General features: G+C 51.9%; 57 protein-coding genes and 1 pseudogene (2 of these 58 cut by a window edge). 28 read left to right on the plus strand and 30 right to left on the minus strand.

What is annotated here, in order from left to right; all coding sequences use genetic code 11:
- A protein-coding gene (locus N7268_RS23000) for a metal-dependent hydrolase (RefSeq protein ID WP_260864618.1) crosses the window boundary here: on the plus strand, positions 1-156 show its 3' end. 432 nt of this gene lie to the left of the window's left edge; only the last 156 of its 588 coding nucleotides appear in the window; its start codon lies beyond the left edge, outside the window; its stop codon occupies positions 154-156.
- A 135-nt stretch (positions 157-291) separates the two neighbouring features.
- Positions 292-1,683, plus strand: coding sequence for a cystine/sulfocysteine:cation symporter (gene tcyP / locus N7268_RS23005; protein WP_260864619.1), 1,392 nt, complete (start codon positions 292-294; stop codon positions 1,681-1,683).
- Between the two features lie 63 nt (positions 1,684-1,746).
- On the opposite strand, the gene cedA is transcribed toward tcyP, so the two are convergent.
- Complete coding sequence (cedA, locus tag N7268_RS23010) at positions 1,747-2,010, minus strand: cell division activator CedA (RefSeq protein WP_198904393.1); 264 nt, start codon at positions 2,008-2,010, stop codon at positions 1,747-1,749.
- Between the two features lie 192 nt (positions 2,011-2,202).
- Between cedA and katE the strand changes: the two genes are divergently transcribed.
- Positions 2,203-4,461 (plus strand): catalase HPII, encoded by a 2,259-nt coding sequence (gene katE, locus N7268_RS23015; protein WP_260864620.1) that lies wholly within the window; start codon positions 2,203-2,205, stop codon positions 4,459-4,461.
- A gap of 38 nt (positions 4,462-4,499) precedes the next feature.
- On the opposite strand, the gene chbG is transcribed toward katE, so the two are convergent.
- The 7 genes from chbG to osmE all read right to left on the minus strand — a co-directional run bounded on the left by chbG (position 4,500) and on the right by osmE (position 10,410).
- Positions 4,500-5,258, minus strand: a complete 759-nt coding sequence (gene chbG / locus N7268_RS23020) for a chitin disaccharide deacetylase (RefSeq protein ID WP_260864621.1) — start codon at positions 5,256-5,258, stop codon at positions 4,500-4,502.
- 12 nt (positions 5,259-5,270) lie between these two features.
- Entirely contained in the window at positions 5,271-6,626 is a 1,356-nt protein-coding gene (locus N7268_RS23025) for a 6-phospho-beta-glucosidase (RefSeq protein ID WP_198904396.1), read from the minus strand.
- 123 nt (positions 6,627-6,749) lie between these two features.
- On the minus strand, positions 6,750-7,592 hold the full coding sequence (chbR, locus tag N7268_RS23030; RefSeq protein ID WP_260864622.1) for a transcriptional regulator ChbR: 843 nt from the start codon (positions 7,590-7,592) through the stop codon (positions 6,750-6,752).
- 10 nt (positions 7,593-7,602) lie between these two features.
- Entirely contained in the window at positions 7,603-7,950 is a 348-nt protein-coding gene (gene chbA, locus N7268_RS23035) for a PTS N,N'-diacetylchitobiose transporter subunit IIA (protein WP_198904398.1), read from the minus strand.
- 54 nt (positions 7,951-8,004) lie between these two features.
- Entirely contained in the window at positions 8,005-9,363 is a 1,359-nt protein-coding gene (gene chbC, locus N7268_RS23040; protein WP_260864623.1) for a PTS N,N'-diacetylchitobiose transporter subunit IIC, read from the minus strand.
- Positions 9,364-9,449: 86 nt separating this feature from the next.
- On the minus strand, positions 9,450-9,770 hold the full coding sequence (gene chbB / locus N7268_RS23045; RefSeq protein WP_003030620.1) for a PTS N,N'-diacetylchitobiose transporter subunit IIB: 321 nt from the start codon (positions 9,768-9,770) through the stop codon (positions 9,450-9,452).
- Positions 9,771-10,068: 298 nt separating this feature from the next.
- Entirely contained in the window at positions 10,069-10,410 is a 342-nt protein-coding gene (gene osmE, locus N7268_RS23050) for an osmotically-inducible lipoprotein OsmE (RefSeq protein WP_003030621.1), read from the minus strand.
- 207 nt (positions 10,411-10,617) lie between these two features.
- Here osmE and nadE point away from each other — a divergent pair, with 207 nt between their 5' ends.
- On the plus strand, positions 10,618-11,448 hold the full coding sequence (gene nadE / locus N7268_RS23055) for an ammonia-dependent NAD(+) synthetase (RefSeq protein ID WP_260864624.1): 831 nt from the start codon (positions 10,618-10,620) through the stop codon (positions 11,446-11,448).
- A gap of 63 nt (positions 11,449-11,511) precedes the next feature.
- Here the strand turns inward: nadE and ves are convergent, their stop codons facing one another.
- The 7 genes from ves to N7268_RS23090 form a co-directional block, all read right to left on the minus strand.
- Entirely contained in the window at positions 11,512-12,087 is a 576-nt protein-coding gene (gene ves / locus N7268_RS23060; RefSeq protein ID WP_260864625.1) for an environmental stress-induced protein Ves, read from the minus strand.
- A gap of 345 nt (positions 12,088-12,432) precedes the next feature.
- Positions 12,433-12,918, minus strand: coding sequence for an ATP-independent periplasmic protein-refolding chaperone Spy (gene spy, locus N7268_RS23065; protein WP_260864626.1), 486 nt, complete (start codon positions 12,916-12,918; stop codon positions 12,433-12,435).
- Between the two features lie 337 nt (positions 12,919-13,255).
- Entirely contained in the window at positions 13,256-14,221 is a 966-nt protein-coding gene (astE, locus tag N7268_RS23070) for a succinylglutamate desuccinylase (protein ID WP_260864627.1), read from the minus strand.
- Entirely contained in the window at positions 14,214-15,557 is a 1,344-nt protein-coding gene (gene astB, locus N7268_RS23075; RefSeq protein ID WP_260864628.1) for an N-succinylarginine dihydrolase, read from the minus strand. The genes astE and astB overlap by 8 nt, the downstream gene beginning before the upstream one ends.
- Positions 15,554-17,032 carry a succinylglutamate-semialdehyde dehydrogenase gene (astD, locus tag N7268_RS23080; protein ID WP_260864629.1) on the minus strand — a complete coding sequence of 493 codons (1,479 nt, stop codon included), beginning with the start codon at positions 17,030-17,032 and terminating at the stop codon, positions 15,554-15,556. The genes astB and astD overlap by 4 nt, the downstream gene beginning before the upstream one ends.
- Positions 17,029-18,063 carry an arginine N-succinyltransferase gene (gene astA, locus N7268_RS23085; protein ID WP_260864630.1) on the minus strand — a complete coding sequence of 345 codons (1,035 nt, stop codon included), beginning with the start codon at positions 18,061-18,063 and terminating at the stop codon, positions 17,029-17,031. Before astA ends, astD begins: the two co-directional genes overlap by 4 nt.
- On the minus strand, positions 18,060-19,280 hold the full coding sequence (locus tag N7268_RS23090; protein ID WP_260864631.1) for an aspartate aminotransferase family protein: 1,221 nt from the start codon (positions 19,278-19,280) through the stop codon (positions 18,060-18,062). The genes astA and N7268_RS23090 overlap by 4 nt, the downstream gene beginning before the upstream one ends.
- A 444-nt stretch (positions 19,281-19,724) precedes the next feature.
- Here N7268_RS23090 and xthA point away from each other — a divergent pair, with 444 nt between their 5' ends.
- The 7 genes from xthA to N7268_RS23125 all read left to right on the plus strand — a co-directional run bounded on the left by xthA (position 19,725) and on the right by N7268_RS23125 (position 26,853).
- Complete coding sequence (gene xthA / locus N7268_RS23095) at positions 19,725-20,531, plus strand: exodeoxyribonuclease III (protein WP_198904407.1); 807 nt, start codon at positions 19,725-19,727, stop codon at positions 20,529-20,531.
- 204 nt (positions 20,532-20,735) lie between these two features.
- Positions 20,736-21,410: a TVP38/TMEM64 family protein gene (locus tag N7268_RS23100; protein WP_260864714.1), complete on the plus strand. Its 675-nt coding sequence runs from the start codon at positions 20,736-20,738 to the stop codon at positions 21,408-21,410.
- The gene (locus N7268_RS23105; RefSeq protein ID WP_260864632.1) at positions 21,407-22,117 is read left to right on the plus strand and encodes a TVP38/TMEM64 family protein; all 711 of its coding nucleotides are present in this window, start codon (positions 21,407-21,409) and stop codon (positions 22,115-22,117) included. Before N7268_RS23100 ends, N7268_RS23105 begins: the two co-directional genes overlap by 4 nt.
- Positions 22,118-22,149: 32 nt before the next feature.
- Positions 22,150-23,319 (plus strand): ABC transporter substrate-binding protein, encoded by a 1,170-nt coding sequence (locus N7268_RS23110; RefSeq protein ID WP_260864633.1) that lies wholly within the window; start codon positions 22,150-22,152, stop codon positions 23,317-23,319.
- Positions 23,292-24,827, plus strand: coding sequence for a thiamine ABC transporter permease (locus N7268_RS23115; RefSeq protein WP_260864634.1), 1,536 nt, complete (start codon positions 23,292-23,294; stop codon positions 24,825-24,827). The genes N7268_RS23110 and N7268_RS23115 overlap by 28 nt, the downstream gene beginning before the upstream one ends.
- On the plus strand, positions 24,827-25,459 hold the full coding sequence (locus tag N7268_RS23120; protein ID WP_260864635.1) for an ATP-binding cassette domain-containing protein: 633 nt from the start codon (positions 24,827-24,829) through the stop codon (positions 25,457-25,459). The genes N7268_RS23115 and N7268_RS23120 overlap by 1 nt, the downstream gene beginning before the upstream one ends.
- An 86-nt stretch (positions 25,460-25,545) precedes the next feature.
- Positions 25,546-26,853 (plus strand): sulfurtransferase, encoded by a 1,308-nt coding sequence (locus N7268_RS23125; RefSeq protein ID WP_260864636.1) that lies wholly within the window; start codon positions 25,546-25,548, stop codon positions 26,851-26,853.
- Between the two features lie 47 nt (positions 26,854-26,900).
- Here the strand turns inward: N7268_RS23125 and N7268_RS23130 are convergent, their stop codons facing one another.
- Both N7268_RS23130 and N7268_RS23135 read right to left on the minus strand, forming a co-directional pair.
- The gene (locus tag N7268_RS23130; protein WP_260864637.1) at positions 26,901-27,524 is read right to left on the minus strand and encodes a CDP-alcohol phosphatidyltransferase family protein; all 624 of its coding nucleotides are present in this window, start codon (positions 27,522-27,524) and stop codon (positions 26,901-26,903) included.
- Positions 27,517-28,086 carry a carboxymuconolactone decarboxylase family protein gene (locus N7268_RS23135; protein ID WP_260864638.1) on the minus strand — a complete coding sequence of 190 codons (570 nt, stop codon included), beginning with the start codon at positions 28,084-28,086 and terminating at the stop codon, positions 27,517-27,519. Before N7268_RS23135 ends, N7268_RS23130 begins: the two co-directional genes overlap by 8 nt.
- Positions 28,087-28,162: 76 nt before the next feature.
- Between N7268_RS23135 and N7268_RS23140 the strand changes: the two genes are divergently transcribed.
- Positions 28,163-28,579, plus strand: coding sequence for a pyrimidine (deoxy)nucleoside triphosphate diphosphatase (locus N7268_RS23140; RefSeq protein WP_260864715.1), 417 nt, complete (start codon positions 28,163-28,165; stop codon positions 28,577-28,579).
- On the opposite strand, the gene N7268_RS23145 is transcribed toward N7268_RS23140, so the two are convergent.
- On the minus strand, positions 28,539-28,799 hold the full coding sequence (locus tag N7268_RS23145) for a YnjH family protein (protein ID WP_198905422.1): 261 nt from the start codon (positions 28,797-28,799) through the stop codon (positions 28,539-28,541). The two genes, N7268_RS23140 and N7268_RS23145, sit on opposite strands and share 41 nt — an antisense overlap.
- Before the next feature lie 252 nt (positions 28,800-29,051).
- Here N7268_RS23145 and gdhA point away from each other — a divergent pair, with 252 nt between their 5' ends.
- A complete protein-coding gene (gene gdhA / locus N7268_RS23150) occupies positions 29,052-30,395 on the plus strand; it encodes an NADP-specific glutamate dehydrogenase (RefSeq protein WP_260864639.1) in 1,344 nt (447 codons plus the stop codon).
- 67 nt (positions 30,396-30,462) lie between these two features.
- Here the strand turns inward: gdhA and topB are convergent, their stop codons facing one another.
- The 3 genes from topB to N7268_RS23165 form a co-directional block, all read right to left on the minus strand.
- Positions 30,463-32,403 (minus strand): DNA topoisomerase III, encoded by a 1,941-nt coding sequence (topB, locus tag N7268_RS23155; RefSeq protein ID WP_260864640.1) that lies wholly within the window; start codon positions 32,401-32,403, stop codon positions 30,463-30,465.
- Between the two features lie 4 nt (positions 32,404-32,407).
- Entirely contained in the window at positions 32,408-33,451 is a 1,044-nt protein-coding gene (gene selD / locus N7268_RS23160) for a selenide, water dikinase SelD (protein ID WP_260864641.1), read from the minus strand.
- 116 nt (positions 33,452-33,567) lie between these two features.
- Positions 33,568-34,119 (minus strand): NAD(P)H nitroreductase, encoded by a 552-nt coding sequence (locus N7268_RS23165; protein ID WP_260864642.1) that lies wholly within the window; start codon positions 34,117-34,119, stop codon positions 33,568-33,570.
- Positions 34,120-34,293: 174 nt separating this feature from the next.
- Here N7268_RS23165 and sppA point away from each other — a divergent pair, with 174 nt between their 5' ends.
- The 5 genes from sppA to yajD all read left to right on the plus strand — a co-directional run bounded on the left by sppA (position 34,294) and on the right by yajD (position 39,846).
- Positions 34,294-36,150 carry a signal peptide peptidase SppA gene (sppA, locus tag N7268_RS23170; protein WP_260864643.1) on the plus strand — a complete coding sequence of 619 codons (1,857 nt, stop codon included), beginning with the start codon at positions 34,294-34,296 and terminating at the stop codon, positions 36,148-36,150.
- A 57-nt stretch (positions 36,151-36,207) separates the two neighbouring features.
- Positions 36,208-37,224, plus strand: coding sequence for an asparaginase (gene ansA / locus N7268_RS23175; protein WP_260864644.1), 1,017 nt, complete (start codon positions 36,208-36,210; stop codon positions 37,222-37,224).
- A gap of 14 nt (positions 37,225-37,238) precedes the next feature.
- Complete coding sequence (gene pncA, locus N7268_RS23180; protein ID WP_260864645.1) at positions 37,239-37,877, plus strand: bifunctional nicotinamidase/pyrazinamidase; 639 nt, start codon at positions 37,239-37,241, stop codon at positions 37,875-37,877.
- 276 nt (positions 37,878-38,153) lie between these two features.
- On the plus strand, positions 38,154-39,407 hold the full coding sequence (locus N7268_RS23185; protein WP_260864646.1) for a glycoside hydrolase family 18 protein: 1,254 nt from the start codon (positions 38,154-38,156) through the stop codon (positions 39,405-39,407).
- Positions 39,408-39,501: 94 nt separating this feature from the next.
- Positions 39,502-39,846 carry an HNH nuclease YajD gene (yajD, locus tag N7268_RS23190; RefSeq protein ID WP_003832478.1) on the plus strand — a complete coding sequence of 115 codons (345 nt, stop codon included), beginning with the start codon at positions 39,502-39,504 and terminating at the stop codon, positions 39,844-39,846.
- Between the two features lie 43 nt (positions 39,847-39,889).
- Here yajD and N7268_RS23195 read toward each other — a convergent pair whose 3' ends face one another.
- Positions 39,890-40,165 (minus strand): YeaC family protein, encoded by a 276-nt coding sequence (locus tag N7268_RS23195; RefSeq protein ID WP_198904423.1) that lies wholly within the window; start codon positions 40,163-40,165, stop codon positions 39,890-39,892.
- 41 nt (positions 40,166-40,206) lie between these two features.
- Positions 40,207-40,620, minus strand: a complete 414-nt coding sequence (gene msrB / locus N7268_RS23200; protein WP_260864647.1) for a peptide-methionine (R)-S-oxide reductase MsrB — start codon at positions 40,618-40,620, stop codon at positions 40,207-40,209.
- 341 nt (positions 40,621-40,961) lie between these two features.
- Here msrB and gapA point away from each other — a divergent pair, with 341 nt between their 5' ends.
- Both gapA and N7268_RS23210 read left to right on the plus strand, forming a co-directional pair.
- Positions 40,962-41,957 (plus strand): glyceraldehyde-3-phosphate dehydrogenase, encoded by a 996-nt coding sequence (gapA, locus tag N7268_RS23205; protein WP_003030697.1) that lies wholly within the window; start codon positions 40,962-40,964, stop codon positions 41,955-41,957.
- 154 nt (positions 41,958-42,111) lie between these two features.
- Positions 42,112-42,996 carry a D-hexose-6-phosphate mutarotase gene (locus N7268_RS23210; RefSeq protein ID WP_260864648.1) on the plus strand — a complete coding sequence of 295 codons (885 nt, stop codon included), beginning with the start codon at positions 42,112-42,114 and terminating at the stop codon, positions 42,994-42,996.
- A gap of 105 nt (positions 42,997-43,101) precedes the next feature.
- Here N7268_RS23210 and N7268_RS23215 read toward each other — a convergent pair whose 3' ends face one another.
- The 4 genes from N7268_RS23215 to N7268_RS23230 all read right to left on the minus strand — a co-directional run bounded on the left by N7268_RS23215 (position 43,102) and on the right by N7268_RS23230 (position 45,793).
- Positions 43,102-43,956, minus strand: a complete 855-nt coding sequence (locus N7268_RS23215) for an aldo/keto reductase (protein WP_260864649.1) — start codon at positions 43,954-43,956, stop codon at positions 43,102-43,104.
- 215 nt (positions 43,957-44,171) lie between these two features.
- On the minus strand, positions 44,172-44,522 hold the full coding sequence (locus N7268_RS23220) for a hypothetical protein (RefSeq protein ID WP_260864650.1): 351 nt from the start codon (positions 44,520-44,522) through the stop codon (positions 44,172-44,174).
- A 10-nt stretch (positions 44,523-44,532) separates the two neighbouring features.
- Positions 44,533-44,706 carry a hypothetical protein gene (locus N7268_RS23225; protein ID WP_260864651.1) on the minus strand — a complete coding sequence of 58 codons (174 nt, stop codon included), beginning with the start codon at positions 44,704-44,706 and terminating at the stop codon, positions 44,533-44,535.
- Positions 44,707-45,046: 340 nt separating this feature from the next.
- On the minus strand, positions 45,047-45,793 hold the full coding sequence (locus N7268_RS23230; RefSeq protein WP_198904427.1) for a MipA/OmpV family protein: 747 nt from the start codon (positions 45,791-45,793) through the stop codon (positions 45,047-45,049).
- 433 nt (positions 45,794-46,226) lie between these two features.
- Between N7268_RS23230 and yeaG the strand changes: the two genes are divergently transcribed.
- The 5 genes from yeaG (at position 46,227) to N7268_RS23255 (ending at position 52,425) form a co-directional block, all read left to right on the plus strand.
- The gene (gene yeaG / locus N7268_RS23235) at positions 46,227-48,161 is read left to right on the plus strand and encodes a protein kinase YeaG (protein WP_003030707.1); all 1,935 of its coding nucleotides are present in this window, start codon (positions 46,227-46,229) and stop codon (positions 48,159-48,161) included.
- Between the two features lie 123 nt (positions 48,162-48,284).
- A complete protein-coding gene (locus N7268_RS23240) occupies positions 48,285-49,568 on the plus strand; it encodes a YeaH/YhbH family protein (protein WP_260864652.1) in 1,284 nt (427 codons plus the stop codon).
- A gap of 224 nt (positions 49,569-49,792) precedes the next feature.
- Positions 49,793-51,283, plus strand: coding sequence for a diguanylate cyclase DgcJ (dgcJ, locus tag N7268_RS23245; RefSeq protein WP_260864653.1), 1,491 nt, complete (start codon positions 49,793-49,795; stop codon positions 51,281-51,283).
- Positions 51,284-51,327: 44 nt separating this feature from the next.
- Positions 51,328-51,831: a YbaK/prolyl-tRNA synthetase associated domain-containing protein gene (locus N7268_RS23250; RefSeq protein WP_260864654.1), complete on the plus strand. Its 504-nt coding sequence runs from the start codon at positions 51,328-51,330 to the stop codon at positions 51,829-51,831.
- Between the two features lie 147 nt (positions 51,832-51,978).
- Complete coding sequence (locus N7268_RS23255) at positions 51,979-52,425, plus strand: DUF441 domain-containing protein (protein WP_260864655.1); 447 nt, start codon at positions 51,979-51,981, stop codon at positions 52,423-52,425.
- On the opposite strand, the pseudogene N7268_RS23260 reads toward N7268_RS23255, so the two are convergent.
- Positions 52,402-53,200, minus strand: a pseudogene (locus N7268_RS23260) (AraC family transcriptional regulator). The gene N7268_RS23255 and the pseudogene N7268_RS23260 sit on opposite strands and share 24 nt — an antisense overlap.
- A 99-nt stretch (positions 53,201-53,299) precedes the next feature.
- Here N7268_RS23260 and N7268_RS23265 point away from each other — a divergent pair.
- A complete protein-coding gene (locus N7268_RS23265) occupies positions 53,300-54,487 on the plus strand; it encodes a CynX/NimT family MFS transporter (protein WP_260864657.1) in 1,188 nt (395 codons plus the stop codon).
- A gap of 36 nt (positions 54,488-54,523) precedes the next feature.
- On the opposite strand, the gene N7268_RS23270 is transcribed toward N7268_RS23265, so the two are convergent.
- A complete protein-coding gene (locus N7268_RS23270) occupies positions 54,524-55,231 on the minus strand; it encodes a CTP synthase (RefSeq protein WP_260864658.1) in 708 nt (235 codons plus the stop codon).
- Positions 55,232-55,441: 210 nt separating this feature from the next.
- Here N7268_RS23270 and N7268_RS23275 point away from each other — a divergent pair, with 210 nt between their 5' ends.
- On the plus strand, positions 55,442-55,789 hold the full coding sequence (locus tag N7268_RS23275; RefSeq protein WP_260864659.1) for a DUF488 domain-containing protein: 348 nt from the start codon (positions 55,442-55,444) through the stop codon (positions 55,787-55,789).
- Between the two features lie 7 nt (positions 55,790-55,796).
- Here N7268_RS23275 and N7268_RS23280 read toward each other — a convergent pair whose 3' ends face one another.
- Positions 55,797-56,045 carry a DUF333 domain-containing protein gene (locus tag N7268_RS23280; protein ID WP_260864660.1) on the minus strand — a complete coding sequence of 83 codons (249 nt, stop codon included), beginning with the start codon at positions 56,043-56,045 and terminating at the stop codon, positions 55,797-55,799.
- Positions 56,046-56,231: 186 nt separating this feature from the next.
- Here N7268_RS23280 and N7268_RS23285 point away from each other — a divergent pair, with 186 nt between their 5' ends.
- On the plus strand, positions 56,232-57,054 hold the 5' portion of the coding sequence (locus tag N7268_RS23285) for a sensor domain-containing diguanylate cyclase (RefSeq protein ID WP_260864661.1). 203 nt of this gene lie beyond the right edge of the window; only the first 823 of its 1,026 coding nucleotides appear in the window; it begins with the start codon at positions 56,232-56,234; the stop codon falls past the right edge of the window.

The following is a 57,054-nucleotide window of genomic DNA, read 5'->3' on the forward strand; positions in this document are numbered from 1 at the left end:
AATCAACTGGAGCGATTTTTATGCATGGCGCTGTTCGCGTGGGCAATCTGGATGCCGCAAACAGTACCGGATAACAGTGCTGTCCGCTGGTCATCGCAAATGATTAATACCTTACAAATGCAGTTTAACCGTTTTATAAAGCATCAGGCTGATTAAGAAATCGGCCAAAACAGCGTTTTTGGCATAAACAATTCCATTTGAATATAAGAGGCAAGTCACAGTTCTGCTAATCTTGCGCCAACAGAATCACCGAAGCTGGGTGATACATATAAAAAGATCAGGAGAACGGGGATGAACTTTCCATTAATCGCGAACATTGTCGTGTTCGTCGCACTGCTGTTTGTGCTGGCGCAAGCCCGCCATAAACAGTGGAGTCTGGCCAAAAAAGTACTGGTTGGTCTTGTCATGGGTGTGGTGTTTGGCCTTGCCCTGCACACGATTTACGGCTCTGACAGCCAGGTACTGAAAGATTCCGTACAATGGTTCAACATTGTCGGTAACGGTTATGTGCAACTGCTGCAAATGATTGTTATGCCGCTGGTATTTGCCTCCATTCTCAGCGCCGTAGCCCGTCTGCACAACGCTTCCCAACTGGGTAAAATCAGCTTCCTGACCATCGGAACGCTGCTGTTTACTACGCTGATTGCCGCGCTGGTCGGTGTTTTGGTAACCAACCTGTTCGGTCTGACCGCAGAAGGTCTGGTGCAGGGCGGTGCGGAAACAGCACGTCTGAATGCTATCCAAACCAATTATGTCGGCAAAGTCGCTGACCTCAGTGTTCCACAACTGGTGCTGTCGTTTATACCGAAAAACCCGTTTGCCGACCTGACCGGTGCTAACCCGACGTCGATCATCAGCGTTGTGATTTTCGCCGCATTCCTGGGTGTGGCTGCGCTTAAACTGCTGAAAGATGACGCACCGAAAGGCGAGCGTGTGTTAATCGCCATCGATACCCTGCAAAGCTGGGTGATGAAGCTGGTGCGTCTGGTTATGCAGTTGACGCCGTACGGTGTGCTGGCGCTGATGACCAAAGTTGTTGCGGGCTCCAACCTGCAAGACATCATCAAACTGGGTAGCTTCGTCGTAGCGTCTTATCTCGGTCTGGCGATTATGTTCGTGGTTCACGGTGTACTGCTGGGTATTAACGGTGTTAGCCCGCTGAAATACTTCCGTAAAGTCTGGCCGGTACTGACCTTCGCCTTCACCAGCCGCTCCAGTGCAGCCTCTATTCCGCTGAATGTTGAAGCGCAGACCCGTCGTCTGGGTGTACCGGAGTCCATCGCCAGCTTTGCAGCCTCATTTGGTGCAACGATTGGTCAAAACGGTTGTGCCGGTCTCTACCCGGCTATGCTGGCCGTGATGGTTGCCCCAACTGTCGGGATTAACCCGCTGGACCCAATGTGGATTGCCACACTGGTCGGTATTGTGACTGTCAGCTCCGCCGGTGTTGCGGGTGTCGGCGGCGGTGCGACCTTTGCTGCACTGATCGTACTGCCTGCAATGGGTCTGCCGGTCACGCTGGTCGCTCTGCTGATCTCCGTTGAACCGTTGATCGATATGGGTCGTACCGCATTGAACGTTAGCGGTTCCATGACTGCCGGTACGCTCACCAGCCAGTGGCTGAAGCAGACCGACAAAGCCGTTCTGGACAGTGATGATAATGCCGAACTGGCGCACCACTAAGCCTGCAACGAAAGCATAAAAAAACGCCGGAGCATGATGCTCCGGCGTTTTTTTTATATCCGATTACTCGCTCAATTCATTTTCCTGGCGAACCTGGTTCGCCCAGCGTTGTGCCGATTCCGGGACCGTAAACGCTGGCGAACGCTGAAAGGCCTCTCCTATTAAGACAAAAGCGACATATTTTCCGCGCAGTATCCATACGTCACGAAACGCATCCATTTTTATCGCATGCTCTGGCGGCGCGGGCTCTACACGCGGAACATAGCTGATAACAGGACGATTTTGTTGGCGAAGAGGTTTCATAATCAGTTGCTTCACTAAAGACAAAGACTAAAAATCAGAAAAACACTATCTTAGCCGATTTTGCGCCCTGACGTCCTGCCTTGCGTGCGCTGTTTGCCCTGTTCATAACGGTTTATCGCACCACCTCCGCCGGGCACCCACAGATGAGTGGTCTATAGTTAAAGCTTTTGACAGCAACAACGACCCTTTCAGAAATGAAAACAGGAGACGAGTTCAATGTCACACAATGAAAAGCACCCACTCCATCACCCTGCGCCGGTTCATGATGCCAGCGAATCCAAACCAGGGCTTGATTCACTGGCTCCTGATGACGGCTCGCACAAACCGACACCAGAACTGACTCCACCGGGCATGCAACCCACCGCCCCAGGCAGCATAAAGGCTCCCGATACGGTTAACGACAAACTCAACGCCCTGGAGCAACATCGTAAAGGTAGCGAAAACTTTGCCCTTACCACCAACCAGGGCGTACGTATCGCAGACGACCAAAACTCTCTACGCGCCGGAAACCGTGGACCAACATTGCTGGAAGATTTTATCCTGCGGGAGAAAATTACCCATTTTGATCACGAGCGTATTCCTGAAAGAATTGTCCATGCCCGAGGTTCCGCCGCACATGGTTACTTCCAGCCCTATCGCAGCTTAAGTGCAACGACGAAAGCCGACTTTCTGTCTGATGAAAGCAAGATAACCCCCGTGTTTGTACGTTTCTCAACCGTCCAGGGCGGCGCAGGCTCCGCAGATACCGTCAGAGATATTCGCGGTTTTGCGACAAAGTTTTATACCGAAGAGGGCATTTTCGATCTGGTGGGGAATAATACCCCCATCTTTTTTATTCAGGATGCCCACAAATTCCCGGATTTCGTCCACGCCGTTAAACCTGAACCTCATTGGGCTATTCCGCAAGGGCAAAGCGCCCACGATACCTTTTGGGATTACGTCTCCCTGCAGCCGGAAACACTGCATAACGTCATGTGGGCCATGTCCGACCGGGGCATCCCCAGAAGCTATCGCACCATGGAAGGCTTTGGCATTCATACCTTCCGGCTGATTAACGCCGAGGGCAAAGCGACCTTTGTACGCTTCCACTGGAAACCTCTTGCCGGTAAGGCTTCCCTGATATGGGATGAAGCGCAAAAACTGACCGGCCGGGATCCTGACTTTCACCGCCGGGATCTGTGGGAAGCCATTGAAGCGGGCGATTATCCAGAATATGAACTGGGGTTACAGTTAATTCCTGAAGAAGACGAATTCAAATTCGATTTTGACCTGCTCGACCCCACAAAACTGATCCCCGAAGAGCTGGTTCCGGTTCAACGTGTCGGTAAAATGGTGCTTAATCGCAACCCGGACAATTTCTTCGCCGAAAACGAACAGGTAGCTTTTCATCCTGGACATATCGTCCCCGGCATTGATTTTACCAACGACCCTCTGTTACAAGGCCGACTCTTCTCGTACACCGATACACAAATCAGCCGTCTGGGCGGGCCGAATTTCCATGAAATCCCCATTAACCGCCCTACCTGCCCGTATCATAACTTCCAACGCGATGGCATGCATCGTATGGACATTGATACGAATCCTGCCAACTACGAACCCAACTCCATTAACGATAACTGGCCCCGTGAAACTCCACCCGGTCCTAAACACGGTGGATTTGAATCCTATCAGGAGCGCATTGACGGAGATAAAATTCGCGAACGCAGTCCCTCATTTGCAGAGTACTATGCGCACCCTCGCCTGTTCTGGCTAAGCCAGACACCCGTTGAACAGCAGCATATTGTTGGCGGATTCAGTTTTGAGCTTAGCAAAGTCACCCGCCCTTACATTCGGGAAAGAGTGGTCGATCAGCTGGCGCATATTGATCTCCAGCTTGCACAATCCGTAGCAACTAACCTTGGTTTTGAACTGACCGATGAACAGACGCAGATTACGCCACCACCCAATGTAAATGGGCTACAAAAAGCGCCATCTCTTAGCCTGTACGCGAATTCGCAGGGAGATATTAAAGGTCGCGTCGTGGCGATTTTACTCAATGATCAGGTGAAATCAGCCGATATGCTGGCGGTGTTGCAAGCCTTACAGGCTAAGGGCGTTCACAGCAAATTGCTTTATTCGCGGATGGGAGATGTCATTGCTGACGATGGCTCCGTACTGACGATCGCGGGGACCTTCTCCGGCTCGCCGTCACTGACCGTCGATGCGGTTATTGTTCCTTGCGGTAATATCGCAGATATCGAAGCGAGAGGTGATGCCCGTTATTACTTGCTGGAAGCGTACAAGCATTTAAAACCTATCGCGCTGGCAGGCGATGCCCGTCAGTTTAAGGCCGTGCTGAATATTGCAAACCAGGGAGAAGAAGGCGTAGTGGAAGCAGACAATGCGGATGCACAATTCATGGACACGTTATTTGCGCTGATGGCCGAGCATCGCGTCTGGTCACGTGCGGGTAAAACAGGAGCCATTCCGGCCTAAAAAAAATGCGGCGCGTCTTCGCGCCGCAAACTCAGGAATTACACGTTCAGAAAACTGCCAAGACGATAACCGCGCTCCGCAATAGCATATTTCAATGACGAAGACGTCAGCACATCAAGCTCAGTTAAACGGGGGTAACAGTAGGCACTTTGTCGAATAGTGTTGTCGATAAAGGCCGGGTGACACATAACTTCCAGCGAAGACTCACCTCTGTCAGCTGACGCATCCAGTACCTGCAAAAACAGCGCTTCAGAAATCTCTTCGCCATAAAACTCACTGCTGAATCCATGAGAAGTACGCAACGAATCCGGCAAGTCAGCGGCCTGCAATACCGTCCGGCGGTCGATACGCAACGCAATGCCGCGTTGTGCAGCAAAGCTGGCCACGATGGGGAATAGCTGCGGGAACATATGCACATGGTGGTGACTATCCAGATGCGTCGGTTCCCGCCCGAACAAGGCGATAAAACGCGCATACTGAGCCTCCAGCTCCTGTGAAATTTCATCCAGCGGCAAGGCATCTTCCTCAGCCATCTGCCAGATCCATTTCCCCAAAAGCCCATCGCGAACGAGGCCTGGCATCGCCGTCAACGGTTTCCCCAGCGTCAGAACAAAGTGCATACCAACGGCAAGTTGAGGTAAATCGCGACTCAGTTGGACTGCGTGGTCAATGGCCTCGCCATTCACCAGCGCTGTCGTCGATGTCACAACACCATTGCGACAGGCCTCAACAATGCCGTAGTTTTGTCCTTTGCTCAGGCCAAAATCATCCGCATTCACAATCAGTACGCGTTCCATAGCCAACCTCGATCAGTGTTGTTCGCTTTTGAGTTTCTCGATACACGCGGCAAAGTTAGGCAGCCACTTCTCGTGCGCCAGAATCAGCTCACGCGCCAGGATTTCAGCATCACGGTCAGAGTGCACCAACGGGCTCAGGTTTAACGCCAGCAGCACATCATTAAACTCACCGCTCAACGCAGCATTACTGGCCGCCACTTCAAACCCTTTAATGGTATAGATAAGACCCAGCACTTTCTCATCAAAATGCGTGATCCGTGGGTGCGGCGTTGCGCCATTACGCCCCAACGTGCAGGTCATTTCTACCGCCCAGTCAGCCGGAATATTATCAACATGCCCATGGTGAGGAATGTTGACATAGTGCTCTGTCTGCTTGTCGTTGTAGATAGCGTTGATCACTTCGCAAGCCGCATCAGAATAATAAGCGCCACCGCGTTGCTCAAGCTCCTTCGGTTTTACGTTCAGTTCAGGGTTCTTATAAAGTTCGAAAAGCTGCTTCTCGACTTTCTGTACCACCTGAGCGCGTGCGCCGCCCTTATAATATTCACCCATTTCAATGGCCAACATCTCTTTTGGCTTGAAGTAGTAGAGCAAATAAGAGCACGGCAACAGTTTCAGCGAACGAATAAGTCCTTCGCTAAACGGCAAGTCGAAAATATTTTTTACCGTAGAGGCTTTAAGCTGACCTGAAGCCACGCCGTCCAGCAGTTCATCAAAACGCGATTCACCGTTCACCAGTACGTCTTTAATAAAGACCATATGGTTTAAACCGAACAGATCGATAGATAAATCGTCGCTCTCTTTCAGCGCCAGCACATCACTAATAAACATTTTCATGCCGATGGGAATATTACACACACCGATGAATTTCTTGAAATTAGTGTGGCGATAGACCGCTTCTGTCACCATCCCGGCCGGGTTCGTAAAGTTAATCACCCAGGCATTCGGACACAATTCTTCGACATCCTTCACGATGTCAAAAATAACCGGAATGGTACGCAGACCTTTAAACAGGCCGCCTGCACCGTTCGTCTCCTGTCCGAGATAGCCGTGGCTCAGCGGAATACGTTCATCCTGTTCACGCGCTTTCAATTGCCCGACTCGCAGCTGTGTTGTCACAAAATCAGCATCTTTCAACGCTTCACGACGATCCAGCGTTTTATACAGCTTCATCGGGACGCCAGCTTTGTCGATCATTCTCTGGCATAAATCAAAAATAATATCCAGCTTCTCTTTTCCACCCTCGACATCCACCAGCCACAGTTCAGTAACCGGTAATTCATGATAACGCTTAATAAAGCCTTCAAGTAATTCAGGGGTGTAGCTGCTCCCGCCACCAATAGTGACGACTTTTAATTTCTGATTCATAATTTCTCCCTTCAGTGTAAAAACACTGACGTGTATTACGCTTTACCCTTTCTTCAGGAATAGCATTGCAATCCCGGTAATATTTAGGGCAAGCGATGAAAACTGGCAATTAACGAATAATGTTTACTGATTAAATTCAGTTAATTTCTTACGATAGCTATTCGGCGTAAACGACGTCATTTTCTTAAACGTTTTAATAAACAGGCTTGGGCTGCTGTATCCCGACTCATACGCAATATCTGTGACAGAATAGTTAGTCATCTCCAGCTGTTTTTTAGCAAAGTTAATGCGGATTTCATTAATAATCTGCATGGGTGTTTTGCTGTAATACCGCTGCGTTGCGCGGGTCAGATACTCCTGGGACTTTGCGGACAGGTGTACCATATTTTCCAACGCATTTTCACTAAACTGCCGTTTATCATGCATAGTCTCCACGGTGGTTTTAAGCCATTGTGGAATATCATCCAGTACTTGCTCTTCACGATGATGACGCAGCCGATTAATAATATAGAAGGTGACCACTTCTACAAATTCATCCAGCCCGCTCTCGCGAAAGTTCAGCGATGCAATCACCGTTTCAATATAGGTGAGAAAAGAGTTATTAGCCCGATACACCTGTGATGCTACAAAACAAAACGGTAATAAAGGATGATAATGCTGTTCAAAAAAACGTTTGCTGATACCAACGTTAAGGATTCTGGTGGCGCCAAAATCATAGAAACTTTGGTGATGCGATCCCAGCGGGATAAAGACAAAGTCTCCACGTTCAAGCAGCACGCGCTTGCCGTTGATTTCCTGATAATAACGTCCGGTTAAAACCAGGGTAAATTCATAGTAGTCATGCTGATGCAGTCCACTGATACTCTCAGTTTTGTTGTAGATAAACACATGAAAATTTTTGCCATTAAAAAGCTGCTGCTCATAAACGGTTTTGATTTCCGGTGCGTTAATCTGTAGCTGCATCATTCACTCCTCGCTATTTCAGCTTCTCGTGAAGCTCAATCAATTCGGTAACCAGCTCACGCGCCAGCATTGACGTCATCAGATGATCCTGCGCATGAACCAGAACCAGACTGACTTTCATTTTACCCTCACCCTGATCGCCTTCAATCAGTTTGGTTTGTACAAGGTGCGCTTCATTAAGCGCCATGCGAGACTGTTCCATCATCGCTTTCGCCGACTCAAAATCACCCTGCTTGGCCTGTTTGAGAGCCGCATATGCCAGGCTACGCGCCTGACCTGAATTGATGATTAGCCCCATCACCACTTCTTCAAGCTCTTCAGCTTCTGACGCTGTATCGACGATATTTTCGATGTCCAACATATTCTTTTCCTCTGGTACAGTCCGGCATGACCGGGAAGCCATGCCGGATTAAATTTAGAATTTCAGTGCGTTAGCGATATCTTCTTCGCTTTCTTCTTGGTCAATCACGTTCTGTGCTTTGTTGGCTACCACGACGAATGGCAGGTAAACCAATGTTGCGACACCCAGGTTGAACAGTGCGACTAACAGCGCGGCGACACTGCCGTTGGTGTTAAAGAACGCCCCCAACCCGGTTGGCATTGTCCACGGTGCAATGTTAGTAATCGGTGGAATAATGCCGGTGTAGTAGGCCGCCAGCATAATCGCTGCCAGAATCGGTTGAACCAGAATGAACGGGATAAACATCACCGGGTTCATGATAATCGGCAGACCGAACAGGATAGGTTCGTTAATCTGGAAGATACCTGACGGTAATGCCAGTTTCGCAACCTGACGATAGTCCGGGCGACGAGATGCCAGGAAGATAGCAATAATCAGCCCCAGCGTTGCACCACTACCACCCAGGAAAATATAGGAGTCCAGCATCGGTTTCGCCCAGACGTGGAAGGTCTTACCGGCTTCCAGCGCAGCGTCTACGGAACCAAACTGTTGGTAGATAGAGATGTTTTCCAGCGCCCATGGCGTCATGATACCGCTGTCCAGCGCGGTCAGCGCCAGTGAACCGTGAATACCAAAGAACCACAGCAGCGGAACAAAAATCACGTATGCCCAACCGACTACACTGCCCAGTGATGCCAGTGGAGTAGAAATGGAATCCATGATGATCTGATGGAAGTTAGTGCCAAACGTTGTCAACGCCCAGGCGATAATCCCCATCACAGAGAGGATAAGAAAACCCGGGATCAGCGCAGAAAACGAACGCGAAACGGATGTCGGCACGCTATCGGGTAATTTAATAACCCAATTACGGCGAACAACAAAGGTGAACATTTCCGCGACAACCAGACCGATAATAATACCGGAAATAATATTCGCGCCGCCCAGCCAGTTAGCGCCTACGGCATAGGCTTCGCCCACGCTATAAGGCGTTACGGTCATAAATGCCGCGACGGATAACAGACCTGCCGCCAGCGAATCAACTTTACGCTCTTCTGCCAGCGCCATACCTATAAAGAATGGCGCCATCAATGACATAATACCCAGCGTACCGTTATAGACGTTTCCACCGATGCCTTTTAAGCTATTGAGATTTTCAATAGTAGAAGCATCAAGTCGAATACCCAGAGAATAAAAAAACGACCCCTCCCCAAAGCTCAGGAAAACGTTATTGATTAATACAAACATGGCCCCAGCGAGGGTTAACGGCATTAAACGAATAAAGCCGTTTTTGATTGCATTAACGTGTGGCTGCTTTCCAATTTTTACAGCAAAAGGAAGGAGTACCTTTTCAAGTGAAGCAATAGCGTTACTCATAGAAAAATACCCTTAAATACCGCAATGTAATATTGCGGCGAATGTTAATGAAATAACTCTTTGACGGGAAAATTAAAACAAAATAATTAATTTGCTGCGGCTTTTTTAATTGCTGCAACTGCAGCTTTAAGCACGCCTAAACCATCGACTTTGCCATACAGCAGCGAGTCAATCACTTCTACAGGTTTGTTGGGTAACAAACGCTGAATTTCGGGTAACATATAAGCAATTTGCGGACCTAATAACACAACGTCGGCCGCAGGGCCTTTTTCGCCAGCCAGTGTTTCAGGAAACGCTTCAATAATGACCGGTACTTCGTATTTTTCGGCCTGCGCACGCATCTTCGATACCAACAGGGACGTCGACATGCCCGCAGAACAAAACAGATAAATATGTTTCTTTTCCATAAAAACGTTCCTCTTATGCGATTATCTGTCAACCAGACACTCCGCAAGCCATAACCTGCATCCATGCTCTGGGTAACTTGCGTCAGCTAAATTACTTTATTAGGTGGCTGAAATGAGTATACGGGATTGCACTGGAGGATGGTATTTCCTTGACCAACAAAATTGTCTCTCCTTGACCTGGTGTTATGACCCCCTTCACATTTCGGGTAAATAATTCGCGTCAATAAATAAGATCAGGTGATACAAAAAAACCGGCGCGATGGCCGGTTCTTCAGAGTGCTCAGGCAATAAGCAGATGTTACTTCTTCGCCGCCTGCGGGTCGGTGTCGTACTCCGCACAGGTCTGATAGCCGGAGTTAATCACGTGTCCGGTATCGTCTAATGCAACAAAATAGGTCTCAGCTTTACCATCTCGTTGACCCAGGATGTAGGTCTGACATGTCCCACGCGCATGGATCATACTGACTTCAGATGAAGGCTTACCGGCAATCTGCGCGACCTGCGCCCGACTCATGCCTTTCTTCACATCTTTCACCACGGGCTGCACAAATTGGTCTTTCGTACGATCATAAGCCGTACACCCTGCCAGCATAGTCAATACCGCCGCTGCACTCAGAATTCCTGTTAGATTCTTGTTCATTTTCCGTCCTCTTGTTTATCAGCGTGTTATATAAGCCTGGAGCACTACTACGCATTTTTCAAGCTTACAGTTGATACGCAAGCCCTTTCGGAAAATTCTATTAAAACAAAATGATGTTATATCGGGCTGCATCCCTTGTCGTTTGGGCGTCAACGCGTTAGCTTTACCACATCATTATTTTGATCATTTTTTTTCGGAGGGGGTTAAATGACTCTGCAGCAAGAGATAATCCAGGCGCTCGGCGCAAAACCACATATTAATGCAGAAGAAGAAATTCGCCGCAGCGTGGATTTCCTGAAATCATACCTGCAAACCTACCCTTTCCTGAAATCACTGGTGTTAGGGATTAGCGGTGGGCAGGACTCGACGCTGACCGGGAAATTATGCCAGATGGCTATTTCCGAATTGCGTAATGAAACCGGAAACGACGCGCTGCAGTTTATCGCGGTACGTCTGCCCTACGGCTTACAGGCCGATGAGCAGGATTGCCAGGATGCGATAACATTCATTCAGCCAGATCGCGTGTTAACGGTGAATATTAAAGGTGCCGTGCTGGCCAGCGAGCAGGCCTTGCGCGAAGCCGGTATTGAACTGAGCGATTTTGTACGCGGAAATGAAAAAGCCCGTGAACGTATGAAAGCGCAGTACAGTATTGCCGGTATGACCAGCGGTGTTGTCGTGGGTACCGACCATGCGGCGGAAGCCATTACCGGATTCTTCACCAAATATGGCGATGGTGGCACCGACATTAACCCGATTTACCGCCTCAACAAGCGCCAGGGGAAACAGCTTCTTGCCGCACTGGGCTGCCCGGAGCATTTATATAAGAAAGCGCCAACCGCCGACCTTGAAGACGATCGCCCTTCTTTGCCAGATGAAGCCGCATTAGGCGTAACGTACGATAACATCGACGATTATCTGGAAGGGAAAACGCTGGATCCCGCGGTCGCGAAGAAAATCGAAGGCTGGTATGTGAAGACAGAACACAAGCGTCGCCCGCCGATTACGGTGTTTGACGATTTCTGGAAGGCGTTGTAATTCACTTGTCTTTACGGTGCCGGATAACAACGTAGTTCGTCTTATCCGGCACGAAAATCAGCGTTATTGCACCGAATCCGGCGAATGGCCTGGCATCCAGTTAATCTCACTAAACAACAGCTTCCCTTCTGTATTCAAGAGCCGCAGCGTGTGCTTTCCATCATGCCAGCATGCGCCCTGATCAGCCGTCAGTAGCTTATCGCCTAACTGCCAGGCACCGCTGATCACAAATACCACTCCGCCGCGCGAACCAAAGGTCGTGAACGTCCGATCGGCCACTCTGACTTTCGCTTTGCAGACATCACGACGCGTCATGATATTAAAGTCCATCGACATCTGCCCTTCGGTCAGCCTGGCTTTCACGACTCGCTCACCTTCAAAGGTGAAAGGTTGATGCCGTTTAAGGGTGTGCGTGAACGTGTTGCCCCCTTCCAGCGTCACTTCTCCCCCTTCCAGCAAGGTAATAACCCGTTCGACCCCGGGGAAAAGTGAAAACTCGCCGTTAGCCGCAAGGGAGGCGATACTCGCCCGCCAGTGAAACTCACGTGTCGCGGGTGGAAAACAACAAATCTCACGCGTTTCACCCGCACCGTTACGCCAGAGACTGACCGGCATTTTGCGGATATCAAAGTATTCCATCATCCCTCCAGAAAGGCACAGCATGCCGCACTCACGCAGCCATAAATAATAGTGACCGTTCACCCTGCAGATTGTTGTTATCGGCAGCAGGGTTGATTTGCCTTAGCGATGAAACCTGTGTTTTGCAAAAAAGATTAACGCGCTGATCCAGGTGGAATTTTCGCGGGCATCAGGAGCATAACGTGTCGGTTGCAAGGTGCAATAGGAGGGAAAGAAAAAACCGCCGATCCTGCCCACCTCGTTTAACGTGTTGTGGACAAGACCGGCGGTCTTGAGTTTTTTATTCACGCCGTGCCGAGACTCGCTCAGATACCGCGTGAATGATTTAGTGTAGACGCTGATCGATTACTCAGCAGCCTCTGGCATTTTACCTTTCTGCGTCGCGCGTTCTGTCAGACGCTTCTCAAAATTGGCATTAAACTGCTTTTTCTGTTCCGGCGTCAGAATGTTGTAAATCTTGTTCTGGGTTTCCATGTGCGCCAGCATGTTCGCTTTACGCTGCTCTTCCATCTTCGTAATTTGCGCTTCGGCTTTCGCTTTATCGAAGCTATCGCTGGCGATGATATCGTGCATTGCACGGCGTTCTTCCAGCGGCGGACGCTTCATCTGGTCGCGCTGGCTTTTCATAATCTCGCGGATCTGTTGTTTCTGGGCGTCAGTCAGGTTCAGATCTTTAAACATCATGTCGTGATGTGGGCCAAACTTGCCGTTGTGGTGCATCATCGGTTTGGCATTTGCCGGGGCCGTAGTGGTTGTGTCAGCGGCATGTGCGATGTTCGCAGCACCCAGCGCCAGAGTAGAGGCAACAAACAGAGCAGTCAGTTTACGCATAATTTCTATCCTTCCTTCAGTTATTCTGACGACATTCATGCAATGTGATTGTCGTGTTGACGGGATTAACTTTACCGTCTTCATCGTCAATTAATCAGAGCAACGGTAAAACAATGAAAGTGTAAAAAACAAACTTTCATCAATTATGAAGAAAAAAAGAATAAATTGCGGAGAGTTGAAATAAAAAATGACAACAGGATGATTTTGAAAGGATTATGAAGAACTATACCGCAACTCTGGTTATTAAGAAAGCAACTTACCAGGATTAATCTGTAATAAATAGAAACCGCACGCAAAAATAATCCCCCAGGGGTCAACCTGAGGGCGAATATATTTATCAGATTCTTTCCAACATCAACCCAGCACGTAAGCCATGGGCCACATTGGGGTTTGGAAAGAGAACGTATTCCACATCACGGGTGACAATAAACTTTTCATCGCCATCCTGCGCCAGCAGCGTGCCCTCTTTAAAGGGGGTAAAGTTCAGCGTCTGGTTGTCCATATGGAGGACAAAATCGTCGCTGCGCCGGGTAATTTGCGATACCACGCGATAACGCACCGGGATGCAATCGTCTGCACCCGTTGCATCACCCTTCAGCAAACGCGCCAGCGCACCGGCTGTCTGCGCAAACTGCGTCAGATCATTTTGCCCAAACGGCAACGCTTTACCCAGCTCCAGTGTGCAGGCCAGCGCGCCGAAATGCTCCCCGCTGAAATGGGTGAACGTGCCGCCCGGCGCCTGGTGAAACACCAGCGCCTCCAGTCCTGCTCCACCTAACCAGGAGAGGAATCCCTCATCCCAGGGAACATGACGCTGTGGCAACACGCCAAAGCGCAGATGGTGTGAACCACGAATGGCGGTGTGGAGATCCAGATGCCAGCGCACAGGCTCTTTTGCACGCGAATAAAAGTCTTCCAGACACAGTTCAAGCTCGCGGGCGCGCAGCGTTTCACCGCTTTCAGCAAATAACTGCCACCGCCCCCCAAACATGCGGTTCAGATCGCTATGACAATAGCGCTTCCCTGCTGCCAGCGCCTGCGGATTGCCCAGAATCACCAACATTCGCCACGTCAGCGCCAACTCGCCGCTAAATACCCCGGACAACAACGCGTCCAGCATCTCCACCGGCGCAGTCTCATTGCCATGGACACCCGCAGAGAGCACCAGCGAACGTTCAACCGGTGCATGAGGCGTGAGTTCCAGGATACCGTGCCCTGCCCACTGCCAGTGAAAACCGTGCACGTCGCCCTGCGTAACAGGCGGGATGCTCCCCGCGAGCGTCAGGGCAAGAAAATTATCCATAACTCGCGCACTCCTGCTGGAAGGGATAAACAGAACCGAGTTTGAGCAATTGCGTGAGTGAGTCCAGCGCTTCACGTCCTTCACGCAACAGGTGGGGATCGGCGAGATCAGCCGCAGTCAGGCGATCACGGTAGTAACGATCGACCCAGTTATTGAGCGTATTGAACAGCGTATCATTCATGATTACCGCCGGATTCACCGCGCGCTGTTCCTGCGGCGTTAACACCACACGCAGACGCAAACACGCCGGACCACCGCCGTTGGACATGCTTTCCCGCAGATCGAACACCCGCAGGTCGTCAATCGGATTATCCTCCTGCAGTACACGGTTCAGATAGCGCCACACGCCAGCATGCTCCCGGCACTCCTGCGGCAAAATGAGCATCATTGAGCCATCATCACGGCTCAACAACTGGCTGTTAAACAGATATGTTGCCACCGCATCCTGCACTGAAACCTCGGCTGAAGGCACTTCCAGCGCAATAAAACCGTCCACCTTGCTACGCAACTGCTGTAATAGCGCCTGTTGCTTCGCAAACGCCAGTTCATGGCAAAACAGCACCTGGCGGTTCGACACGGCAATCACGTCGTTGTGGAACACGCCAAGATCGATAACCTCCGGGTTTTGCTGAGCAAAGATGAGTTGCTGCGGATTGACCTGATTCAGCCGCGCCACAGCTTCGCTGGCCTCACGGGATTGGCGCGCCGGATAACGCTTCGGCTGCGTTGCGCTGCCCTCTTCACGGCCGTAAATGAACAACTGCATGCCCGGGTCGCCGTAATCACCGCCCAAACGATTGTGGTTAGCCGCACCTTCATCACCCAGTAGCGCCACCTGTGGCAGCGCGCTGTGAACGGCAAAGGTATCTTCATCACGGAATATTGCCCGCAACAGCGATTCCGTCGTCGGCGCTTCCAACGAACGGTGGAACTTGTTATTCAGGTTAGCCACCGTCAGATGCACCTTACCATCCAGTGAATCCGCTGAGGGGCATATCGTTGCCGCATTTGCCACCCACATAGGTGAAGCGGAGCTGGCACTGGAGAGCCAGTGCGGTGCCTGGCGCGCCACTTTTTCCAGTATCTGCTCGTCGCTACCGCTGAATCCGAGCTGACGCAATACCGGAATATACGGGCGCTCATGGGGCGGGATCACTGCCTGAGGAAATCCTGCATCCGCCAGCGCCTTCATTTTTAGCAACCCCTGCTTCGCCGCCAGCTTTGGATTGGATACCTGAAAACGGTGTCGGGTTGAAGCCTCATTGCCAAATGACAGCCCGGCATAATGGTGCGTTAGCCCCACAAGTCCGTCGAAATTAAACTCACGCGCTTTCATAATTTCTCCTCGCGTGAAAAATCGAGTCCCGGGTTAAGCGCGGCAGGCAGCGTCAGGACCGGTGACTCCAGGCTCGCCATCGGCCAGGCACAATAATCTGCGGCATACCACGCGCTGGCGCGATGGTTACCGGATGCGCCCACCCCACCAAATGGCGCGGTACTCGCCGCCCCGGTCAGGGGTTTATTCCAGTTAACGATACCGGCCCGTGCTTCCAGCAACAGCTGATCAAACTGTGCGCGGTCCGGCGACACCAGCCCGCACGAAAGACCGAAACGGGTGTGGTTAGCCAGACGAATCGCCTCATCAAAACTGTCGTAGCGCCAGACGCCGAGTAGCGGGCCAAAGACTTCTTCATCCGGCACGTTTGTCACACCGGTCAGTTCGATAATACCAGGCGTCAGCAGAGAGGTTTCGGCCTTCACACGCCGTGGCGCCAGTAACGTACGCCCACCCAGCGCTTCCAGACGTTGCCATGCCTCATAAACGTGCTGTGCAGCCTGTTCAGAAATCAGTCCGCCAATAAACGGCTGGGGTTCGTCATCCCAGCTTCCGGGCTGCAGGCGCTGACTGACTTCAACCAGCCGCGCCAGGAATGCATCTCCCTGTGCGCCGTTTTTTACCAGCAGGCGACGTGCGCAGGTGCAGCGCTGCCCGGCGGTGACAAATGCCGACTGGATAGTCAGATGCACCGCCGCGTCGATATCTTCCGGGTTCTCAATGATCAGCGGGTTGTTGCCCCCCATTTCCAGCGCGAGGATCTTTTCCGGCTGGCCGGATAATTGCCGATGCAGTTGATAGCCGGTATTGGCGCTGCCGGTAAAGAGCAGGCCATCAAGATCGTCCAGCGCACTCAGCGCCTGTCCCGTATCACGCCCGCCCTGAACCAGGTTCAGCACCCCCGGGGGTAATCCCGCCTGCGCCCATAATTTGACCACCGCTTCCGCAGTCCACGGTGTCAGTTCGCTGGGTTTGAAAATCAGCGTATTACCTGCCAGCAGAGCCGGAACGATATGTCCGTTGGGCAAATGACCGGGGAAGTTATACGGACCAAAAACCGCCAACACGCCGTGCGGGCGATGGCGTAACGTTGCGGCGCCATCCGGTAATTCATTGTGCTGCTCGCCAGTGCGGACATGGTAAGCCTTGATAGAAATCGCGATTTTATTGATCATCGCGGTCAGTTCAGTCGCGGCTTCCCAACGCGGCTTTCCGGTCTCCCGCGCGATAATGGCCGTCAGTTCTGCTTTATTGCTTTCCAGCAACGCGGCAAATTTTTCGACTATCGTCTGACGTGCGGTAAAGGGTTGCTTTGCCCAGCCTGCAAAGGCCGCACGTGCGGCACGGCATGCCAGAGCGACCTGCGAGTTATCGGCATCATTTCCCTGCCATAACACCTCACCACTCACCGGGTTGGTTTTCACCCGACGCTGCCCAAGCCCTGTGACCCAGTCGCCATTTATCCATAATGTCATGCTGTTTTCTCCTCTGCACAAAGACGAACGAAACGTACACGGTCACCCGCATGGCACTTCAGGGCATCCAGCTGCGCCGCCGTCAACACCAGACGCTGAGTATGCGGATCGGCGCGAACCAGCATGACGCGGAAGTTATGGTAGTCTTCATTCGCGACCAGACAGGCCGGATAGTCGCCCGGCGCCTGTTGTCCTTCAGCGACCTCCACCAGCCGGCTTTTACGAATGGCTCGCACCCGGTCGATGTCGCATTCCAGCGTCGGGCCACCGTCGAAAATGTCGATATAGTTACGGTAGCGAAACCCTTCCTTCTCCAGCACTGCGCGAGCCGGTGCCGTTTGTGGGTGCACTTCGCCAATCACCTGTTGCGCTTCATCCGACAGGAAATGGGTATAAATAGGATGTTTGGGCATCAATTCCGCAATAAACGCTTTTTGCCCGGTACCGCAAAGAAAATCGGCGCGACTGAACTCCATAGAGAAAAATCGTTTACCCAGACTTTGCCAGAATGGAGAGTAACCGTGCTCATCAATCACGCCGCGCATCTCTGCCACGACTTTTTCATTAAACCGGTCACGAAATGCCGCCATAAACATAAAGCGCGACTTCGACAGTAAATAGCCGTTACCTTCTTTGCGCCAGTCCGGGTCGAGGAACAATGTGCAAAGCTCGCTGCTTCCGGTGTGATCGTTACTGAGAAACAGCGTCGGCAACGCGTTATAGACGTTTAGCTCTTTCGAGGCGTGAACCAGCGTACCGACCCGATAGTTGTACCAGGGATCGTTCAGCCCAACCGCCACTTCGATCGCGCAAATCCCTGCCACGGTGCCGGTCGTGCTGTCTTCGAGCACAAAAACATAGCCCTGTTCACTTTTTGGCAGCGTGCCTTGCCAGGTCTGCAGGGAACGTTCGATACGCGCCATGAGCGTTGCTTCATTTGCCGGCAGCGACGTTAATCCACCGCCGGTTTTACTGGCAAGCTGCATGAGCGCCGTGATATCAGTGCGTTCAATCGGACGGATCACCATCATGATGAACCTCCTGCTTTAATACGTTCGCAGGCCAGCGCAAAGCGATCCAGGCCGGTTGCCACCTCTTCTTCAGTGACGTTTAACGCAGGCGCAAAACGCACCACGTTACCGCCCGCAATCAGCACCATCACGCCTGCACTGGCAGCTTCTTGTGAGATCTGTTTCGCTTTCCCGGTAAACTCGGCATTCAACACACAGCCAATCAGCAGCCCCAACCCACGGATTTCACTAAACAGTCCAAAACGTTCGTTAATGGCGTTAATACGTTCCACAAACCAGTCATGGCGCTGTTTCACACCGTTCAGGACTTCCGGCGTGTTGACAATATCCAGCACTTTGCCTGCAACGGCACTGGCCAACGGGTTTCCGCCGTAGGTGGTACCATGGGTACCGACCGTCATGACGCGGCCGCAGTGTTCAGTCGTCAATAACGCGCCGATAGGGAAACCACCACCCAGCGCTTTGGCTGTCGTCAGCAGGTCCGGCGTCACGCCGTAATGCATATAGGCATACAGTTCACCGGTACGCCCAACGCCGGTCTGCACTTCATCAAAAATCAGCAGCGCATTGTGTCGGTCACATAATTCACGCAGCCCCTGTAAAAAGGCTTTTGTCGCCGGAACCACGCCGCCCTCGCCCTGGATGGGCTCAACAATCACCGCGCAAGTGGTGTCATCAATCAACTGGCTGGCGGAGTCGAGATCGTTATAGACGGCATGGCGGATATCCGGCGGCAACGGCGCAAAATCCTGTGAATAAGCAGGCTGCCCCCCGGCGCTTACGGTAAATAGCGTGCGACCATGGAAGGCATTTTTAAATGCCACGATGCCGCTTTTCTGGCTGCCGGAATGATCATGCGCATATTTACGCGCCAGTTTTAAAGCTGCTTCGTTGGCCTCCGCGCCGGAGTTGCAGAAGAAAACGCGCTCGGCAAACGTGGCATCAATCAGCTTTTTCGCCAGACGCAGTACCGGCTCGTTGGTGTAGCCATTACCGGTGTGCCAAAATTTGCTGGCCTGATCGTTTAACACTTCACGTAACGCCGGGTGTGCATGACCCAACGCATTAACCGCTATGCCTCCCGCGAAATCGATATACTCTTTACCCTGCTGATCCCACAGACGCGATCCTTCCCCCCGAACCGGAATAAAAGGAGCCGGAGCGTATACGGGCATCATCCAATCATCAAAATTTTCACGCGTAACTGACAGAGACATAGCGACCTCAACGGTAAATAAAAAGTTATCTATATGTTAATAAATATAGTGTTTACGCTGTAAATGTAGATTGCAGGGTTCGTGCCAGCCAGCAAAAAAAATGCATAAACGGGGAGGGAGAACGGAATATCAATAAGTTACAACCTGACGCTATTCACTGCATGTGCATATAAAGTGAATATGTTTGCGCGGCAGGCGACAAAATAGAGAAAAAAACGCAATTCTATTCAGTTGCCAAATATAATTCTGGAATTGTGATCGTATACGAAATTTATCGGAAATTATTGCTCCATTCTGACGCGCTCCGCGCCAAAAGAGTGCAGTTTTTGCCCCATCGTTAACACCATTAGCAATCATTGTTGGAATCAGGTGACAAGTGGCAGTCATCCGGCGGAAATTCTGCTAACATCCTTGCACTATTCATCTTGCAAAGTGGCAGCGACTATGAAATTTGTCTCTTTTAATATCAACGGCCTGCGCGCCCGTCCTCATCAACTGGCAGCCATTGTCGAAAAACATCAACCGGATGTCATTGGCCTGCAGGAGACAAAAGTTCACGACGATATGTTCCCTCTCGAAGAGGTAGCAAAACTGGGTTACAACGTCTTCTATCATGGTCAGAAAGGGCACTACGGTGTTGCGCTGCTGACGAAAGAACCGCCGATTTCTGTACGCCGTGGCTTCCCGAACGATGATGAAGAAGCCCAGCGCCGTATCATCATGGCGGAAATCCCTTCGCCGATGGGTAATATCACCGTCATCAACGGTTATTTCCCTCAGGGCGAAAGTCGCGACCATGAAACCAAATTTCCGGCTAAAGCCGCGTTTTATCAAAACCTGCAAAACTATCTGGAGACAGAGCTTAAGCGTGACAATCCGGTGCTGATCATGGGGGATATGAATATCAGCCCAACCGATCTGGACATTGGTATTGGCGAAGAGAACCGTAAGCGCTGGTTGCGCACCGGTAAATGCTCCTTCCTGCCGGAAGAGCGTGAGTGGATGGCGCGCCTGTTAGGCTGGGGCCTGGTGGATACTTTCCGTCATGCGAATCCTGAAACAAACGACCAGTATTCATGGTTTGATTACCGTTCGAAAGGCTTCGACGATAACCGCGGCCTGCGTATCGATCTGCTGTTGGCAAGCAATCCGCTGGCAGAACGCTGCGAAGAAACCGGGATCGACTATGAGATCCGCAGTATGGAAAAACCGTCAGACCACGCGCCAGTGTGGGCTAAATTCCGCGTCTGATCGCCAACGCTAACCCCTCTCCTGGCCCGGCCTGGAGAGTCGGTATATTGTGTGCAAAATCAATAAAGCGACGGTAATTCATTGTTACGCACGGGAATTTAATATATCTTCCTGCGCACTTTTCGCTTGCGAAAACGCTTCAGTGCACACGCTTTTACAGGAGAACCCCCATGAAAAAGAAGTTCGCATAACGCAGAATACAGGCTGCTGATTGCTGCGGCATTTCTCTGCGCCCTGACGGGAGTTTTCCATTATTTAGGTCTGGCTGACCTGATAACGAATTTTCATCACTTACAAGACGTTATCCGCCAAAGCGGCATATTTGGCTACGCGCTATATACCCTGCTTTTTATCGTGGCAGCGTTGTGTCTGATCCCAGGCAGCATTCTGGTGATCGTCGGCGGTATTCTCTTTGGCCCCCTGGCGGGTACCCTGATATCTTTATTTGCCGCAACCGTTGCCTCGGCGCTTTCCTTTTTACTGGCGCGCTGGCTAGGCCGCGAACTGTTGCTTAAGTATGTCGGCCATACCGCCACCTTTCAGGCCATCGAAAAAGGGATTGCGCACAGCGGAACCGACTTTTTGATCCTGACCCGGCTCGTCCCGTTATTCCCGTATAATATTCAAAATTATGCCTATGGGCTGACCGCCATCTCTTTCTGGCCATTTACCTTTATTTCTGCGGTAACGACGTTACCTGGCATTTTTATTTATACGCTGATGTCGCACGAACTCGCCAGCGAAGGCATCACGCTGATGTTTATCGCTAAACTTAGCGTGGCCGGCATCGTTTTATTCGCTCTGGTGCAGGTCGCGAAAACCTGGGCCAGATATAAACATGTCAATCCCTCCGTTAATCATGAGTTAACCGGTAAATGACCGAGCCGAATAAAGCACGCTTACTCAAATATTGCCGGACAGGGCTGATCGTTCTGCTGCTGTTGGCACTGCTGGCATGGGCATGGATACCCGCCGTGGGCGATTTTCTCCATCGTAGCCTCGCGGCATTTGCCACAGTGGATCAACATGCTCTGGAAGACTTTATTCGCTCCTGGGGCACTCAGGCCGCGGTGGTCTCTTTCTTCCTGATGATTTTGCAAGCCATCATCGCCCCGCTCCCGGCCTTCCTGATCACCTTTGCGAATGCCTCTTTGTTCGGGGCGTTCTGGGGCGGCGTACTTTCCTGGTCCAGCGCGATGGCGGGAGCCGCGCTATGCTTTTTTATCGCCCGTGTTTTTGGCCGCAGTGCGGTGGAAAAATTAACCGGGAAAACGGTCCTAAAAAGCATGGATGCGTTTTTTGACCGCTACGGTAAACATACCATTCTGGTGTGTCGTCTTTTACCCTTCGTCCCGTTTGATCCGGTAAGTTATGCCGCAGGTCTGACATCGATCCGCTTTCGCCATTTTTTCCTCGCGACCGGACTCGGTCAGTTGCCCGCCACGATTGTCTATTCCTGGGCTGGGAGTCTGTTAACCGGCGGCACGTTTTGGTTTGTAACCGGCCTGTTTATCCTGTTTGCCCTGACCGTGGTTATCTCCGTAGCGCGGAGCATTTACCTGGAGCGACACAAGAAAGTTTCCTGAATTCTCTGTTCACCCTATCTCAAGGAGGTGTTATGCGTTACGGCTTGTTATGCCTGGGTTTGTTGCTTTCTCCCCTGACGACGTTTGCGCAGGATGCAAGCTGGCAGCAGATCAAAAACGAAGCGCGCGGCCAGACAGTCTGGTTTAACGCCTGGGGAGGCGATAACGCCGTGAACCAGTATCTCGACTGGGTGAGTGGTGAGATGAAAACGCATTACGCCATCAATCTGAAAATCGTGCGCCTGGCCGATGCCGCTGATGCCGTAAAACGCATCCAGACGGAAGCTGCAGCCGGACGTAAAACCGGCGGTTCTGTCGATTTGTTGTGGGTGAACGGTGAAAACTTCCGTACGCTGAAAGAGGCCAATCTGCTGCAAACACAGTGGGCGCAAATGCTGCCTAACTGGCGTTATGTTGATACCCAAAAGCCCGTCAGCGAAGACTTTTCCATTCCCACTGAAGGGGCTGAATCACCCTGGGGCGGCGCACAGCTCACCTTTATTGCCAGGCGTGATGCCACCGCGCAACCGCCACAATCTCCACAGGCGTTGCTGGCGTTTGCCAAAGCGAATCCTGGTACCGTGTCCTACCCGCGTCCCCCTGATTTTACCGGCACGGCATTCCTGGAACAGTTATTGATTGCGCTCACTACGCAACCGCAAGCACTGAAAATAGCGCCCGATAGCGCAACGTTTGGCGCCATCACCGCGCCACTGTGGCAATATCTTGATGCGTTACATCCCGTATTATGGCGTGAGGGTAAAGACTTTCCGCCATCGCCTGCGCGTATGGATGCCCTGTTGAATAGCGGAACACTGCGTTTATCGCTGACCTTTAATCCCGCACACGCTCAGCAAAAAGTGGCCAGCGGTGAATTACCCAAAGACAGCTACAGTTTTGGTTTTTCACAAGGGATGATCGGCAATGTGCATTTTGTCACCATTCCGGCAAATGCTAGCGCCAGCGCGGGCGCAAAAGTTGTCGCAAACTTTTTGCTCTCTCCCGAGGCACAGCTACGTAAAGCCGATCCGACATTTTGGGGCGATCCCTCCGTGCTGGATCCGCGCAAGCTGCCTGCAGAACAACGTGACGTGCTACAGGCACGGATCCCGCAGGGCCTCCCTACTGTTCTTCCTGAACCGCATGCGGCATGGGTAAACGCACTGGAACAAGAATGGCTACGCCGTTACGGTACGCATTAATTCTGCTGGTATGGGGGATTATGGCGGCAATCTATTTGCCGCTGGTACCTGCGGCTTTCGAACTCGTCGCGCCGGCGCTTTCGCCCTCCCACTGGCTGGCGCTGTTTGCCGATCCCCAGCTACCACAAGCACTGCTGGCGACGCTGGTTTCCGTTACCCTGGCGGCCATCGGCGCGCTGACCATTGCGCTGCTGGCGATCCTTGCACTGTGGCCCGGTGCGGGTTGGATGCGGCTGTCTACCCGTCTTCCCTGGTTGTTGGCGATTCCACACGTCGCGTTTGCCTCCAGCGTCCTGTTGCTCTTCGCCGAAGGCGGGATGCTTTATCGCGTGTTGCCCTTTCTGGTCCCGCAGGTCGATCGCTACGGAATCGGTCTTGGCATTACGCTGGCGGTCAAAGAGAGCGCATTTTTGTTATGGCTCCTCTCAGCCTTGCTGAGCGAAAAACAGCTCTCGCAGCAGGTTATTGTCATGGATTCCCTGGGCTACAGCCGACTGCAATGCCTTAACTGGCTGGTGTTGCCCTCAGTCGCGCCAGCTTTAGGCAAAGTGATGCTGGCGATTGTCGCCTGGTCACTGTCCGTCGTGGATGTGGCGATTATTCTTGGCCCCGGTAATCCACCAACACTGGCCGTGTTGAGCTGGCAATGGCTCAGCCAGGGGGACGTCGTTCAGCAAGCGAAAGGTACGCTTGCCAGTTTGCTGCTTGTCGGGTTGTTGGGCGGATATACGCTGGTAGGGTATCTGCTTTGGCGCGCCTGGCGACGAACGCTCCCGGCGGTAAACGGTGTGCGTCAGCGTTTTTCATCTTATCTGCCCGGACAAGCGCTGGCACGACTTCTGCCCCTGAGTGGCGTGTTATGCATAGTGGTTTTGGCGCTGATGGCTGAATTGACATCGGTGAATCGCGAGACCTTATTTACCAGCCTGCAGTTGGGCGTTATTTCCGGCACAGTGGCGCTTATTACGCTCTTTTTATGGCTGGAATGGGGTCCCAGGACCGGAAATCGCTGGGTCTGGCTGCCGATCATCCTTCCGGCACTGCCGCTGGTCACCGGGCAATATACGCTGGCTTTACGGGCCAATCTGGATGGTCTGTTCCTGACGGTTATCTGGGGGCATCTGTTATGGGTCACGCCGTGGATGCTGTTTGTCCTCAAACCGGCGTGGCAACGCATTGATCCACGTCTGATTTTGATTGCCCAGACCCTGGGCTGGACGCGGACTCGCATATTCTGGCAAGTGAAATGCCCGCTATTGCTGCGCCCGGCGCTGATCGCGTTTGCCGTCGGGTTTTCCGTCAGTATCGCGCAGTACATGCCGACGCTTTGGTTAGGCGCCGGACGCTATCCGACGCTCACCACCGAGGCTGTCGCCTTGAGCAGCGGTGGTAGCACCACTCTGCTGGCGACGCAGGCGCTATGGCAGCTTCTGTTGCCCCTGTTGGTTTTCGCATTGACGGCGTTACTCTCTCTGTGGGTTGGCCGCTTTCGACAAGGACTCCGCTAATGCTTATTGTGAAGAATCTTTCACTGCACCTGGGATCGACGCATCTGCTTAAGGACGTCAATTTTCAGGTCGATAACGGCAACATTATCACGATCATGGGGCCGTCGGGCAGCGGCAAGTCGTCGCTGTTTTCATGGATGGTCGGCGCGTTGTCATCTCAGTTTCAGGCCGTGGGCGAACTGTGGCTCAACGACCGACGTGTGGACAAACTGCCTACCGCACAACGTCAGATTGGTATCCTGTTCCAGGATGCGCTGTTGTTTGACCATTTTAGCGTCGGGCAAAATTTACTGCTGGCGTTACCGGCGACGCGCAAAGGGTCCGCCAGGCGCGATGAAGTCGAAAGCGCCCTTGAACGCGCCGACCTGGCGGGATTTTACTCTCGCGATCCGGCCTCACTGTCCGGTGGGCAACGCTCACGTATTGCACTGCTTCGCGCATTGCTGGCCCAGCCGCAAGCCCTGCTACTCGATGAGCCGTTCAGTCGGTTGGATGCATCACTGCGTGACACGTTTCGCCAGTGGGTATTCACCGAAGTTCGCCATCAAGGCATCCCCGTGGTACAGGTCACCCATGACGCTCAGGACGTTCCCCCCGCAGGCCACGTATTGCAGATGGATGACTGGGCGTGAATGTGTCGATATGCTGCGTTAACGCAAGGTTTTTACCCGGCTGACGGCACAGAATGTCGTCTTCTTTTTCAATGTCGGGCTATTCGATGAAACGTGTTTCTCAAATGACCGCGCTGGCACTGGCTTTAGGGCTCGCTTGCGCTTCTTCCTGGGCTGCTGAAACAGCACAGACGCTCACCCTCAACCAGTTACAGCAAAAACAAGGCGCGGCGATCGATACCCGTCAGAGCGCTTTTTATAATGGCTGGCCACAATCGCTTAACGGTCCTTCAGGACATGAACCTTCCGCGTTAAACCTGTCTGCCGCCTGGCTCGACAAAATGAGCGATGAACAGCTCTCCACCTGGGTCCAACAACATCAGTTAAAAGCAGATGCACCGGTCGCGCTGTATGGCAACAGCAGCGACATACAGGCTGTCAAAACGCGTCTGCAAAAAGTGGGCTTTAACCACATTTCAACGCTCAGCGATGCGTTGAAAGACCCCTCACGTCTGCAACGTTTACCGCACTTCGAACAGTTGGTCTATCCGCAGTGGCTGCACGACCTGCAGCAAGGCAAAGACGTGACGGCCAAACCGGCTGGCGACTGGAAAGTGATCGAAGCGGCCTGGGGCGCGCCGAAGTTGTATCTCCTCAGCCACATTCCGGGGGCTGGATACATTGACACCAACGAAGTTGAAAGCGAACCGTTGTGGAACAAGGTCTCCGACGCGCAGTTAAAAGCGATGCTGGCTAAACACGGTATTCGTCATGACACCACGGTCATTCTGTACGGTCGTGATGTGTACGCCGCTGCGCGTGTCGCACAAATCATGCTGTATGCGGGTGTGAAGGATGTTCGTCTGCTCGACGGCGGCTGGCAAACCTGGTCCGATGCAGGATTACCGGTTGAACGCGGTACTGCACCAGCCGTGAAACCCGAGCCTGATTTCGGCGTGACGATTCCTGCTCAGCCTCAGTTGATGTTGAATATGGAACAGGCGCGCGGCCTGCTGCATCGTCAGGATGCATCACTGGTGAGTATCCGTTCATGGCCGGAATTTGTCGGCACCACCAGCGGCTACAGCTACATCAAGCCAAAAGGTGAGATTGCGGGTGCGCGCTGGGGACATGCGGGAAGCGACTCCACGCATATGGAAGACTTCCATAACCCGGACGGCACCATGCGCAGCGCCGATGACATCGCCACGATGTGGAAGCAGTGGAACATCCTGCCGGAACAACAGGTCTCTTTCTATTGCGGCACCGGCTGGCGTGCTTCCGAAACGTTTATGTATGCCCGCGCGATGGGCTGGAAAAACGTGTCTGTCTATGACGGCGGTTGGTACGAGTGGAGCAGTAATCCGAAGAACCCGGTTGCCAGCGGTGAACGCGGCCCGGACAGCAGCAAGTAAATGTGAACGGCCTGATGACGCGATGCGCATCAGGCCCTGCAAAAACATTATGCCTGACGCTGGGCTTCTTTCAGCGTCAGATACCCGCTCCAGACCCGCGTAAACGTCGTCATCCAGCATAGCGCGCCAAATATCCACGCCATCACCGCAAAATACCCCGGAAACAGGCAGCCAAGCACAAACAGCAAAATGGTCTCCGTCCCTTCCGTTAACCCACCCAGATAATAAAAGGATTTATGCGCATAACCGGGATTAGCAATCTGGTGCTTCGCCGCCAGCGCAGCGAACGCTAAAAAACTACTGCCGGTGCCGATAAACGCAAACAATAACCAGCCCCCTGCCAGCGCGTTTTGCTCCGGCGCAGCAAGAATAAAACCAAACGGCACTAAGGCGTAAAACAAAAAGTCGAGCGAGATATCAAGAAATCCCCCCGCATCGGTTAATCCTCTACGCCGCGCCAGTGCACCATCCAGCCCGTCAAACAGACGATTAAGCACAATGGCCACCAGCGCGGACTGATACCAGCCCAGCGCCAGAAAAGGCAACGCCAGAACACCGATAGCAAATCCAATCAACGTCAGACCGTCCGGGGTTATGGCGGGCCTGTCGATAACACGCGCACACTGGTGCAAAAGCGGTTTTAACCGCGGATGAATATGGCGGTCAAGCATGCGGATGTCCTTTGACGCTGTCACAAAGTCCCTGAGAGGGAATATCCAGAGCGGCATTAAAGCGCGCCGAGAGGTTTTGAAACGCTATCAGCGCGGTCATTTCGGTAATCACATCGTCGGTAAAATGTTGCTTCATTTGCACCTTCAATGCCTCATCAACCTGCGGAGGCGTGGCAGTAACCGCATCCGCATAGGCCAGCGCAATACGTTCTTCTTCACTGAATACCGCCGATGTGTGCCAGTTCGCCACGTCAAGCACTTTATCCAGCGCGCCACAGCGTTCAGCCAGCCGTAAGCTGTTGGCATCAATGCAAAAGGCGCAATGGCAAACCTGAGACACGCGTGTCATCAACAGGGCTCGCATCACCGGCGTTAATCGTGCCCGTTTGCGCTCCAGAAATCCGACAAACAGCGCCACCAGCCAGAACAGAGAAGGCATTCGCCCCCACCAGCGGGTGGGATGTAATACCTCGCCATAGTGTTTTTTCTGTGTGGCAACGAGCGGTTTCAGGCTGAAAGGGATTTGCGTTAACGGCTTTACCCACGATTGAGGATCGTTCAACGGTTGCTCCTGAATACTTCAGATAAAACAAAGATAGCGATAGTATGTCATCTTCTGACGTTAAATCTTGATGAATATGATGAAAACCCTCGACGTTGTCGCCGCCATCATTGAACGTGATGGCACTATTTTACTCGCCCAGCGCCCGGCGCATGCGGATCAGTCTGGAATGTGGGAGTTCGCGGGCGGTAAGGTCGAACCCGGAGAGAGTCAGCCGCAGGCGCTGATTCGCGAACTGCGCGAGGAGCTGGGCATTGAAGCGGTCGTTGGGCAATACGTTGCCAGCCATCAACGTGAAGTATCCGGCCGGATGATTCATCTGCATGCCTGGCATGTTCCGTCCTATCAGGGCGAACTGAATGCCTGTGAACATCAGGATTTGGTCTGGTGCTCACCCGAGGACGCACGGCGTTATCCGCTGGCGCCTGCGGATATCCCGCTGTTAGAGGCGTTTATTCTTTTACGCGACGCCAGACCAGCGGATTCGTGCTAATGGTTTTATCATCGCGCTGACACTGCAACAATACGCCATCGGCTTTGATCACCGCCCCTTCTGAGTAGTTTTGATCCTGATAAATACAGCACTGATTACAAGGCTGTGCACGCTGACCGCCGGAGCTAAACACTTCTGGCGGGACATTCACTTGCACATCCGGGCGGTAAAGCTGATTTGCCAGTGCCGCGCTGGATAGCATCACCAGCGCACCTGCCATGATAAGACGGCGCATACTCTTTCCTTTTAAACTGACATCTATGCTCAGTATAACGGTATAAACCCACCGAAACTTTAGCCCCTTCCGTCATCGCTTTTGGTTATGACCCACGTCGCAATATTAATTTCCTTAGCGCGGGGATTTTTTTCTTGCGTCCCGTCACACTGCTGATGTTATAGTCAAAAACAGCACAACAATTAACACAAACATCAAAATTATAACCATATCAACACATAAGAGGTTCTTATATCTATGGATCAGACAGGTTCTCTGGCGTCATTTCTCAACCATGTACAAAAGCGCGACCCGAATCAAACCGAGTTCGCGCAAGCCGTTCGTGAAGTCATGACCACACTGTGGCCGTTTCTTGAGCAAAACCCCCGTTATCGTCAGATGTCATTGCTGGAACGTCTGGTTGAGCCAGAGCGCGTGATCCAGTTCCGCGTAGTCTGGCTGGACGACCGTAATCAGGTACAGGTTAACCGTGCGTGGCGTGTGCAGTTCAGCTCCGCCATTGGTCCCTACAAAGGTGGGATGCGTTTCCACCCTTCAGTGAATCTGTCGATCCTGAAATTCCTCGGCTTCGAGCAGACCTTTAAAAACGCGCTCACCACGCTGCCAATGGGCGGTGGTAAAGGCGGGAGCGATTTTGATCCAAAAGGCAAAAGCGAAGGCGAAGTGATGCGCTTCTGTCAGGCATTGATGACCGAGCTGTTCCGCCATTTAGGACCTGATACCGACGTCCCTGCGGGTGATATCGGCGTGGGTGGACGCGAAGTCGGCTTTATGGCCGGGATGATGAAAAAGCTGTCCAACAACAGCGCCTGCGTCTTTACCGGTAAGGGACTCTCTTTCGGTGGCAGCCTGATCCGCCCGGAAGCGACCGGTTATGGCCTGGTGTATTTCACTGAAGCGATGCTAAAACGTCATGGTCTGGGCTTTGAGGGGATGCGCGTGTCGGTATCCGGCTCCGGCAACGTTGCGCAATATGCCATTGAAAAAGCGATGGAGTTTGGTGCTCGCGTGATTACCGCATCCGATTCCAGCGGAACCGTGGTGGACGAAAGCGGCTTTACCAAAGAGAAACTGGCGCGTCTGTGTGCGATCAAAGACAGCCGTGACGGTCGCGTGGCGGATTATGCCCGTGAGTTTGGCCTGACGTATCTGGAAGGCAAGCAGCCGTGGTCTGTACCGGTAGACATCGCTCTGCCCTGCGCCACGCAGAACGAACTGGATGTCGATGCGGCGCGAGTACTTATCGCTAACGGCGTGAAAGCAGTTGCTGAAGGCGCGAATATGCCGACCACCATCGAAGCAACCGATCTGTTCCTGGAAGCGGGCGTCCTGTTCGCACCGGGCAAAGCGGCCAACGCCGGGGGTGTCGCAACCTCGGGTCTGGAAATGGCGCAGAACGCCGCGCGTCTGGGCTGGAAAGCGGAAAAAGTGGATGCGCGCCTGCACCACATTATGCTGGACATTCACCATGCCTGTGTGGAGTACGGGGGAGAGAGCAAACAAACCAACTACGTGCGCGGCGCTAATATCGCGGGTTTTGTGAAGGTCGCCGACGCGATGCTGGGTCAGGGTGTGATTTAACACCGAATCTGTACGGCCGGATAAGGTATTTTCGCCCCTATCCGGCCGACAAACTGCCCGCGACAACTTACAGGCTCGCCTCCCCGGATGGCGGGCTTTTTTTCGTCGCACGTTTACGCGGCGCGCTCTTTTTCTTTTCACCACCACCCGGCGCGGTAATTCCCTTGAATCGGCGTACCGGCGTGCGTCTGGCCTGATCGATCAACTGATACAGCGTTCCCACCAGGGGTTGCATAAAGTCCTGATAACGGCACTGTTTTTCACTGATTTGCGTCAGAATCGACTCCCAGTGCGCGGTCATATCGGGTCGCGTCGCCATTTCTGGCAACGAGTGGAACAACGCTTTTCCGGCATCGGTTGAGTGAATATAACGCCCCTTCTTCACCAGAAAACCGCGCTTGAACAGCAGTTCGATAATTCCCGCACGCGTCGCTTCTGTACCTAAACCATCCGTCGCGCGGAGGATCTTTTTCAGATCTTTGTCCTGTACAAATCGCGCAATCCCGGTCATCGCAGATAACAACGTCGCGTCGGTAAAGTGGCGCGGCGGTTGGGTCTGACGTTCAACCACTTCGCCTTTTTCACACAGCAACTCATCATCTTTCGCCACAACCGGCAGCGGTGTACCGTCGTTATCTTCATCGCGCTCTTTATTGCCGAGCAATGTCCGCCAACCGGCTTCGGCGAGGAAACGCGCTTTGGCGACAAATTTCCCTTTCGCGATGTCCAGTTCAATGACGCACTTACGGAATACCGCGTCCGCGCAGAATTGCATCAGATACTGGCGCGCAATAAGGTTATACACCTTCGCTTCATTGTCATTCAGATTGATAGCGGTATTGCGCGCAGTGGGAATAATGGCGTGGTGCGCATCGACTTTTTTATCGTCCCAGCAGCGATTACGTGTGTCGGGATTGACTGCAGGCTGCGGTAACAGATCCGGTGCATGGACGCTAATTGCGTTCATGACCGCATGACGTCCGGCAAAATGCTCTTCTGGCAAATAACGGCTATCCGAACGCGGGTAGGTAATCAGCTTATGGGTTTCATACAGTTTCTGGCAGATATCCAGCACATTCTGCGCGCTTAAACCGAAGCGCTTCGCCGCTTCAATCTGCAATGCCGATAACGAAAACGGCAGCGGCGCGGATTCCGATTCCCGTTTATCGTTATAGCTGGTGACGATGGCGGGCTGACCGTTGATACGGTTCACCACATGTTCTGCCAGCGTACGATGGAGTAAACGCCCTTCTTCGTCCTGATAGGGCTCACACGCTTCGCTGGGCTGCCAGATGGCGGTAAACCGCTCATCGGCTGGCGTCACGATGTGCGCTTTCACCTCAAAGAAATCTTTGGCGACGAAGTTCTCAATCTCTTCATCGCGTCGCACCACCAACCCGAGAACCGGCGTCTGCACGCGCCCAACCGACAGCACCCCCTGATAGCCTGCGTTGCGCCCAAGAATCGTATAGGCGCGCGTCATATTGATGCCGTACAACCAGTCGGCACGCGCACGCGCCAGCGCCGATACGCACAGCGGGATAAATTCACTGTTTGCGCGCAGTCGGGAAATCGCCCGTTCTACCGCCTGTGGGTTGAGGTCGTTAATCAGGCAACGTTGCACCTGCTGGCGTTTCTCGGGAGCCAGTTGCAAGTAATCAAGCACTTCATCCACTAACAGTTGCCCTTCACGATCGGGGTCTCCCGCGTGAATGACTTCACTTGCCTCATGCAAAAAGCGCTTGATGACGTTGAGCTGTTTGGTCACAGAGGGACGCGGCTGTAGCTGCCACTTTTCCGGGACAATCGGAAGATCGACCAGACTCCAGCGAGCATAACGACTGTCATAGGCATCTGGCTGCGCCTGTTCAAGCAGGTGACCAATACACCAGGTCACCACCTGTCCATTTCCGCATTCGATAAAACCATCGCCTTTACGATGCGGCTTGGGGAGCACATCGGCAATCGCGCGAGCCAGACTCGGTTTTTCGGCAATAAACAACCGCATCGAGTTAACGAATCTCAACCATGGCGCGACCGCCACGAGCGTCCACTAACTCACCAATCGCGGTAAGTTCGATGCCGAACTGCGCCGCCGCAGCTTTGACTTCGGCCTCGGCTTGCGGCGTAACCGCCAGCAGCAATCCCCCTGACGTTTGCGGATCGCACAGCAAATCACGTACCGCCTGCGGCATCTCACCCATCAGGTGCCCGTAGCTGGCAAAGTTGCGTTGTGTTCCACCCGGTACGGCGCCCTGCGCGATGTACTCTTCAACGCCGGGGAGCTTAGGAATGTCCTGGTACACGATCTGCGCCTGAACCCCTGCGCCCTGACACATCTCACTCAGGTGTCCCAGCAGGCCAAAGCCGGTCACGTCGGTCATGGCTTTCACGCCTTCGATATCCGCAAACGCTGCGCCTGCAACGTTCATTCGACACATCACTTCCGTTGCCAGACCAATATGTTCAGGCTTGAGCAGCGATTTTTTCTCTGCGGTGGTCAACACGCCGATACCCAGCGGTTTGGTGAGGAACAGTTTGCATCCCGCTTCGGCTGTGCTGTTTTTCTTCACGCGCTCGGTCGGCACAACGCCGGTCACCGCAAGACCAAAAATAGGTTCCGGGGCATCAATCGAGTGCCCGCCAGCCAGCGCAATCCCGGCCTGACGGCAAGCGAAACGGCCGCCTTCCGTCACTTCACGGGCGATTTCCGGCGCCAACTTATCAAGCGGCCAGCCCAGAATCGCAATCGCCATAATCGGTTTGCCGCCCATTGCGAAGATATCGCTGATGGCGTTGGTCGCCGCAATGCGGCCAAAATCAAACGGATTATCGACAATCGGCATAAAGAAATCGGTGGTGCTGATAACGCTGGTGCCATTACCCAGATCGTACACAGCCGCGTCATCACGGGTTTCGTTACCGACGAGTAAGTTCGGATCGACGAACTTCGCCTGTTCGCTGTGCAGGATGGTTTCCAACACTTTGGGGGAAATTTTACAACCGCAACCGGCTCCGTGGCTGTATTGCGTTAAACGAATAGCTTGCTCGCTCATGGACATCTCCTGTCATTGCAATCGGGCTATGGTAGCGCTCATTCCGTGATGTGGTAAGAGCGACTGTCTGAATTCGGGTGTCTTTGCTCATAATCCAGACAGTTTAGCCGTTGATATCAAAAATAACGGACGAACGAGGTGGGGTCGGCAAGATTAATCGAGGTAGAAGCTTTGAGCTGTGGCGTGCCCAGATAGAGGAAACCGACAATTTTATCCTGCTCACGGCAGTCAAATGCCTCGCGTACTACTGCGCTTTCCGTTAACGCACCGCTACGCCAGATACCGCCAAAGCCCTGGGCAATCGCCGCCATCTGCATCGCCATTACCGCACAACCGGCGGACATCTCCTGCTCCCAGAGCGGAACCTTGTCGTTCTCTTCGCATTTCGCGACCACCGCGATGATCAGCGGTGCACGGAACGGCGCGCTACGCGCTTTTTCGATGGCTTTTTCGTCACTCTCCGCGGCAATCGCGCCTTTTTCGAGCACCGCGCTAAAACGCTCACGCCCTTCGCCCTCAATAACAAAAAAACACCACGGCTGTAACGATTTGTGGTCAGGCGCGCGCATGCCTGCCCGTAGAATGTTTTGTAATTGCTCTCCCGACGGTGCCGGTTCGACAAGACGAGAAGCGCTACGACGGGTCATCAGTAATTCGAGTGCATCCATTTGTTTAACTCCAACAATGAGATTTATTCACAAAACTAACACGTGAGCGGTTTTTGTTACAGCACAGCAGTGATTCCTGCTGACAAGTGCCTGTTGGGTCATTACGATAGCCACATCTTAACGCCTTTCTTCTGTATAACCGGAAGGCGTGTTGTTAATCGGTAGGGAGAATACATGCGAACCCTGTGGCGATTTATTGCCGGATTTTTTAAATGGACATGGCGATTACTGAATTTCGTCCGTGAATGTGTGCTTAACCTGTTCTTTATCTTCCTTGTACTGGTTGGCGTCGGTATCTGGATGCAGGTCAGCAGCACCAACAGTACCGAACACGCAGAGCGTGGCGCGTTGTTGCTTGATATCTCAGGCGTGATTGTGGATAAGCCTTCCAGTACCAGTCGCCTGGGGGTCATTGGCCGACAGCTGTTTGGCGCCAGTTCCGATCGTCTGCAGGAAAATTCCCTGTTTGATATCGTCAACACGATTCGCCAGGCAAAGGATGATCGCAATATCACCGGTATTGTGATGGACCTGAAGAACTTTGCCGGCGCCGATCAACCGTCCATGCAGTACATCGGTAAAGCGCTGCGCGAATTCCGCGACAGCGGGAAACCGGTTTTTGCCGTCGGTGATAACTTCAGCCAGGGGCAATATTATCTCGCCAGCTTTGCCAATAAAATTTGGCTCTCCCCACAGGGCTCAGTAGACCTGCACGGTTTTGCCACCAATGGGCTGTACTACAAGTCCCTGCTGGATAAACTGAAAGTCTCAACGCATGTTTTCCGCGTTGGGACCTATAAATCCGCTGTGGAACCGTTTATTCGCGATGATATGTCTCCGGCCGCACGTGAGGCCGACAGCCGCTGGATCGGCGAGCTGTGGCAGAACTATCTCGACACGGTAGCCGCCAATCGCCAGATCCCGGCTCTGCAGGTGTTCCCGGGCGCGCAGGCGATGCTTGACGGTCTGGCAAAAGTGGATGGCGACACCGCGAAATATGCGCTCGACAACAAACTGGTAGACGCCCTTGCCTCCAGTGCCGAAGTTGAAAAACTGCTCACCAAACAGTTTGGCTGGAGCAAAGCGGATAAAAACTACCGTGCCGTCAGCTATTACGATTACACATTGAAAACCCCGGCAGACACCGGCGACAGCATCAGCGTCGTCTTCGCCAATGGGGCCATTATGGATGGTGACGAAACGCCTGGGAATGTCGGTGGCGATACCACCGCCGCTCAGATTCGCGAAGCGCGCCTCGATCCTAAAGTGAAAGCCATTGTCCTGCGCGTTAACAGCCCGGGTGGCAGCGTCAGCGCCTCGGAAGTGATCCGTTCTGAACTGGCTGCCGCGAAAGCTGCAGGTAAACCGGTGGTGGTCTCAATGGGCGGCATGGCGGCATCCGGTGGATACTGGATCTCCACACCAGCCAGTTACATTGTGGCTAACCCAAGCACCCTGACCGGCTCAATCGGTATCTTTGGTGTCATCAACACCGTAGAAAACAGCCTGGATTCCATTGGCGTGCATACTGACGGCGTATCGACTTCGCCGCTGGCGGATATTGCATTCACCAAAGCATTGCCGCCGGAAGTACAGCAAATGATGCAACTGAGCATCGAAAATGGCTATAAACGCTTTATCACGCTGGTTGCCGATGCCCGTAAGACCACGCCGGAACAGATTGATAAAATCGCTCAGGGCCACGTCTGGACCGGACAGGATGCAAAATCTAACGGTCTGGTAGACAGCCTCGGTGACTTTGACGATGCGGTCGCGAAAGCGGCTGAACTGGCCAAACTGAAACAGTGGCACATCGATTTCTATCAGGATGAGCCGACGTTTGTTGATATGGTGATAAATAGCATGTCAGGCTCCGTTCGCGCCATGCTGCCAGCGGCCATTCAGGCAATGCTTCCGGCACCACTGGCCTCAGCGGCAAGCGCCGTGAAAGCCGAGAGTGATAAGCTGGCTGCGTTTAACGATCCGCAGAACCGTTACGCGTTTTGTCTGACCTGCGCCAACGTTCGCTAACTCTTGACCCCTCTTCGGCATGAAGAGGGGTTTTTCTTTGAGACAGAAGAAAAAGTCATGCAGAAGAAATCGATTTACGTTGCTTATACCGGCGGTACCATTGGTATGCAGCGCTCAGAACAAGGTTATATTCCTGTTTCCGGTCACCTTCAGCGTCAGTTAGCGCTGATGCCTGAATTCCACCGCCCCGAGATGCCAGATTTCACCATCCACGAATACGACCCGCTGATGGATTCCTCCGACATGACGCCGGAAGACTGGCAGCATATTGCGGAAGATATCAAAGCGCACTACGACGACTACGATGGTTTCGTCATCCTGCACGGCACCGACACCATGGCGTTTACCGCCTCGGCGCTCTCTTTTATGCTCGATAATCTGGGCAAACCGGTCATTGTGACAGGGTCACAAATCCCGCTGGCAGAGCTGCGTTCGGACGGTCAGATCAATTTGCTGAATGCTCTTTACGTTGCAGCCAATTATCCGATTAATGAAGTGACTCTGTTCTTCAATAATCGGCTGTTCCGTGGTAACCGCACGACCAAAGCCCATGCCGATGGTTTTGATGCGTTTGCATCGCCGAACCTTGCCCCGCTGCTTGAAGCCGGGATCCACATCCGCCGTCTGGGGACACCGCCAGCACCACACGATAGCGGTGAACTGATCGTGCATCCGATTACTCCACAACCGATTGGCGTCGTCACCATTTATCCGGGGATTTCGGCAGATGTGGTACGTAATTTCTTGCGCCAGCCAGTAAAAGCATTAATTCTGCGCTCTTACGGCGTCGGGAATGCCCCGCAGAATAAAGAGTTTCTGAAAGAGCTTGAAGAAGCGAGTTCGCGTGGCATCGTCGTGGTTAACCTCACCCAGTGCATGTCCGGTAAAGTAAACATGGGCGGTTATGCGACAGGCAACGCGCTGGCACATGCTGGCGTCATTGGCGGAGCGGATATGACCGTCGAAGCGACACTTACCAAACTGCATTTCTTGCTGAGCCAGGGGTTGGATGCACAAGCCATTCGCACCGCCATGACGCAAAATTTGCGTGGCGAGCTGACCCCGGACGAATAGAGGAGTACATGACGATGGCCAGAGCATTACTGCTGGTTGACCTGCAAAACGACTTCTGTGCGGGGGGCGCACTTGCCGTCCCGGAAGGTGATAGCACCGTAGATGTCGCTAATCGTCTTATTGACTGGTGTACAGCGCGTGGTGACGCAATCGTTGCCAGCCAGGACTGGCATCCGGTAAACCACGGCAGTTTTGCCAGCCAGCATCATGTTGCCGCTTACAGTCAGGGTCAACTGGACGGTCTGCCACAAACATTCTGGCCCGATCACTGCGTGCAGAACACTGAGGGCGCGGCCCTCCATACATTACTCAACCAACGCGCCATCAACAAGACATTCTGCAAAGGCGAGAACCCACTCGTTGACAGTTACAGCGCGTTTTTTGATAACGGACGGCGTCAGGCAACCGCGCTGAATGCATGGCTGCTGGAAAATCGCATTGCCGAACTCATCATCATGGGCCTGGCAACCGACTATTGCGTTAAGTTTACGGTGCTTGATGCGCTGGATCTTGGCTATACCGTTAACGTCATCACTGACGGTTGTCGCGGAGTGAATATTCAGCCACAGGATAGTGCGTACGCGTTTATGGAAATGGCGGCGGCGGGTGCCACGCTATATACGCTGGCAGACTGGGAAGAAACGCAGCGTTGATGCGTTGCTGATGGCAACCCCGCGTTGCCATCAGGTCTTGCCCGTGAGCTTACCGTGTTACATCGTAAAACGGCTTGTCTCCTCGCCCGTTCATCCACGACTTTCGAATTTTGCCCCCCCCTACCAGAATTGATATCCTGCGTCTGCCGCTTCGCCCGCATCGCGTGAACCCCTTCGCATTTTTCCTTTTTTGAAACTGTTAGTCTGCGAGAGCTGTTTTTTTCGCCACTTTTTGATGTGGCGTGTTGATTTTTTAATTGTCAAAGAGGAACACCGATGAAACTTTTGCCTTTGTTGGCAGCATTACCCCTGCTTTGCGCAAGCGTTGTTTCCGCGAATTCCCTGATGTCAGTCGGCTACTTTAACGGCGGTGGCGATGTCACAGCCGGTCCTGGTGGCGATATCGACAAACTGGATGTCCGCCAGATAACCCATCTCAACTACTCCTTTGGTCTGGTCTACAACGACGAGAAAGGGGAAACCAACGACGCCTTAAAAGAGACCAGCAAGTTGCACCAGATTTGGCTGTCGGAGAAAGTCCAGGCCGATCTGCAGAAAATTCCCGTGCTACGCAAACAGAATCCTGACCTGAAGGTTCTGCTTTCTGTGGGGGGCTGGAGCGCTCGTGGTTTCTCAGGCGCCGCGGCGACGAAGGAGACTCGCGCGGTATTTATTCAGTCGGCACAGGAAATTGTTGATCAATATGGACTGGATGGCATCGATCTCGACTGGGAATACCCCGTTAACGGTGCGTGGGGTTTAGTCGAAAGCCAACCCGCGGATCGCGATAATTTTACCGCGTTGTTGAAGGAACTCCGCGCGGCTTTTGGCCATAAAAAGCTGGTCACCATCGCGGTGGGCGCAAATGCTGACAGCCCTAAAAGCTGGGTTGATGTGAAGGCGATTGCGCCAGTACTCGATTACATCAACCTGATGACCTATGACATGGCTTACGGTACGCAATACTTCAACGCTAACTTATATGATTCGACGCAGTGGCCGACGGTTGCGGCGGCGGATAAGTACAGCGCCGACTTTGTGGTCAATAACTATCTTGCTGCGGGTTTGAAACCCAGCCAGATGAACCTCGGGATTGGCTTTTATGGTCGTGTGCCAAAACGCGCCGTTGAACCCGGTATTGACTGGAGTAAACCTGACGCGCAGAAAAATCCGGTAACCCAGCCCTACTTCGAATCAGCACAAATTGATCTGTTCAAATCTCTGGGTGTGGATCTGAGCAAAGATACCTACGTGAAATACAACGATATTGTCGCGAAGTTTATCAACGACCCGCAGAAACGCTTTACAGAACATTGGGACGATCAGGCAAAAGTGCCGTGGCTGTCGGTGCAGTCCGCTGACGGAAAAGCGCTTTTTGCCCTCTCCTACGAAAATCCGCGGTCAGTTGCCATCAAAGCAGACTACATCAAGAAAAAAGGTCTGGGAGGTGCGATGTTCTGGGAGTATGGTGCGGATGATAACAACCAACTGGCGAAGCAACTGGCCGAGTCGTTAGGAATTAAACACTGATCCCAACGCCGCGTACAATAGGTTATGATGAGCACCAGCCGCTGCGCCAGTTTTCGGCGCAGATTTTCATTTTCTACAGGAGGCATGCAGTTTTATGGCTTTTATCCCTAAAAATTACGCCCGTCTGGAAGTCGGATATCGGGAAAAGGCGCTTAAACTCTTCCCCTGGGTCTGCGGACGCTGTTCCCGTGAGTTTGTCTATTCAAATCTTCGCGAATTGACGGTACACCATATCGATCACGATCACTCCAACAACCCGGAAGATGGCAGCAATTGGGAGATGTTGTGCCTGTATTGCCACGATCATGAGCATTCCAAATATACGGAAGCGGACCAATATGGTTCCACCGTGGTCGCGGGCGAAGATGCGCAGAAGGCTGTCGGCGAAGCGAAATACAACCCGTTTGCCGATCTTAAAGCGATGATGAACAAAAAATAATTGTGACCGCAGGCCCGGCGTTTTTACTACCGGGCCTCTGCCCTCAGGATTTGAACGTCGCAATCGGCTCTGGCGTGATCCCGAATTCGACCTTCAACTGCTGCTTACTCTTCATTACCATCTCACCACGCGTGTCGATAGTCATGTGCTGCGCATCAACATTGTTGCGTGCCTGCCACAACATCACCAGTTGTAAACTGTTCTCTTTTTGTTCTGCTGTCAGCGCAACACCATCCGGCCATTTCCCCAGCTCAACGGCAGTGGATAAACGCTGATAAACTTCCGGCGTCATGCTGTCGATCATCTCATCAAGATTCATGTTAAACCCGCTCCCGTAGAATAATTTGCTGAATCGTTTCCTCAGCCTTTAATTTGCTCACCACTTTCGCCATCAGTAAAGTTTAATGATGCCGAGTTAACACAGTAACGTTCGCCGGTAGGTTTTGGACCATCCGGGAAGACATGTCCGAGGTGTGCATCACAGTTGCCGCAGCGGATTTCAATACGTTGCATTCCGTGCGATGTATCTTTGATGTAACGGATAGCCTCTTCGTTAACAGGCTCGTAAAAACTGGGCCAGCCGCAGCCGGAATCGTATTTTGTATCTGAACGAAACAGCGGTTTGTCACAGATCAGGCAGTGGTAGACACCATCACGCTTGTTATGCAGCAAACGCCCGGTAAATGGCGGTTCTGTCCCATGATTTTGCGTCACGTAGAACTGCATTTCGGACAAATTTTTTTTCAGTTCTTCTGGAGAAGGTTGATTAGCCATTTGCTCACATCTCACTTTATCTATACTCACAATGCGAGACAGATTCTAACAAAACATTAACACCGGAGTGCGAACTTTTGTTCTAAACTTGATCCTTGCGAAATGGCAGCCTGTAATTCGTGATCAGAATCACGTTTTTATCTTGATTGCCCTTTAAAATTCGGGCCGCCGACCCCATGTGGTTTCAAGCCCAAAGGAAGAGTGAGGCGAGTCAGTTGCGCAAAGCTTAGGCAGCAGATTGATTTGTCGCAATGATTGACACGATTCCGCTTGACGCTGCGTAAGGTTTTTGTAATTTTACAGGCAACCTTTTATTCACTAACAAATAGCTGGTGGAATATATGACTATCAAAGTAGGTATCAACGGTTTTGGCCGTATCGGTCGCATTGTTTTCCGTGCTGCTCAAGAACGTTCTGACATCGAGATCGTTGCAATCAACGACCTGTTAGACGCAGACTACATGGCTTACATGCTGAAATATGACTCCACTCACGGCCGTTTCAACGGTACCGTTGAAGTGAAAGACGGTCATCTGATCGTAAACGGTAAAAAAATCCGTGTTACCGCTGAACGTGATCCGGCTAACCTGAAATGGGACGAAGTTGGTGTTGACGTAGTAGCTGAAGCTACTGGCCTGTTCCTGACAGACGAAACCGCTCGTAAGCACATCACTGCTGGCGCGAAAAAAGTGGTTCTGACTGGTCCGTCCAAAGATAACACTCCGATGTTTGTTAAAGGCGCTAACTTTGACAAATACGAAGGTCAGGACATCGTTTCTAACGCTTCCTGCACCACTAACTGCCTGGCTCCGCTGGCTAAAGTTATCAACGACAACTTCGGCATCATCGAAGGTCTGATGACTACTGTTCACGCGACCACCGCTACTCAGAAAACCGTTGATGGCCCGTCTCACAAAGACTGGCGCGGCGGCCGCGGCGCATCTCAGAACATCATCCCGTCCTCTACCGGTGCTGCTAAAGCTGTAGGTAAAGTACTGCCAGAACTGAATGGCAAACTGACTGGTATGGCGTTCCGCGTTCCTACTCCGAACGTATCCGTTGTTGACCTGACCGTTCGTCTGGAAAAAGCTGCTTCTTACGAAGAAATTAAGAAAGCAATCAAAGCTGCTTCCGAAGGCCCGATGAAAGGCGTTCTGGGTTACACCGAAGATGATGTTGTATCTACCGATTTCAACGGTGAAGTTTGCACTTCCGTGTTCGATGCTAAAGCTGGTATCGCACTGAATGACAACTTCGTGAAACTGGTATCCTGGTACGACAACGAAACCGGCTACTCCAACAAAGTTCTGGATCTGATTGCTCACATCTCCAAATAAGTTGAGATGAGACAGTAATCTGTAAGAGCGACTTCGGTCGCTCTTTTTTTTGTTTGAAGATAGGCCCGTCATACTTCAAGTTACAGATGCGTTGGCTGCATTCACTTGCCGCCTTTCTGCAGCTTGAATGATTTAGGGTAACGAGGATTGCGTAATGATTAATAAAATTTTTGCACTTCCGGTAATCGAACAACTTACCCCTGTGCTTTCCCGTCGTCAGCTTGATGAACTTGAGATCATCGTAGTCGACCACCCACAGGTTAAAGCATCTTTCGCATTGCAGGGGGCGCATCTCCTTTCCTGGAAACCAAAAGGCGAAGAAGACGTACTGTGGTTAAGCGGCAACACGCCATTTAAGACGGGCGTTGCATTGCGTGGTGGCGTACCTATTTGCTGGCCGTGGTTTGGCCCGGCTGCCACTCAGGGTCTGCCTTCTCATGGATTCGCCCGCAACCTGCCGTGGACGCTCAAAGCTCACAATGAAGATGACAACGGCGCTGTGCTGACTTTTGAACTGCAAAGCAATGCTGAAACGCGTCAGCTATGGCCGCACGACTTCACTCTGCTCGCTCGCTTTAAAGTCGGCGCAACGTGTGAGATCGAACTGGAAGCGCACGGTGAGTTTGAAACCACTTCTGCACTGCATACCTATTTTAACGTGGGTGATATCGCGGCAGTGAAAGTCAGTGGTCTTGGCGATCGTTTTATCGACAAAGTGAACGACGCTAAAGAAGATGTACTGGCAGACGGCATCCAGACATTCCCGGATCGTACTGACCGCGTTTATCTGAACCCGGAAGCGTGCAGCGTTATCCATGATGATTCCCTGAACCGCACTATCGATGTCGTGCACCACCACCATCTGAACGTGGTTGGCTGGAACCCGGGTCCCGCGCTCTCTGTCAGCATGGGCGATATGCCGGATGACGGTTACAAAACGTTTGTCTGCGTTGAAACCGCGTACGCCACCGCACCGCAGAAAACGACCGAAGAGAAACCTTCTCGTCTGGCACAAACCCTTCGTGTTGCCAAACGTTAAGCATGAAGCCGGATAAGATGCGTGAGCATCGCCATCCGGTAAAAAAGGCCTGATAGCGGTTAACGCCTTATCAGGCCAATGAATGTCACCGTGATTCTGGTATCTTTATGCCATATCCAGCGCTTTTTTCCCCTTCGGAGGCGGATAAGCGTTATCCAGTGCCATGAGTTCACTGGCGGAAAGTGTAATATTCAACGCCGCTGCATTCTGCTCCACATGCGCCACGTTTGCTGCTTTCGGAATCGCTATCACACCAGGGTGACGAATCACCCAGGCCAGCAATATTTGCGCGGCACTGGCATTGTGCGCATGCGCAATATCGTTCACCACTGTATTGCTGAGTAAATCACGACGTAATCGCCCTGCCTGAGCCAGAGGACTGTAAGCCATGAGCGGCATCTTCTGTTGTTGGCACCAGGGCAGTAAATCATATTCAATCCCGCGTGACGCCAAATGATACAGCACCTGGTTAGTTGCACAGTGCTGCCCGCCTGCAACCTGCCATAGCGTCTGCATATCATTACAGTCGAGATTAGAGACACCCCAGCGACGAATTTTCCCCTGGTCTATCAGCGTTTCCATTGCCTCAATGGTTTCTTCAAAGGAGTAGTCGCCCATCCAGTGCAATAAATAGAGATCCAGATAGTCCGTTTTTAGCCGACGCAGACTCCCTTCGCAGGCCGCAATCGCTTTTTGTCCCCCGGCATTCCATGGATACACTTTTGACACCAAAAACGCCTCATCGCGCCGACCGTTCAGCGCCTCTCCCACGATCGTTTCTGCTGCACCATCAGCATACATTTCTGCGGTATCAATAAGCCGCAAGCCAAGATCCAACCCAGCCTGCAATGCGGCCACTTCATCCCGACGGCGGCTGGTATTCTCGCCCATGTACCACGTCCCCTGCCCTATGGCCGGGAGTCTTAGCTGCTGCGTAAAAATCACCTGCTTTTCAGTCATCGTCCCCTCCTGTCTTTACGCACCACAATAGCGCATAGTCACGGGTACCGCCCTATGACGGTGCACAAAATACCCCATCACTATTTGGGCAGTGTATTGAACTGGGGCAGTAACGGAGAGATTAAAGAACGAAACATATTGAAAATACAAAATAAAAGCCCGGAGAGCGTATATCCCCGGGCTTAAATAACCTATGGCTTATTATCAATGCAGGCTTATTTTAAACGCCCTAAATATTTGCCCTCTTGCATTGCTTCAATTTTACCATTTTTATACATAATAACAGTAATTAAACCTGCGCTATACGTTTGTGCAGTTGCCGTATTCTCATCGTTTGATGCGGGTTTGCCATTAATATAGGCAATACCATCAGCACCACGTTTGAAATCGACACCCAGTTTTTTCACATGTACAGGTTTTGCATTGTTGGCATGAACGGGTGCGCTGGCTTCGCTGACCATCGTTTTATGTTCATGTTCTAACTGCTGGCGGTAGGCCTCGCTAATGGCATAGGCTGGCGCGACAGATGACGCCACCAGTGCAGCGATAATGATATACTTTTTCATCGGCTAAACCTTAATCGTTGTTATGCTTTTTGTGATGGTGGGAGTTACCGTCATTCGTGCTGTAGAGGTTTTGCGCGTTCTCCATCGCCTGTTTTTCCGCGGCGGCGTTGATGGTTGCCTGGCGGTTTTGTTCCGCAATATAACAAGCGTCGCGGCTGATCCCCTTGTTTTGGCAGTCATTCATGCGGGAGGCTTCCGAGGAGCACCCGGCCAGGAGTCCGCCCATCACAGCTATCATAATTAACTTTTTCATTGAATATCCGATGCGAATAATTTTCTTCGCTGTATTTTAAGAGTTGAGTAATATCTGCAATTCAATATTTAATGTCAATTCCATTTTTCAGACTATTACCTAAAAAAGCAAAATAAAAAATAAATATATTAAGCAGGTTTCGAATAAAAGATAACTTTCACCGTTAAATAAAATGACGAAATACGTTATCAAAACCAGGCGGCTGCGGTAAAAAATAAAAAGCCCGCATTCTGCGGGCCTGAAATTATTATCTGTTTCTCGCTTAGCGAAATCAGAATTTATAGGTAACACCGGTTGAGATAAGCCCCGTCCAGGATTTATCTACCATTGGGCTGTCCGTCACTTCATCAGACAGGCGGGTATAACGTGCAGTCCCGTACACACTCCAGTTGCCTAAGAAGTTATAGTTAGCGCTCAGTTCAAGGTACGGGTTCCAGCTGCTTTCAGGATCATAGCTGCGTAAACCGCTGCGGGAAGATTCGTGGTGCGAAACACCGTAGTAGTATTCGTTCTGGTTTTCACTGTTCCACTCAACGCCAATCCCCGGCGTCAGTGTCAGACCACCATTGGTATAACGATACAACCATGCCAGATCCCATACGATACCATTGCTGTTATCCAGCGTGTCTCCCGCCAGGCTGGTACGCAAGAAACCGTATTCGGTATTGTGAACGTAAGAAAGCCCCGCCATCATGGTGCTCTTACGTTTATCAAGGTTGCGCAAGCGACTATCGTCGCTGTCACCTGGCTTGAAGTACATCGGTGACCAGTACGCCATCACTGACAATTTATCTGTGTTGTCATTCCACAGGTAGTAGCCGCCGCCCAGACCACGGAACCAGAAGTTCTCACTTTCATAGGTCACGACCGGAACAGGGTAAACGTCAGTATCGTAATCTTTGTAAGGGTGTTCTACCACGCCAACGCCAGCCCCCAGCGTCAGGTTGCTCTCTGCTTGCGCTACGCTAGCGGATGTGGCGATAAGCACACCAAGTGCCAGAAGTTTGAGTTTGGTCACAATCCATAATTCCTTATTCAAATGTTTAGCGGTTAAAGTGTAACCGCCCTTGCGCTTCAGCCCAACTATTTTACGTATTCATCTCGTAATGTAACCCCCTAATTTCTCAGCGAGTGATGACATTTTGCTTGCAGCCCGGTGAACACCGCATGAATTCAGCCTATTTTCTTTACATAAGATGTTCTTTTTTTGCGGATGAGTTATTGATATGCCATTGAAATTCATTTGCGCATGCAGGCAAGTTTTGCAAATGCCATCTACGCTTAATTTTAGAAGGTGTATCACCGAATACGTTGATCTCCTGACCATCAAAGTGGCATGAGAGTTGCTTATTTTTCCAGCAGCGACGTCGTTCAGTTTACCTCTTCAGGGGCCTCTACTATTCATATGAACGGCTCTTAACATGTGCTAAAAAACGAAAGGACGGCATACCATGAATATATTCGATCACTATCGCCAGCGTTATGAAGCTGCCAAGGACGAAGAGTTCACGCTGCAGGAGTTTCTTACCACTTGTCGGCAAGATCGCAGCGCCTATGCCAACGCGGCAGAGCGGCTATTAATGGCTATTGGTGAGCCTGTCATGGTCGATACGGCCCATGAACCCCGACTTTCTCGACTCTTTTCTAACCGGGTCATTGCTCGATATCCCGCGTTTGAAGAGTTTTACGGCATGGAAGACGCGATTGAACAGATTGTCTCTTATCTGAAACACGCGGCTCAGGGGCTGGAAGAGAAGAAACAGATTTTGTATCTGTTGGGGCCTGTAGGGGGCGGTAAATCGTCGCTTGCTGAGCGACTGAAGTCCTTAATGCAGCGCGTACCTATCTATGTTTTGAGCGCCAACGGTGAGCGTAGTCCGGTTAACGACCATCCGTTATGCCTGTTTAATCCGCAGGAAGACGCCCAGATTCTGGAAAAAGAGTACGGCATCCCGCGTCGCTATCTCGGTACGATCATGTCGCCGTGGGCCGCGAAACGTCTGCATGATTTCGGTGGGGATATTACTAAATTCCGTGTCGTCAAAGTCTGGCCGTCCATTCTGGAGCAAATCGCTATCGCCAAAACGGAACCGGGTGATGAAAATAACCAGGATATCTCCGCGCTGGTCGGGAAAGTGGATATTCGTAAACTCGAACACCACGCCCAAAACGATCCTGATGCCTACGGCTACTCGGGCGCACTGTGCCGCTCGAACCAGGGGATCATGGAATTCGTCGAAATGTTTAAAGCACCGATTAAAGTGCTTCATCCTCTGCTGACCGCAACTCAGGAAGGAAACTACAACGGGACAGAAGGGATTTCCGCCCTGCCATTTAACGGCATTATTCTCGCCCACTCTAACGAATCCGAATGGGTGACGTTCCGCAACAACAAAAATAACGAGGCTTTCCTTGACCGTGTTTACATCGTTAAGGTGCCGTACTGCTTACGCATTTCCGAAGAGATCAAGATCTACGAGAAATTGCTGAATCACAGTGAATTGACCCATGCGCCGTGTGCGCCAGGAACCCTGGAAACCCTGTCACGCTTTACGATTCTGTCACGTTTGAAAGAGCCAGAGAACTCCAGCATTTACTCGAAAATGCGCGTTTACGATGGCGAAAGTCTGAAAGATACCGATCCAAAAGCGAAATCCTATCAGGAGTATCGGGATTATGCCGGGGTCGATGAGGGTATGAACGGTCTGTCTACGCGTTTTGCGTTTAAGATCCTTTCGCGTGTGTTTAACTTCGACCACGCTGAAGTGGCGGCCAACCCGGTACACCTGTTCTATGTCCTTGAACAGCAAATTGAGCGTGAACAGTTCCCGCAGGAGCAGGCAGAACGTTATCTGGAATTCCTGAAAGGCTATCTGATCCCGAAATACGCCGAATTCATTGGCAAAGAGATCCAGACGGCTTACCTGGAATCCTATTCCGAATACGGGCAGAACATTTTTGACCGTTATGTTACGTATGCGGACTTCTGGATTCAGGATCAGGAATACCGCGATCCGGATACCGGTCAGCTGTTTGATCGCGAATCCTTGAACTCGGAACTGGAGAAAATTGAGAAACCGGCGGGCATCAGCAACCCGAAAGATTTCCGTAACGAGATCGTCAACTTTGTTCTGCGCGCGAGGGCAAATAACAGCGGTCGCAATCCTAACTGGACCAGTTACGAAAAACTGCGCACGGTTATTGAGAAGAAAATGTTCTCAAATACCGAAGAGCTGTTGCCGGTTATTTCGTTTAACGCGAAAACCTCTACAGACGAGCAGAAAAAGCACGACGATTTTGTCGATCGGATGATGGAGAAAGGCTATACGCGTAAGCAGGTGCGTTTACTGTGCGAATGGTATTTGCGCGTACGTAAATCATCGTGATGCAAATGCCCGGTAACGTGAATGCTTACCGGGCCTACAAGAACATACAGCGTAGGCCGGATACGCGAAAGCGCTATCCGGTACTCTGCACAATGTGAAGAGTTGGCAGCACGGGAGGGGCTTATGACCTGGTTTATTGACCGGCGTCTTAACGGCAAAAACAAGAGCACGGTAAACCGTCAGCGCTTCTTACGCCGTTATAAATCGCAAATTAAACAGTCGATCTCCGAGGCCATTAACAAGCGCTCGGTGACTGATGTCGATAGCGGCGAATCTGTCTCTATCCCGAACGATGATATCAGCGAACCGATGTTTCATCAGGGGCGTGGTGGCCTGCGCCATCGCGTGCATCCGGGGAACGACCATTTTGTTCAGAACGATCGCATAGAGCGCCCACAGGGCGGCGGCGGTGGTTCGGGAAGCGGACAAGGCCAGGCCAGCCAGGATGGCGAAGGTCAGGATGAGTTCGTCTTCCAAATTTCTAAAGATGAATATCTGGATCTGCTCTTTGAAGACCTGGCACTCCCTAATCTGAAGCAAAACCAGCAGCGTCAGTTAACGGAGTACAAAACGCACCGTGCCGGTTTTACCTCTAACGGTGTGCCCGCCAACATTAGCGTGGTGCGCTCGCTGCAGAACTCACTGGCGCGCCGTACAGCAATGACAGCAGGCAAGCGTCGGGAACTGCATGCACTGGAAGCCGATCTGGAGATCATTGCCAAAAGTGAACCTGCCCAACTGCTGGAAGAGGAACGTTTACGCAAAGAGATTGCAGAACTCCGGGCAAAAATCGAACGCGTACCGTTTATCGACACCTTTGATTTACGCTACAAGAATTATGAAAAACGTCCCGACCCTTCCAGCCAGGCAGTGATGTTCTGTCTGATGGATGTCTCCGGTTCGATGGATCAATCGACCAAGGACATGGCAAAGCGTTTTTATATTCTGCTGTATCTGTTCTTGAGCCGGACCTACAAGAACGTAGAAGTTGTCTATATTCGCCACCATACCCAGGCGAAAGAGGTTGATGAACACGAGTTCTTCTACTCTCAGGAAACCGGGGGAACCATTGTCTCCAGTGCGCTGAAGTTAATGGATGAAGTGGTAAAAGATCGCTACGATCCTGCCCAGTGGAATATCTACGCGGCGCAGGCCTCGGATGGCGATAACTGGGCGGATGATTCGCCGCTATGCCATGAAATTCTGGCGAAAAAGCTGTTGCCGGTGGTGCGATATTACAGCTACATCGAAATCACCCGCCGTGCGCACCAGACTTTATGGCGCGAGTACGAACATCTGCAAGCGACCTTTGAAAACTTTGCTATGCAGCATATTCGCGATCAGGATGATATTTATCCGGTGTTCCGCGAACTGTTTCAAAAGCAGAGTACCACCAGCAATAATTAGTCACTCGCAGGCCAGGACAATCGTTCTGGCCTGTTTTTTTAGCCATGCTCATTCACCCGTCATGTTTTTCATAACGTGTATTAACACCTCACGATTAAAATCGAAATGGAGTGTGCGAATAATTTTTATTACAAAATGACGCCCTCAGAATTAACCGCACAGTTAGAGTGGATGTGTCTCGTGTGATAAACTGCCGTATCTGACTTACAGGGCTGTAAATCATTATGAAATTGCATCATAAAGCGCTTCGGCACTTTATCTCCGTAAGCGTAATTGTTTTGACATCTTCTTTTCTGGTTTATGAACTCATTGCCAGCGACCGGGCGATGAGTGCGTATATGCGTTATATCATTGAGAAAGCGGATTCCTCGTTTCTGTATGATAAATATACTAACCAGAGCATCGCAGCCCACCTGATGCGCCGCTTTTCATCGCCGCAGGACCCCATTTCAGTTGAACAGCGCAAAACATTGTGTAAAGCGTTCGAGAGTGTGAACGGTACGCAAGGACTCAACCTTACCCGACATAGCTATTTGCCGTTACACGGTACGTTGCAGACCCGCTCAGCAAATTGCATCGAACAACTTGATGATATATTCCTGCTGCCTGCCTTCGACCAGGCGGTGAATGTGAATCGTGAACTGGCTGATTACGGGCATGGATTAGGAACAAAAGAATACAAATTTCGCTATTACATTGATTTGAGAAATCACTACATCTATTTCTACGATCTGATCAATTCATATAAATTCAGCATGAACCTTTGGTCTTTTTTGCAAAAAGGCACATTGGGAATTAACCAGGACGATATCGACGATATTTTCACGGGGCGTACCGCCATTTCCCGTATTTACGAGGATGATCTCACGCATGAAAAAATCATGAGCTTTTTAACCCCGGTCTATTTAACCGGCAAGCTTAAAGGCGTGGTGATGGTGGATGTGAACAAAGATAATTTAAAGAATATTTTTTATACAAACGACCGACCTCTGGTATGGCGTTATCTTAACGTGACCGTGTCCGACATCAGCTCAGGCAAAGAAATAATCGTTCACCAAAGCGAGAGCGATCTGTTTCAGTATGTTCGCTATATCAAAGACATACCCGGCGGTATGCGTATCTCGCTCTCGCTCGATTTGATGTACTTTATTGTTTCATCCTGGAAGATATTTGCTTTCTATTTGTTGGCCACTGCACTGCTGCTGAATATGGTCCGTATGCATTTTCGGTTGTATCACAACGTCACGCGCGAAAATATCAGCGATGCGATGACCGGTCTCTACAACCGTAAGATCTTGACGCCTACACTCGAACAGCGTTTGCAAAAAATGGTCAATGCGGGAACCCAGGTGACCTTTATTGCTATTGATTGCGACAAACTGAAAACAATTAATGACACACTGGGGCACCAGGAAGGCGATCGGGTTATCACCCTTCTGGCAAAAGCCATTCAGGCATCCATTCGCCGAAGCGACTATGCTATTCGCCTCGGCGGCGATGAGTTCTGTATAATTCTCATCGATTATGCGGCGGAACTCACGCCCCGTCTGCTGGAGCGCATTAGCGATAACTTACACATTATTGACCCGGACACCTCGGTGAGCTTTTCCGCAGGTATTTACACTATGCAGCCAAACGACACGATTGATGATGCTTACAAAGCCTCTGATGCCCAGCTCTATCTTAACAAACAGAAAAAACACGCGCGTTCATAAGCGGTTTTCTGTGCAGGACTTTCACGTTGTACCAGGAGTAAGACATGACGGAAGTGAACAAAGGTAATGCAACCCATCAGCGCTTGATTTCGCTGTTGTCAGCGCAAGGCGCAACCTATCGTGTGGTCAGCCATGAAGCGGTCGGCAAATGCGAGGCTGTTTCAGAGATTCGCGGCACGGAACTGGGTCAGGGCGCAAAGGCTCTGGTCTGTAAAGTGAAAGGTAACGGCGTCAATCAGCATGTGCTTGCGATCCTGTCCGCCGATCAGCAGGCCGATCTGAGTCAGCTTGCCAGCCATCTCGGCGGTTTAAGGGCATCACTCGCCAGTCCGGCGGAAGTGGATGAACTGACGGGCTGTGTTTTTGGCGCCATTCCCCCCTTTAGTTTCCACCCGAACCTCAAGCTGGTCGCCGATCCGCTTTTGTTTGAGCGTTTTAATGAAATCGCCTTTAATGCCGGCGTATTGGAAAAATCCGTCATTATGGATGCTGAAGATTATCTGCGTATTGCCCAGCCGGAATTAGTCTCGTTCCGCCGCGTGCAATAACTGCGCCTGACACCGGGCTTATCAGTATAAAAACGCAACGTTATGCGTTCGCCCAAAAATCATCATAATCGATAAAAAAAGCCTGTTCTGTCACGTGTTTGCGCGTACAGTAAGCAGGCTTATCTTTTTTTTGGCAAGGAAACTACGATGTTTGATGTCACTCTGCTGATCCTGCTTGGACTGGCAGCGCTGGGCTTTGTCAGTCATAACACCACTGTCGCTGTTTCAATTCTGGTGCTGATCATTGTCCGTGTTACCCCGCTGAATACCTTCTTCCCGTGGATTGAAAAGCAGGGACTGACCGTCGGGATTATAATTCTGACCATTGGCGTGATGGCCCCCATCGCCAGCGGCACCCTGCCGCCCTCCACGCTCATCCACTCCTTTGTGAACTGGAAGTCGCTGGTCGCCATTGCCGTCGGCGTATTTGTCTCCTGGCTGGGTGGACGAGGTGTCACGCTCATGGGCAGTCAGCCCCAGCTTGTCGCCGGATTGCTGGTGGGAACGGTCCTGGGTGTCGCACTTTTTCGCGGTGTTCCGGTGGGGCCACTTATTGCAGCAGGTCTGGTCTCATTGATTGTTGGGAGGCAATAGCCAACCCGTTCAGATAACGGCCTGGCGTCTGACCCAGGCCTTTTTTGAACATGGTGATAAATGCCGTCGTCGAATCATAACCCAGCATCTGCGCAACCTGCTGTACGTTGCGCCCTTCTATCAGCGCCTGCAGCGCCAGAATCAACTGTAACTGATGACGCCAGCGCCGAAAGCTCAGCCCGGTCTCTTTGACGACCAGCCGGGCAAGATTACGTTCGCTCATGGCAAATACATTCGCCCATTGCCCCAGTGTCTGCCACTGCGCTGGCTCCTGCGCCATCGTCGAGATCATCTTGCGAATTTTAGGGTGATCGGACACCGGTAATTGCAATTGCTCCTGTGGCTGCTGCGGCAATTCATCGAACAGTACCTGTATCAGGCGTTCGGTTGAGGCTTCGTGTCGCTGTTCATCCGTTCTCGATGCCAGTGAGAGAATCAACTCCCGGCATAACGGCGCTATTTTCAGCGTACAACAGCGTTCCGGCATCACCACCGCCTGTGGCTCAATAAATAAAAAGCACAATTCAGCGCCAACCGTCACATGGTTGCTGTGCGGAATTTCACCGGGGATCCAAACGGCGTACTGCGGCGGTACCATCCACATGGCATTTTCAACCTCACACGTAATCGCGCCATGTAAAGCCAGAATTAACTGGCCTTTGCGGTGCTGATGCAGCGGGCTGAAGAGTTCATCTTCCCTGGCCTGAATACAAAAAGCGACGGCAGCATCGTGATAGCGGTCAGGCTCATAACCATCCAGCCTCAGTCCCAGCATAAGAATGTCCGATATTAGCGATAAACTGTCATTTTAGCTTGATTCATCCATCGTGTAAAAACGGTAAGGTATTGCCTCGCCTGATGACATGAGAAAAAAATGACCATTTCCTCCACACCCCGCGGCAAACAGAGTGCGTTGCTGATTGCGGGTATCCTGATGATCGCCACCACGCTACGCGTGACCTTTACCGGAGCGGCTCCGCTGCTGGATGCTATTCGCGCCGATTACGGGTTAACCACCGCCCAGACGGGGCTGCTGACCACACTTCCTCTGCTCGCCTTCGCGTTGGTGTCGCCCCTTGCTGCCGCCGTTGCACGTCGATTCGGCATCGAACGCAGTCTGTTTGCCGCGATGCTGCTGATTTGCGCAGGCATTGCCCTACGATCTTTACCCACGCCCCATTTCCTGTTTGGCGGAACCGCCATCATTGGCTGCGGTATCGCACTGGGAAATGTCCTGCTACCGGGACTGCTGAAACGTGATTTTTCACAGCATGTGGCGAAACTCACCGGAGCTTATTCATTGACGATGGGCGCAGCCGCGGCACTGGGTTCAGCCATGGTCGTACCACTGGCGCTGAACGGCTTTGGCTGGCGCGGTGCGCTAATGATGTTAATGGTGTTTCCGCTACTGGCCTTGCTTATCTGGTTACCGCAGTGGCGGCAGACGGCTCACGCCAACCTGAGTAATGCACGCGCACTACAGTCCCGCGCAATCTGGCGCTCCGGTCTTGCCTGGCAGGTGACGCTGTTTCTGGGGCTCAACTCACTGATTTATTACGTTATCATTGGCTGGTTGCCCGCCATTTTGATAAGCCACGGCTATAGCGAGGCTCAGGCCGGTTCGTTACACGGTTTACTGCAACTGGCGACCGCTGCGCCTGGGTTGCTGATCCCGCTGATCCTGTTCAGATTTAAGGATCAGCGCACCCTTGCCGCGCTGATATCGTTAATGTGCGCCGTCGGCGCTGCAGGATTCTGGTTGATACCCGATCAGGCCGTTTTGTGGACTCTGATGTTTGGCTTTGGCTCCGGTGCCACCATGATCCTCGGATTAACTTTTATTGGGCTGCGCGCAAGCTCAGCACACCAGGCCGCCGCCCTGTCGGGTATGGCGCAGTCCGTGGGATATTTGCTGGCAGCGTGTGGACCCCCGTTGATGGGGAAAATTCACGACCTCAACGGCAGTTGGCAGATACCGTTGGTCGGTGTCGCTCTGTTAGCCATCCTGATGGCCGCGTTTGGTCTCTATGCTGGGCGTAACCGGGAGATTTCCGCATCCTGACGCATCGGGCAGGTTAATGAATAACCTGCCCCGCTATTACGCCTGCGCGGCCCGCAGCATCGCCTGAACAAGCGGAACGGGTTTCCCCGCCAGTGCCCCTCGCTCATGCTGAAAGAGTGTGCCGACAAAAAAGGGATGTGTCACCAGCTCAACGGCGCGAATATCACCGGCGTCATCCCAACCCGTCACGCGTAAATCACCACGCTCAAGCTCGGCAGCAAAGTCATCCGACACGCCATAATTGCAGTGATAGCCCTCAGAAATAACATCCTGTCCATAGGCTTTCGCGATCAGCGTATTCGTCCGCAGTTCAATATCGTCGGTCTTTTCAACCAGAGAGCAAGTCAGCGGCGTAATCACCATGCGGCCTTCTGTGTCGGTTTCTGCATGCGCGGCATCACTCCAGCCCAATACATTGCGGGCATACTCAATGAGGGCATGTTGAAAACCACCACAGGTTCCCAAAAATGGGATGCTATTTTCACGGGCATAGCGAATCGCAATCAACGCACCTTCAGTGTGCTGATACGGGCTGCCGGGTACGACCCAGATTGCGTCATAGCCGACCAGGTCTTCACTGCTGTTGATATCGGTGGTGGTTAACCAGTCGTAATCAGCCATCAACTCCAGTACGGCAGCGGCATCATCAATGGCAAGGGGGATCGCCTGGTGCGCCACGATATCGGGACTGTAATCGCCCACCAGCGCAATGCGAAGCGTATCTTTAACCGGGGAAATTTCCATCAAAACTATCCTTATGTCCAAAGAATAAGGGACAACATAAGGAGCCTCAGCCTACTGATTTTTTGTTGTTATCACAATCCCTTAAATTGGGAGGCGATGCGGGCAAAATGCTATAATCGTCACGCTTTTGGATCTTATTTAATCAGAAGAAGCACAGCGGTAAGTCCCCGCCCGCTGGCTTAACAGGGTGGTTTAAGCAGAGGTAATAAGATGAAGATTCAGTGTAAACGCGTCTATGACCCGGTAGAAAAGAGTGATGGCTATCGTGTTCTGGTCGATAGATTGTGGCCACGCGGGATAAAAAAAACCGATCTGGTTTACGATGAATGGGTTAAAGCCCTCACCCCCTCGTCTGATTTGCGCAAAGCATTCCACGCAGAATTGATCGATTTTGCACACTTTTCCGAGCAATACCGCGCAGAGCTTGCCCAACAGCAGCAGGAGGGAAAACGGCTTGCAGACATTGCCCGCCAGCAAACCTTGACGCTACTGTATGCGGCGAAGAATACGCAGCAAAACCACGCGCAGGTATTAGCACAGTGGCTGGCGGAACGGTAAAGAGTTGTTACTTACCCGTTGCCGGATGGTCTCTGCGCCATAGTGCCCATTCATCAATGACCTCTCCTCCGGGAAGCTTGCAGTCGGAGCGCGTCCCCTGCGGCGTCTGAACCGCAATCAGCGTGCCTCCCTTTTGCTCACAATAAACCGATGCCGGGTTCGCCATACCGATTTTCGGTGGACGAGGTGCGTCAGGTTGGGTGGTGCAACCCGCCAGCGCGAGCATAGCGGGCAAAATCATCAATGCGAATTTCATGTTAACTCCTGTGCGAAATAGTCTCCCGGCAGGGTATCGTGCCTGCCGAAGTATCTCCATGTTTTACGCCACTTTTTCACTAAATCGTCGCGATTTCAATCGGTGGGGCGTGTTTCATCTTTCACACTGATGGTCTATCATGCGGACACTATTACCCGTATTAGTCTTCAGGAGTATTTACATCTCATGCCGGATAGGATCCTCGCCCGAGTCTCACAATCATTAGCCACGGAGCAGTCTGTTGAGAGTCTGGTTCGGCAACTTCTGGAGATGCTCGAGGTCGTGACTGACATGGAATCGACCTATTTAACAAAGGTCGATCTGGATGCCCGCCTGCAGCATATTCTGTATGCGCGTAACAGCAAACAGATGCAGATACCCGAAGGGTTATCCGTGCCGTGGGATGACACCTTGTGCAGACGAGCCATAGAAGAAAATTGCCTGTACAGTGATAATGTCCCTGAACGTTGGCCGGACTGCACTGCGGCGCATGCTCTGGAGATCACCACCTTTCTGAGCACACCGGTTCATCTTCCCGATGGCACGTTTTATGGCACGCTGTGTGCCACCAGTCGCCGGCAACAAGCATTGAGCGAACGCGGAGAGCAAGTGTTGCACCTGTTTGCCGGTCTGATCGCGCAGTCCATTCAAAAAGAGTCGCTGGTCGCTCAATTACGCCAGGCCAACGCTGCGCTGATTGCTCATTCCTACACGGACGCCTTAACGGGGTTATCCAACCGTCGGGCCATCTTTGAAAACATGGAAACCCTGTTTTCCCTTGCTCGTCATCTTAAACAGAAAGTGACCGTCGCCTTTATCGATTTAGATGATTTCAAACTGATTAATGACCGTTTTGGACACGAAGTTGGCGACCAGTTTCTGATCCAGATTGGGCAACGTCTGAGTCTAAATAGCAGTGAAAATGATATTCTGGGTAGACTCGGCGGCGACGAATTTTTGGTTGTGAGCCTGTCACCCGACGATGAAATGGATCAGTGTGAGCGTCTGC

Source organism: Citrobacter sp. Marseille-Q6884, assembly GCF_945906775.1.
GTDB lineage: Bacteria > Pseudomonadota > Gammaproteobacteria > Enterobacterales > Enterobacteriaceae > Citrobacter.

Coding starts and splice junctions, on each gene's coding strand:
- nadE (WP_260864624.1), top strand. CDS start 10,618: ATGACTCTGCAGCAAGAGATAATCCAGGCGCTCGGCGCAAAACCACAT.
- gapA (WP_003030697.1), top strand. CDS start 40,962: ATGACTATCAAAGTAGGTATCAACGGTTTTGGCCGTATCGGTCGCATT.
- N7268_RS23215 (WP_260864649.1), bottom strand. CDS start 43,956: ATGACTGAAAAGCAGGTGATTTTTACGCAGCAGCTAAGACTCCCGGCC.
- N7268_RS23225 (WP_260864651.1), bottom strand. CDS start 44,706: ATGAATGACTGCCAAAACAAGGGGATCAGCCGCGACGCTTGTTATATT.
- N7268_RS23240 (WP_260864652.1), top strand. CDS start 48,285: ATGACCTGGTTTATTGACCGGCGTCTTAACGGCAAAAACAAGAGCACG.
- topB (WP_260864640.1), bottom strand. CDS start 32,403: ATGCGGTTGTTTATTGCCGAAAAACCGAGTCTGGCTCGCGCGATTGCC.
- N7268_RS23220 (WP_260864650.1), bottom strand. CDS start 44,522: ATGAAAAAGTATATCATTATCGCTGCACTGGTGGCGTCATCTGTCGCG.
- N7268_RS23270 (WP_260864658.1), bottom strand. CDS start 55,231: ATGGAAATTTCCCCGGTTAAAGATACGCTTCGCATTGCGCTGGTGGGC.
- astB (WP_260864628.1), bottom strand. CDS start 15,557: ATGAAAGCGCGTGAGTTTAATTTCGACGGACTTGTGGGGCTAACGCAC.
- N7268_RS23165 (WP_260864642.1), bottom strand. CDS start 34,119: ATGGATGCACTCGAATTACTGATGACCCGTCGTAGCGCTTCTCGTCTT.
- N7268_RS23280 (WP_260864660.1), bottom strand. CDS start 56,045: ATGAAATTCGCATTGATGATTTTGCCCGCTATGCTCGCGCTGGCGGGT.
- tcyP (WP_260864619.1), top strand. CDS start 292: ATGAACTTTCCATTAATCGCGAACATTGTCGTGTTCGTCGCACTGCTG.
- spy (WP_260864626.1), bottom strand. CDS start 12,918: ATGCGTAAACTGACTGCTCTGTTTGTTGCCTCTACTCTGGCGCTGGGT.
- chbA (WP_198904398.1), bottom strand. CDS start 7,950: ATGTTGGACATCGAAAATATCGTCGATACAGCGTCAGAAGCTGAAGAG.
- N7268_RS23120 (WP_260864635.1), top strand. CDS start 24,827: ATGCTTATTGTGAAGAATCTTTCACTGCACCTGGGATCGACGCATCTG.
- N7268_RS23250 (WP_260864654.1), top strand. CDS start 51,328: ATGACGGAAGTGAACAAAGGTAATGCAACCCATCAGCGCTTGATTTCG.
- pncA (WP_260864645.1), top strand. CDS start 37,239: ATGGCCAGAGCATTACTGCTGGTTGACCTGCAAAACGACTTCTGTGCG.
- N7268_RS23090 (WP_260864631.1), bottom strand. CDS start 19,280: ATGTCTCTGTCAGTTACGCGTGAAAATTTTGATGATTGGATGATGCCC.
- N7268_RS23110 (WP_260864633.1), top strand. CDS start 22,150: ATGCGTTACGGCTTGTTATGCCTGGGTTTGTTGCTTTCTCCCCTGACG.
- astD (WP_260864629.1), bottom strand. CDS start 17,032: ATGACATTATGGATAAATGGCGACTGGGTCACAGGGCTTGGGCAGCGT.
- astE (WP_260864627.1), bottom strand. CDS start 14,221: ATGGATAATTTTCTTGCCCTGACGCTCGCGGGGAGCATCCCGCCTGTT.
- ansA (WP_260864644.1), top strand. CDS start 36,208: ATGCAGAAGAAATCGATTTACGTTGCTTATACCGGCGGTACCATTGGT.
- N7268_RS23145 (WP_198905422.1), bottom strand. CDS start 28,799: ATGGCAGGTGCGCTGGTGATGCTATCCAGCGCGGCACTGGCAAATCAG.
- N7268_RS23265 (WP_260864657.1), top strand. CDS start 53,300: ATGACCATTTCCTCCACACCCCGCGGCAAACAGAGTGCGTTGCTGATT.
- N7268_RS23115 (WP_260864634.1), top strand. CDS start 23,292: ATGGCTACGCCGTTACGGTACGCATTAATTCTGCTGGTATGGGGGATT.
- msrB (WP_260864647.1), bottom strand. CDS start 40,620: ATGGCTAATCAACCTTCTCCAGAAGAACTGAAAAAAAATTTGTCCGAA.
- N7268_RS23025 (WP_198904396.1), bottom strand. CDS start 6,626: ATGAATCAGAAATTAAAAGTCGTCACTATTGGTGGCGGGAGCAGCTAC.
- gdhA (WP_260864639.1), top strand. CDS start 29,052: ATGGATCAGACAGGTTCTCTGGCGTCATTTCTCAACCATGTACAAAAG.
- chbC (WP_260864623.1), bottom strand. CDS start 9,363: ATGAGTAACGCTATTGCTTCACTTGAAAAGGTACTCCTTCCTTTTGCT.
- N7268_RS23185 (WP_260864646.1), top strand. CDS start 38,154: ATGAAACTTTTGCCTTTGTTGGCAGCATTACCCCTGCTTTGCGCAAGC.
- N7268_RS23210 (WP_260864648.1), top strand. CDS start 42,112: ATGATTAATAAAATTTTTGCACTTCCGGTAATCGAACAACTTACCCCT.
- chbG (WP_260864621.1), bottom strand. CDS start 5,258: ATGGAACGCGTACTGATTGTGAATGCGGATGATTTTGGCCTGAGCAAA.
- yajD (WP_003832478.1), top strand. CDS start 39,502: ATGGCTTTTATCCCTAAAAATTACGCCCGTCTGGAAGTCGGATATCGG.
- N7268_RS23130 (WP_260864637.1), bottom strand. CDS start 27,524: ATGCTTGACCGCCATATTCATCCGCGGTTAAAACCGCTTTTGCACCAG.
- chbB (WP_003030620.1), bottom strand. CDS start 9,770: ATGGAAAAGAAACATATTTATCTGTTTTGTTCTGCGGGCATGTCGACG.
- N7268_RS23125 (WP_260864636.1), top strand. CDS start 25,546: ATGAAACGTGTTTCTCAAATGACCGCGCTGGCACTGGCTTTAGGGCTC.
- dgcJ (WP_260864653.1), top strand. CDS start 49,793: ATGAAATTGCATCATAAAGCGCTTCGGCACTTTATCTCCGTAAGCGTA.
- selD (WP_260864641.1), bottom strand. CDS start 33,451: ATGAGCGAGCAAGCTATTCGTTTAACGCAATACAGCCACGGAGCCGGT.
- sppA (WP_260864643.1), top strand. CDS start 34,294: ATGCGAACCCTGTGGCGATTTATTGCCGGATTTTTTAAATGGACATGG.
- katE (WP_260864620.1), top strand. CDS start 2,203: ATGTCACACAATGAAAAGCACCCACTCCATCACCCTGCGCCGGTTCAT.
- osmE (WP_003030621.1), bottom strand. CDS start 10,410: ATGAACAAGAATCTAACAGGAATTCTGAGTGCAGCGGCGGTATTGACT.
- xthA (WP_198904407.1), top strand. CDS start 19,725: ATGAAATTTGTCTCTTTTAATATCAACGGCCTGCGCGCCCGTCCTCAT.
- ves (WP_260864625.1), bottom strand. CDS start 12,087: ATGGAATACTTTGATATCCGCAAAATGCCGGTCAGTCTCTGGCGTAAC.
- astA (WP_260864630.1), bottom strand. CDS start 18,063: ATGATGGTGATCCGTCCGATTGAACGCACTGATATCACGGCGCTCATG.
- N7268_RS23105 (WP_260864632.1), top strand. CDS start 21,407: ATGACCGAGCCGAATAAAGCACGCTTACTCAAATATTGCCGGACAGGG.
- N7268_RS23275 (WP_260864659.1), top strand. CDS start 55,442: ATGAAGATTCAGTGTAAACGCGTCTATGACCCGGTAGAAAAGAGTGAT.
- N7268_RS23255 (WP_260864655.1), top strand. CDS start 51,979: ATGTTTGATGTCACTCTGCTGATCCTGCTTGGACTGGCAGCGCTGGGC.
- chbR (WP_260864622.1), bottom strand. CDS start 7,592: ATGATGCAGCTACAGATTAACGCACCGGAAATCAAAACCGTTTATGAG.
- yeaG (WP_003030707.1), top strand. CDS start 46,227: ATGAATATATTCGATCACTATCGCCAGCGTTATGAAGCTGCCAAGGAC.
- N7268_RS23140 (WP_260864715.1), top strand. CDS start 28,163: ATGATGAAAACCCTCGACGTTGTCGCCGCCATCATTGAACGTGATGGC.
- N7268_RS23195 (WP_198904423.1), bottom strand. CDS start 40,165: ATGAATCTTGATGAGATGATCGACAGCATGACGCCGGAAGTTTATCAG.